The 56469-nt window shown below is 73.4% G+C and carries 47 protein-coding genes, 5 tRNA genes and 1 riboswitch (1 of these 53 only partly in view); of the genes, 21 read left to right on the top strand and 31 right to left on the bottom strand.

The features are described 5' to 3' along the window. The 3 genes in view from ACFVWU_RS00760 to ACFVWU_RS00750 are tightly spaced (at most 22 nt apart) and all read left to right on the top strand, a layout consistent with a single transcriptional unit that may run on beyond the window. On the top strand, window positions 1-337 hold the 3' end of the coding sequence (locus tag ACFVWU_RS00760; RefSeq protein WP_387613585.1) for an NAD-dependent epimerase/dehydratase family protein. Its footprint begins 581 nt before the window's first position; only the last 337 of its 918 coding nucleotides appear in the window; the start codon falls outside the window, past its left edge; it ends in the stop codon at window positions 335-337. Beyond that, complete coding sequence (locus ACFVWU_RS00755) at window positions 334-1026, top strand: spherulation-specific family 4 protein (protein ID WP_387613582.1); 693 nt, start codon at window positions 334-336, stop codon at window positions 1024-1026. The genes ACFVWU_RS00760 and ACFVWU_RS00755 overlap by 4 nt, the downstream gene beginning before the upstream one ends. 22 nt (window positions 1027-1048) lie before the next feature. Beyond that, entirely contained in the window at window positions 1049-2053 is a 1005-nt protein-coding gene (locus tag ACFVWU_RS00750) for an endo alpha-1,4 polygalactosaminidase (RefSeq protein ID WP_387613579.1), read from the top strand. A 54-nt stretch (window positions 2054-2107) separates the two neighbouring features. On the opposite strand, the gene ACFVWU_RS00745 is transcribed toward ACFVWU_RS00750, so the two are convergent. Then, entirely contained in the window at window positions 2108-2308 is a 201-nt protein-coding gene (locus ACFVWU_RS00745) for a hypothetical protein (RefSeq protein WP_380608747.1), read from the bottom strand. 143 nt (window positions 2309-2451) lie between these two features. On the opposite strand from ACFVWU_RS00745, the gene ACFVWU_RS00740 reads away from it, so the two are divergent. Further along, on the top strand, window positions 2452-3405 hold the full coding sequence (locus ACFVWU_RS00740; protein WP_387613577.1) for an aldo/keto reductase: 954 nt from the start codon (window positions 2452-2454) through the stop codon (window positions 3403-3405). A gap of 58 nt (window positions 3406-3463) precedes the next feature. On the opposite strand, the gene ACFVWU_RS00735 is transcribed toward ACFVWU_RS00740, so the two are convergent. From ACFVWU_RS00735 to ACFVWU_RS00725, 3 genes are all read right to left on the bottom strand, one after another. Beyond that, window positions 3464-4453 (bottom strand): C40 family peptidase, encoded by a 990-nt coding sequence (locus ACFVWU_RS00735; RefSeq protein ID WP_387613575.1) that lies wholly within the window; start codon window positions 4451-4453, stop codon window positions 3464-3466. After that, window positions 4450-5751: an SPFH domain-containing protein gene (locus ACFVWU_RS00730; RefSeq protein WP_387613572.1), complete on the bottom strand. Its 1302-nt coding sequence runs from the start codon at window positions 5749-5751 to the stop codon at window positions 4450-4452. Before ACFVWU_RS00730 ends, ACFVWU_RS00735 begins: the two co-directional genes overlap by 4 nt. A 247-nt stretch (window positions 5752-5998) precedes the next feature. Next, window positions 5999-8614 carry an Ig-like domain-containing protein gene (locus ACFVWU_RS00725; RefSeq protein WP_387613569.1) on the bottom strand — a complete coding sequence of 872 codons (2616 nt, stop codon included), beginning with the start codon at window positions 8612-8614 and terminating at the stop codon, window positions 5999-6001. Between the two features lie 336 nt (window positions 8615-8950). On the opposite strand from ACFVWU_RS00725, the gene ACFVWU_RS00720 reads away from it, so the two are divergent. Next, the gene (locus tag ACFVWU_RS00720; protein WP_387613692.1) at window positions 8951-9361 is read left to right on the top strand and encodes a globin domain-containing protein; all 411 of its coding nucleotides are present in this window, start codon (window positions 8951-8953) and stop codon (window positions 9359-9361) included. A gap of 14 nt (window positions 9362-9375) precedes the next feature. Further along, window positions 9376-10578 (top strand): globin domain-containing protein, encoded by a 1203-nt coding sequence (locus ACFVWU_RS00715; RefSeq protein ID WP_387613567.1) that lies wholly within the window; start codon window positions 9376-9378, stop codon window positions 10576-10578. Window positions 10579-10629: 51 nt separating this feature from the next. Here ACFVWU_RS00715 and ACFVWU_RS00710 read toward each other — a convergent pair. The 3 genes from ACFVWU_RS00710 to ACFVWU_RS00700 all read right to left on the bottom strand — a co-directional run bounded on the left by ACFVWU_RS00710 (window position 10630) and on the right by ACFVWU_RS00700 (window position 11066). Then, window positions 10630-10705: transfer RNA gene (locus ACFVWU_RS00710), tRNA-Arg, on the bottom strand. 31 nt (window positions 10706-10736) lie between these two features. After that, window positions 10737-10812: transfer RNA gene (locus ACFVWU_RS00705), tRNA-Arg, on the bottom strand. A 163-nt stretch (window positions 10813-10975) separates the two neighbouring features. Next, window positions 10976-11066 (bottom strand) — tRNA-Ser (locus ACFVWU_RS00700). A gap of 177 nt (window positions 11067-11243) precedes the next feature. Here ACFVWU_RS00700 and ACFVWU_RS00695 point away from each other — a divergent pair. Continuing rightward, window positions 11244-14708, top strand: a complete 3465-nt coding sequence (locus tag ACFVWU_RS00695; RefSeq protein WP_387613564.1) for a PAS domain-containing protein — start codon at window positions 11244-11246, stop codon at window positions 14706-14708. 57 nt (window positions 14709-14765) lie between these two features. Here ACFVWU_RS00695 and ACFVWU_RS00690 read toward each other — a convergent pair whose 3' ends face one another. Together ACFVWU_RS00690 and ACFVWU_RS00685 are read right to left on the bottom strand one after the other, a co-directional pair. Further along, the gene (locus tag ACFVWU_RS00690; protein WP_387613562.1) at window positions 14766-16427 is read right to left on the bottom strand and encodes a long-chain fatty acid--CoA ligase; all 1662 of its coding nucleotides are present in this window, start codon (window positions 16425-16427) and stop codon (window positions 14766-14768) included. Between the two features lie 206 nt (window positions 16428-16633). Further along, window positions 16634-17869, bottom strand: a complete 1236-nt coding sequence (locus tag ACFVWU_RS00685; protein ID WP_387613559.1) for a hypothetical protein — start codon at window positions 17867-17869, stop codon at window positions 16634-16636. Between the two features lie 215 nt (window positions 17870-18084). Between ACFVWU_RS00685 and ACFVWU_RS00680 the strand changes: the two genes are divergently transcribed. Continuing rightward, a complete protein-coding gene (locus ACFVWU_RS00680) occupies window positions 18085-19149 on the top strand; it encodes a DMT family transporter (RefSeq protein WP_387613557.1) in 1065 nt (354 codons plus the stop codon). A 15-nt stretch (window positions 19150-19164) separates the two neighbouring features. On the opposite strand, the gene ACFVWU_RS00675 is transcribed toward ACFVWU_RS00680, so the two are convergent. The 6 genes from ACFVWU_RS00675 to ACFVWU_RS00650 all read right to left on the bottom strand — a co-directional run bounded on the left by ACFVWU_RS00675 (window position 19165) and on the right by ACFVWU_RS00650 (window position 25879). Beyond that, entirely contained in the window at window positions 19165-19941 is a 777-nt protein-coding gene (locus ACFVWU_RS00675; RefSeq protein WP_387613554.1) for a pyridoxal 5'-phosphate synthase, read from the bottom strand. 459 nt (window positions 19942-20400) lie between these two features. Continuing rightward, complete coding sequence (locus tag ACFVWU_RS00670; RefSeq protein ID WP_387613552.1) at window positions 20401-20730, bottom strand: hypothetical protein; 330 nt, start codon at window positions 20728-20730, stop codon at window positions 20401-20403. A 455-nt stretch (window positions 20731-21185) separates the two neighbouring features. After that, window positions 21186-22550 carry an FAD-binding oxidoreductase gene (locus ACFVWU_RS00665; RefSeq protein WP_387613550.1) on the bottom strand — a complete coding sequence of 455 codons (1365 nt, stop codon included), beginning with the start codon at window positions 22548-22550 and terminating at the stop codon, window positions 21186-21188. After that, window positions 22547-23878 (bottom strand): MFS transporter, encoded by a 1332-nt coding sequence (locus ACFVWU_RS00660; RefSeq protein WP_387613547.1) that lies wholly within the window; start codon window positions 23876-23878, stop codon window positions 22547-22549. The genes ACFVWU_RS00665 and ACFVWU_RS00660 overlap by 4 nt, the downstream gene beginning before the upstream one ends. 170 nt (window positions 23879-24048) lie before the next feature. After that, window positions 24049-24136: transfer RNA gene (locus ACFVWU_RS00655), tRNA-Ser, on the bottom strand. Window positions 24137-24199: 63 nt separating this feature from the next. Beyond that, window positions 24200-25879, bottom strand: coding sequence for a S1C family serine protease (locus tag ACFVWU_RS00650; protein WP_387613690.1), 1680 nt, complete (start codon window positions 25877-25879; stop codon window positions 24200-24202). Between the two features lie 443 nt (window positions 25880-26322). Continuing rightward, window positions 26323-26471, top strand: a riboswitch (TPP riboswitch). Window positions 26472-26577: 106 nt separating this feature from the next. Between ACFVWU_RS00650 and ACFVWU_RS00645 the strand changes: the two genes are divergently transcribed. The 4 genes from ACFVWU_RS00645 to ACFVWU_RS00630 all read left to right on the top strand — a co-directional run bounded on the left by ACFVWU_RS00645 (window position 26578) and on the right by ACFVWU_RS00630 (window position 30721). Next, window positions 26578-27876 (top strand): purine-cytosine permease family protein, encoded by a 1299-nt coding sequence (locus ACFVWU_RS00645; protein WP_387613545.1) that lies wholly within the window; start codon window positions 26578-26580, stop codon window positions 27874-27876. 79 nt (window positions 27877-27955) lie between these two features. Further along, window positions 27956-28780, top strand: coding sequence for a glycerophosphodiester phosphodiesterase (locus tag ACFVWU_RS00640; protein WP_387613542.1), 825 nt, complete (start codon window positions 27956-27958; stop codon window positions 28778-28780). 388 nt (window positions 28781-29168) lie between these two features. Further along, on the top strand, window positions 29169-29606 hold the full coding sequence (locus ACFVWU_RS00635) for an ATP-binding protein (RefSeq protein ID WP_387613539.1): 438 nt from the start codon (window positions 29169-29171) through the stop codon (window positions 29604-29606). A gap of 131 nt (window positions 29607-29737) precedes the next feature. Continuing rightward, window positions 29738-30721, top strand: a complete 984-nt coding sequence (locus ACFVWU_RS00630; RefSeq protein WP_387613537.1) for a DUF5926 family protein — start codon at window positions 29738-29740, stop codon at window positions 30719-30721. A gap of 216 nt (window positions 30722-30937) precedes the next feature. Here the strand turns inward: ACFVWU_RS00630 and ACFVWU_RS00625 are convergent, their stop codons facing one another. Next, a complete protein-coding gene (locus ACFVWU_RS00625; protein WP_387613534.1) occupies window positions 30938-31600 on the bottom strand; it encodes a bifunctional DNA primase/polymerase in 663 nt (220 codons plus the stop codon). A gap of 621 nt (window positions 31601-32221) precedes the next feature. Between ACFVWU_RS00625 and ACFVWU_RS00620 the strand changes: the two genes are divergently transcribed. Then, window positions 32222-33670 carry a PP2C family protein-serine/threonine phosphatase gene (locus tag ACFVWU_RS00620; protein ID WP_387613531.1) on the top strand — a complete coding sequence of 483 codons (1449 nt, stop codon included), beginning with the start codon at window positions 32222-32224 and terminating at the stop codon, window positions 33668-33670. 125 nt (window positions 33671-33795) lie between these two features. Next, window positions 33796-35295, top strand: a complete 1500-nt coding sequence (locus tag ACFVWU_RS00615) for an aminopeptidase P family protein (protein ID WP_387613529.1) — start codon at window positions 33796-33798, stop codon at window positions 35293-35295. A gap of 96 nt (window positions 35296-35391) precedes the next feature. Here ACFVWU_RS00615 and ACFVWU_RS00610 read toward each other — a convergent pair whose 3' ends face one another. The 3 genes from ACFVWU_RS00610 to ACFVWU_RS00600 all read right to left on the bottom strand — a co-directional run bounded on the left by ACFVWU_RS00610 (window position 35392) and on the right by ACFVWU_RS00600 (window position 39019). Further along, complete coding sequence (locus ACFVWU_RS00610; RefSeq protein ID WP_387613527.1) at window positions 35392-36612, bottom strand: hypothetical protein; 1221 nt, start codon at window positions 36610-36612, stop codon at window positions 35392-35394. A gap of 257 nt (window positions 36613-36869) precedes the next feature. Further along, entirely contained in the window at window positions 36870-38336 is a 1467-nt protein-coding gene (locus ACFVWU_RS00605) for a hypothetical protein (protein WP_387613525.1), read from the bottom strand. Next, on the bottom strand, window positions 38333-39019 hold the full coding sequence (locus ACFVWU_RS00600) for an RNA polymerase sigma factor (protein WP_387613523.1): 687 nt from the start codon (window positions 39017-39019) through the stop codon (window positions 38333-38335). Before ACFVWU_RS00600 ends, ACFVWU_RS00605 begins: the two co-directional genes overlap by 4 nt. Here ACFVWU_RS00600 and ACFVWU_RS00595 point away from each other — a divergent pair. Continuing rightward, complete coding sequence (locus ACFVWU_RS00595) at window positions 39018-39155, top strand: hypothetical protein (protein WP_387613521.1); 138 nt, start codon at window positions 39018-39020, stop codon at window positions 39153-39155. The genes ACFVWU_RS00600 and ACFVWU_RS00595 overlap by 2 nt on opposite strands. Window positions 39156-39252: 97 nt before the next feature. Continuing rightward, the gene (locus ACFVWU_RS00590; RefSeq protein ID WP_387613519.1) at window positions 39253-40341 is read left to right on the top strand and encodes a helix-turn-helix domain-containing protein; all 1089 of its coding nucleotides are present in this window, start codon (window positions 39253-39255) and stop codon (window positions 40339-40341) included. A gap of 59 nt (window positions 40342-40400) precedes the next feature. On the opposite strand, the gene ACFVWU_RS00585 is transcribed toward ACFVWU_RS00590, so the two are convergent. The 7 genes from ACFVWU_RS00585 to ACFVWU_RS00555 form a co-directional block, all read right to left on the bottom strand. Beyond that, window positions 40401-41171 carry a MerR family transcriptional regulator gene (locus ACFVWU_RS00585; protein WP_387613516.1) on the bottom strand — a complete coding sequence of 257 codons (771 nt, stop codon included), beginning with the start codon at window positions 41169-41171 and terminating at the stop codon, window positions 40401-40403. Between the two features lie 91 nt (window positions 41172-41262). Continuing rightward, a complete protein-coding gene (locus tag ACFVWU_RS00580; protein WP_387613514.1) occupies window positions 41263-42492 on the bottom strand; it encodes a hypothetical protein in 1230 nt (409 codons plus the stop codon). A gap of 137 nt (window positions 42493-42629) precedes the next feature. Further along, window positions 42630-43805 (bottom strand): LPXTG cell wall anchor domain-containing protein, encoded by a 1176-nt coding sequence (locus tag ACFVWU_RS00575; RefSeq protein WP_387613511.1) that lies wholly within the window; start codon window positions 43803-43805, stop codon window positions 42630-42632. A gap of 307 nt (window positions 43806-44112) precedes the next feature. Further along, on the bottom strand, window positions 44113-44691 hold the full coding sequence (locus tag ACFVWU_RS00570) for a flavodoxin family protein (RefSeq protein ID WP_387613508.1): 579 nt from the start codon (window positions 44689-44691) through the stop codon (window positions 44113-44115). A gap of 119 nt (window positions 44692-44810) precedes the next feature. Then, window positions 44811-45698 (bottom strand): NAD(P)-dependent oxidoreductase, encoded by an 888-nt coding sequence (locus ACFVWU_RS00565; protein WP_387613505.1) that lies wholly within the window; start codon window positions 45696-45698, stop codon window positions 44811-44813. A 174-nt stretch (window positions 45699-45872) separates the two neighbouring features. Continuing rightward, complete coding sequence (locus tag ACFVWU_RS00560; RefSeq protein WP_387613502.1) at window positions 45873-46298, bottom strand: hypothetical protein; 426 nt, start codon at window positions 46296-46298, stop codon at window positions 45873-45875. Between the two features lie 169 nt (window positions 46299-46467). After that, window positions 46468-47028 (bottom strand): heme-binding protein, encoded by a 561-nt coding sequence (locus ACFVWU_RS00555; protein WP_387613499.1) that lies wholly within the window; start codon window positions 47026-47028, stop codon window positions 46468-46470. 341 nt (window positions 47029-47369) lie between these two features. On the opposite strand from ACFVWU_RS00555, the gene ACFVWU_RS00550 reads away from it, so the two are divergent. Both ACFVWU_RS00550 and ACFVWU_RS00545 read left to right on the top strand, forming a co-directional pair. Then, window positions 47370-48599 carry a sensor histidine kinase gene (locus ACFVWU_RS00550; protein WP_387613687.1) on the top strand — a complete coding sequence of 410 codons (1230 nt, stop codon included), beginning with the start codon at window positions 47370-47372 and terminating at the stop codon, window positions 48597-48599. Beyond that, entirely contained in the window at window positions 48596-49228 is a 633-nt protein-coding gene (locus ACFVWU_RS00545) for a response regulator (protein WP_387613496.1), read from the top strand. Before ACFVWU_RS00550 ends, ACFVWU_RS00545 begins: the two co-directional genes overlap by 4 nt. A 462-nt stretch (window positions 49229-49690) precedes the next feature. On the opposite strand, the gene ACFVWU_RS00540 is transcribed toward ACFVWU_RS00545, so the two are convergent. Next, window positions 49691-50251 (bottom strand): hypothetical protein, encoded by a 561-nt coding sequence (locus ACFVWU_RS00540; RefSeq protein ID WP_387613493.1) that lies wholly within the window; start codon window positions 50249-50251, stop codon window positions 49691-49693. Window positions 50252-50468: 217 nt separating this feature from the next. Here ACFVWU_RS00540 and ACFVWU_RS00535 point away from each other — a divergent pair, with 217 nt between their 5' ends. The 3 genes from ACFVWU_RS00535 to ACFVWU_RS00525 all read left to right on the top strand — a co-directional run bounded on the left by ACFVWU_RS00535 (window position 50469) and on the right by ACFVWU_RS00525 (window position 53507). Beyond that, a complete protein-coding gene (locus tag ACFVWU_RS00535; RefSeq protein ID WP_387613491.1) occupies window positions 50469-51251 on the top strand; it encodes an alpha/beta fold hydrolase in 783 nt (260 codons plus the stop codon). Window positions 51252-51463: 212 nt separating this feature from the next. Beyond that, on the top strand, window positions 51464-52582 hold the full coding sequence (locus tag ACFVWU_RS00530; protein WP_387613488.1) for a nucleotide disphospho-sugar-binding domain-containing protein: 1119 nt from the start codon (window positions 51464-51466) through the stop codon (window positions 52580-52582). A gap of 148 nt (window positions 52583-52730) precedes the next feature. Then, window positions 52731-53507: a tyrosine-type recombinase/integrase gene (locus ACFVWU_RS00525; RefSeq protein ID WP_387613485.1), complete on the top strand. Its 777-nt coding sequence runs from the start codon at window positions 52731-52733 to the stop codon at window positions 53505-53507. A 266-nt stretch (window positions 53508-53773) separates the two neighbouring features. On the opposite strand, the gene ACFVWU_RS00520 is transcribed toward ACFVWU_RS00525, so the two are convergent. The 4 genes from ACFVWU_RS00520 to ACFVWU_RS00505 form a co-directional block, all read right to left on the bottom strand. Further along, window positions 53774-54118: a DUF6086 family protein gene (locus tag ACFVWU_RS00520; RefSeq protein WP_387613482.1), complete on the bottom strand. Its 345-nt coding sequence runs from the start codon at window positions 54116-54118 to the stop codon at window positions 53774-53776. A gap of 14 nt (window positions 54119-54132) precedes the next feature. Beyond that, a complete protein-coding gene (locus tag ACFVWU_RS00515) occupies window positions 54133-55341 on the bottom strand; it encodes a WXG100 family type VII secretion target (RefSeq protein ID WP_387613480.1) in 1209 nt (402 codons plus the stop codon). Then, window positions 55341-55673, bottom strand: a complete 333-nt coding sequence (locus ACFVWU_RS00510; RefSeq protein WP_387613478.1) for a hypothetical protein — start codon at window positions 55671-55673, stop codon at window positions 55341-55343. The genes ACFVWU_RS00515 and ACFVWU_RS00510 overlap by 1 nt, the downstream gene beginning before the upstream one ends. A gap of 468 nt (window positions 55674-56141) precedes the next feature. Further along, window positions 56142-56215, bottom strand: a tRNA-Gly gene (locus tag ACFVWU_RS00505). Between the last annotated feature and the right edge of the window lie 254 nt (window positions 56216-56469).

Here is a 56469-nt window from a genome sequence, read left to right as displayed (position 1 = left end):
CTACCGCGACTTCGTCGACGCCCGGGACATCGCCGACGCGGTCGGTCTGGCGGTCACCGCCGACCGTCCGCTTCCCCGGGTGCTCAACCTCGCCTCCGGGCGGGCCCGTCAGGTCCGGGCGATCGCCGACGGACTGGTCGCGGCGGCCGGCTTCACCGGCCGGATCGACGAGAGCGGCACCGGTTCCGAGCGCTCGGCCGCGGTCTCCTGGCAGCAGGCCGACGTGTCGGCCGCCGCCCGGGAGCTCGGCTGGCGCCCGGCGACGGACCTCGCCGACACCCTGCGCGACCTGTGGCTCAGCACCGCCGAGCACCCCCCGACCCCGGTGGTCGCATGACCGGGACCACCCCCGACGGCCGCCTGCTGGTGCCGCTGTACGTCCACCCCGCGGTGGACCCGGCGGCCTGGCGGGCGGTCGCCGCCGCCGACCCCGCCCGGATCGCCGCCGTGGTGCTCAACCTCGCGGACGGTCCGGGCGAGGTGCCGGACAACGTCTTCGCCGAGGCCGCCGAGGAACTCCGCGCGGCCGGCCTGCCGTTGGTCGGCTACACCGACACCGACTACGGCCGCAGGTCGCACGCGGCCGTGGTCGCGGACATCCTGACGTACCGTCAGCGCCACGGCATCACCGGCGTGTACCTCGACCAGGTCGCCACCCACCCGGGCGCGTTGCCGCACTACCGGCGACTGGCGACAGCCGCCCGGGCGGCCGGCTGCGGCACCGTGGTGTTCGGCCATGGCGAGCACCCGGACCCCGGCTACGCCGAGGTCGGCCTGGCCGACCTGTTGGTCACCTTCGAGGGCGACTGGGACACCTACCGCACCATGACGCTGCCGCTGTGGACCGGCCGTCACGCGGCCTCGCGCTTCTGCCACCTGGTCTACGACGTCCCGGTCGACGCCGCCCTGGACGCCTCCGCACTGATCGCCGCCCGGCGCGCGGGCGTCGGCTGCGCCGTACCCGGCGCCGGCGAGAACCCGTGGCGCACCCTGCCGTACGGTCTGACTGCCGCTGAACTGACCTGACCCGATCCGGAGTTCGACTACCGTGAACCGCCGTACCCGGCTCCTGCCGGCCGCCCTGGCCCTCGCCACCGCCACCGCCCTGCTGGTCAGCTCGTGCAGCAGCTCCGGTTCGGAGGACGACCAGGACTCGGCCGACGGCAGCCCGAGCAACTCTCCCGCGGCCACCGCGCCGAGCACCCCCGGCACCCCGTCCGCCACGGACACCCCGGGCACCCCCGGCACCACCGGTGGGACCACGGCCCCGGGCACACCCGGCGCCACCACCGCTCCCGCCACCCCGCCGGGGAGCAGCACCCCGCCCGGCACCACCGCCCCGGCCCCGGCCGGCGCCCGCTGGCAGCCCACCCCGGGCCTGGCCTGGCAGTGGCAGCTGGGCGGCACCGTGGACCAGTCGGTGGACGTCCCGGTCTACGACATCGACGGCTTCGAGAACGACGCCTCGGTGGTGGCCGCGCTGCACGCCAAGGGCCGCAAGGTGATCTGCTACATCAACGCCGGGTCCTGGGAGGACTTCCGCCCCGACTCCAACGCCTTCGCCAAGGCCCTGCAGGGCTCGGACACCGGCTGGAAGGGCGAGAAGTGGTTCGACATCCGCAAGCTCGACCAGCTGAAGCCGCTGATGGCGGCCCGTTTCGACATGTGCAGGAGCAAGGGCTTCGACGCCATCGAGCCGGACACCATCGAGGCCTACAACCAGAACAGCGGCTTCCCGCTGACCCCCGACGACCAGCTCGCGTACAACCGCATGCTGGCCCAGCTCGCGCACGAGCGCGGCCTGGCCATCGGCCTGAAGAACGACCTGGACCAGATCCCCGCGCTGCTGCCGGACTTCGACTTCGCGGTCAACGAGCAGTGCTCGCAGTACGACGAGTGCGACCGCGTCTCACCCTTCATCAAGGCGGGCAAGGCGGTGTTCCACGTCGAGTACAAACTCGACACGGACCAGTTCTGCGCCAAGACCAAGGCGCTGGGCTTCAGTTCGATGCAGAAGAAGCTCGACCTCGACGCCTGGCGCAAGCCCTGCTAGGGCCTGTGCTTCCCGTCGCGCGGGTGACCCGGACCAGGGCCACCCGCGCGAGGGTCACTTGACCGCGAGCCAGACGACGGCGCCCAGGACGACCAGGGCGACGACGGCGACCAGCGCGATCACGCCGGTGCGACTCTTGTTGTTGGTGCTGCCGTAGGTGGAGACGGAGCCCGGTGCCTGGCGCGCCGGGCTCTCGTCGACGAACGCCCGGAACATCTGGGTGCTACCGGCGGGGTCGTAGTCGTTGTCAGCCATGGCACGGACTCTAACGAATCAGCCCACCTCAGGCACACCCCGGACCCCTCCTCCGGCGGCCGCACCACTCCCCCGTGCGACGGACGGGTGAACAGCGCGCGACTCCCGGAATTCGCTGCCGGGCAGTCGGGTTGACTGCGGACATGACCGGAAACCACAGCCGGGTCCGCCTCGGCAACTCCGACCTGTCCGTCTACCCGCTCGCCCTCGGCGGCAACGTCTTCGGCTGGACGGCCGACGAACAGCAGTCCTTCGCCGTACTGGACGCCTACGCGGCCGCCGGCGGCAACTTCCTCGACACCGCCGACGCCTACTCCGCCTGGGCCCCGGGCAACACCGGCGGCGAGTCCGAGACCGTCATCGGCGACTGGTTGCGCAGCCGCGGCAACCGCGACGACATCGTGATCGCCACCAAGGTCGGCTTGCACCCCGACGCGAAGGGGCTGGGCGCGGCCAACATCAAGGCCTCCGCCGAGGCCTCGCTGCGCCGCCTGGGCGTGGAGCGGATCGACCTGTACTACACCCACCGGGACGACGGGACCCCGGTCGAGGAGTTCGTCACCGCGCTGGACGGGCTGGTCCGCGAGGGCAAGGTCCGGGCGGTCGCCGCCTCCAACATCTCCGCCGAGCGGCTGGCCGAGTCGCTGGCCTTCGCCGAGCGCGAGGGCCTGGCCAAGTACGTCGCGGTCCAGCCGCACTACAACCTGGTTTCCCGTGGAACATTCGAGGGCCCGCTGGCCGACGTGGTCGCCGAGCACGGCCTCGCCACCGTCCCGTACTACGCGCTCGCCTCGGGCTTCCTGACCGGCAAGTACCGCCCCGGCGGCCCGAACGTGGACAGCGCCCGTGCCGAGGGCGCCGCCCGCTACCTGGCCGAGCCGCGCGGCCCCAAGGTGCTGGAGGCGCTGGACTCGGTCGCCGCCGAGCACGACGCGGCCCCCGCCTCCGTCGCCCTGGCCTGGCTCGCCGCCCGCCCGACGGTCGCCGCCCCGATCGCCAGCGCCCGCACCGTCGACCAGCTGCCCCCGCTGCTGGCCGCCACCGAGCTGAAGCTCACCCCGGAGCAGACCGCCCTGCTGGACGCCGCCTCCCGGTGAACACGACCGGGCCCCCGACAGCGGAGCGCCGTCGGGGGCCCGGGGCCGTGTCCCGGGGCTACGGCCGCCCGAAGTGGGTCGGGTAGTAGCCCGAGTCGAGCGTCGATATCCGGACGGTCTTGCCCGGCCGGGGCGCCTCCACGAACGTGCCGCCGCCCAGGTAGATCCCCACGTGGTGGATTCCCGAGGCCCGGCCGCTGTCCGACCAGAACACCAGGTCACCGCGGCGCAGCTGCCCCGCGCTGATCGGCGTGGTCGCCGCGTACTGGTCGTCGGCCACCCGCGGCAGGCTTATCCCGCTGCGCCGGTAGGCCTGTTGGACCAGCCCGGAGCAGTCGTAGCCGGACGGGCCGTTGCCGCCCCAGAGGTACGGCTTGCCCAGCTGGGCGAGCGCGTAGCCGATGGCCGCCTCCGTGCTCCCGGAGGACGCCGTGGCGTCCGAGGACGGCCGGCTGGGAGCCGGGGCCGAACCGTCGCCGGACTGCCCGGTGCGGCTGGCGTAGACGTCGTAGTGGCCGGTCCAACGCCACTCACCACTGCCGTTCTTGAACCAGTACTTCGAACCGTCCCAGCCCTGGCTCAGCCCCCAGGAGGAGGCCGAGCCGTTCGAGACGGCCTTGGCCGCGGAGCCGCCGGAACCGCTGGGACCGGCGGAACCTCCGCCGGACTGCCCGGTGCGGCTGGCGTAGACGTCGTAGTGGCCGGTCCAGCGCCACTCACCACTGCCGTTCTTGAACCAGTACTTCGAACCGTCCCAGCCCTGCTTGCCGGCCGCGGCGTGCGCGGACCCGGCACCGGCCGTCAGGCCGACCACGCCGGCGCCCGCCAGCACGGTGGTGGTCAGGCAGGTGCTTCGCACGGCGCGGTGTATTCGGCCGCCGCCGGGCGCCGCCGCGGCGCGGGCGGTGCGCGGCCGGCCCGCGCAGTTCGGGCAGCCGCAACCCGTCATCGCGGGGATGCTGCCGAGGCGCTCCTCGAAGCCGATCAGACCGGGATCCGCGTCGAGGTCGACGTCGGGATCGGCGTACGCGCCGGTGGCTATCCTCATGCGGGTCGTCCTTCCTTCCGCCCGGCCCGGGCGGCCGGGGGCGGTACCGAGGCGGCCACTCCGGCCGGGGCGACGAAGGCGACCAGCAACTGCTCCATCAACGCGCTGCGGGCGGCCTCGTCCAGTTCGTGCGCGGTCGCGCGCTCCAGCCGTCGGACGGCCAGTGCCGCCGCCTCGACCGCGTCGTCGACCATGACGGTCCGCAGGCCCGCGTCCAGGTCGGCCAGTCGGCGCCGGCGCATCGACTCGGAGACCTCGGGCGCGTAGTCCAGCGCCAGCGGCTGCACCGAGTAGACCTCCAGGCCGGCCGGGGCGGCCTCGGCGGCCAGCGCACGGGTCATCTCACCGGCGAACCACTGCCCGTCGCGCAGCGCGGGCCCGGGCGCCGCGTTGCTGTCGCACGGCAGGGTGGACGCGGTGCGGGTGAGCACCGCCTGGACCTGCTCGCGCAGGTAGCGCTCGTGGTCCTCGATCGCCATCAGCGCCCGCGCGGTGTCCTTGACCCGCCAGACGATCAGCAGTCGGACGACGATCGGGGTGCCGGTGCGGTCGACCACCTTGACCGGCTCGCTGCGCCAGTGCCGCAGCCGCACGTCCACCCGGCGGCGGCGCAGCAGCGGGTTGACCCACACCAGCCCGGTCCTGCGCACCGTGCCCCGGTAGCGGCCCCAGCGGGTCAGCACCCGGGTCTCGCCGCCCGCGTTCGCCAGCAGGCCGGCGAGCACGAACACCACCAGCAGGCCGACCGCGCTGACCACGGCGATCGCCTGGGCGTCCACCTCGGCCCGGCCGCTCTCCTCGGCGGCGGAGCCGCGCAGTTCGGGCAGCGCGTCCCAGTGCGGGATGACCCCGGTGCGCAGCAGCACGTACGCCACACCGGCCAGGCCCAGCAGGGCCACCAGCAGGGCGACCCAGCCGGGCAGGGTGGTGGCGTTGTGCTCGCGCAGCGTCTGGTCGGCCCGCGGGGGGCGCCGCGAGGTGGCGGCGGCGGGCGCGCCGGCGACGACCTCGGGGAGTTCGACGGTCTCCGGGACGGCCACCTTCAGCGGATCCCGCAGGTCGGCCGGGCTGGCGGGGGACAAACCGCTGGCAGGGGACGGCCCGGGGACGACGGCCAGCGCAGTGGTCGCCGGTCCGCCGTCGGCCGGGAGGAGGACCGGCTTGGCGGCCTTGGCCGCTTTGACGGTCGAGACCCTGTCCAGCGGGCCGGCGCCGGGAGTGGAACGTTCCGGCAAGGCCGGAGGCAGCGCCTCGGGCAGGCTGTCGGGTCGCTGCGAAGAATCGCGGGTGACGTCCATGCACGGATCCTCTGGGTCGGTGTGTCGCGCAACGGGCGGCCCGGATCTGACGGGCAGTGCCGGAATCAGGCTAAGTTCATACGTCATCAAATGCGACATTTAAGCGGAGGTGTGTCGACATTTCCTGACGAATCGTCCAAAGCCGACCTGACGCGCGGACACATGAGTGAGTGAAGCGTGGGGCACCCCGGCCGGAGGCCGGGGGAGAGCTGGGCGCACGAGTGGGGTCGGGACGGTCCGGCGCAGGTCAGCGCCGTCGGGCACCCGGCCCGCGGGCGAACACCCGACGGGTGATCAGCCCCAGTCCGGTGAGTGTCAGCAGCACCCCGGCGAGCGCGCCGTGCCGGCCGGCCTCCCGGGACTGACCGACGGGCCCCTGCGCGGCCTCGGTCGACGCGGCCTCGGTCGGCGCGGCCTCGGTCGACGCGGCCTCGGTCGGCGGCACGGGCAGCGGCCGGGCTCTGGACCCGCCCGCCTCGGGCTCGCCCTGGTCAGCGGCCGGCCGGGGCTCGGCGGCCGCGGTGGCCGCGGTGGCCGCCGGGGTCCCGACCACCGGCGGGACGGCCGGCGGCACGGTGACCGGCAGCAGCCCCAGCAAGACCGGCGCGAGCACCGGTGCCGCCGCACTGGGGCTCGGGCTCGGGCTCGGCACAACGGGCTTCGCCGAAGCTGGAGTTGCGGCGCCGGACACCGCCGGGACGGACGCGCTCGGACCGGCCGCCGCGGCGGCGACCCGCACCCGCACCTGGTCCGCCGACGTCCCGTTCCCCGCCAGGTCGGTCGCCGTGGCGGTCAGCCACTGCTCCCCGTCCGTCAGATCCCGGTTGGCGGTGCAGGTCCAACTCCCGTCCAGCGCCACCACCGCCCCGCACAGCACCGTGCGGTCGCCCGAACCCGCCGCCCCCGCCCGCGTCGTGACCAGCACGTTGGATCCCGGCTCGGCCCGCCCGCTGAGCTTCGGCCGGCCGGCCTTCAGCACCTCCCCCGCAGCCGGCGAGACGAGCACCGGCTTGGCCGGCGGCACGGTGTCGACGACCAGCGTGACCGTCTGCCCCACCGTCCGGTTCCCCGCCGCGTCGACGGCGGCCGGGGCGAGTTGGTGGCTCCCGTCCGCCAGGTTCTCGACCGGCAGGCAGGACCACGCGCCGTCCGACCGGACCGCGCTGCTGCACAGTTCGGTGGAGGTGGACCGGTCGGTGACCGAGACCGTGCTGCCGGCCTCGCCGGTGCCGGTGAGCTGGAGCCCCGGGTCGTTGGTGTAGGCGGGGAGGGTGAGCACCGGCGCGGCCGGTGGGGTGGTCTTCACGGTGACCTTGACGGCCTCGCCGCGCAGCACCACCCCTCCGCTGGTGGTCTCCACCGGGGTGAGGCTGTGCGGGCCGGCCGGGAGCGCGCCGCCCGGGCGGCAGGACCAGCTGCCGCCGCGCTCGACCCGGGCCTTGCAGAGCGGTCGGTCGCCGTCCCGGATCTCCACCGAGGCGCCGGCCACCGCACCCTCGCCGCGGATCTGCGGGCGGGCGTCGGCCAGCACGGCGCCGTCGACCGGCTCGGCGACCTCGGGCCGCGCGGCGCCGACGGTCAGCTTGATCCGCTGGTCGGAGACCTGCCCGGAGTCGGCGAACCCGCCGGAGGGGACGAGTTGGCTGGTGTCACGGCCGATCCGCAGCCGGGCCCAGGTCTCGCCAGGGGCGGCGCCGGGCGGCACGGTCCACTCCAGGGTCGCGGTGTCGGCGCCGGCCCGGACCTCGGTCTGCACCCGCTCGGTGGGGTCGAACCGGCCGCTGTGGTCGAAGTCGATCCAGCCGGCCAGGGTCGCGGGCTGGTCGCTCACCGCGACCGGGACGGTGACCCGGTAGTAGTGGCCGATCGCGGCCTCGGCGGGGAAGCCGATCGACGGGTCGGCGCCCCGGTACTCGCCGCGGCCGGGCTGCCGCTCGGGAGGCGGCGGGGCGGCGTACGGGCCGGCGAAGGGGTTGGCGCGCCGGGCGGTCCCGTGGTCGAGCCGGACCAGCGGCTCGTCGTCCGTGGCGGCGCTGCCGACCCGGCCGCGGCCGCGCCGGGACGGGGTGACGGCGTCGGCGCCCAGGAAGAGGTCGGAGACCACGTGCGAGGCGTTGCCGTAGGCCTGGGGCGCGGTGCCGAGGTCCTCGTCCACGGTGACGGTGTAGGCCTGGCGCAGGACGGGCGGGGCGGTGGTGCTCCCGGCCCGGGCGGTGGAGCGCTGCTCGACCCGGAACACCGCGGTGCGGAAGGTCCCGGCGAGCTCCAGGGTGCCCTCGGCGGCGGATCCGGCCGCGCCGTCGGTGGAGCCGTCGGCGCCGCGGGGGGCGAGGGAGTTGCCGTCGACCGTCCAACCGGGCCAGTCGGTGCGGTCGACCAGGGTGGGGGCGGCGGGCGAGCCGCCGGTGAGGGTCAGCCGGGCCGCGGTACTGGTGGTGCCGGATTTCCCGGTGGCGACCGCGGCCAGTCCGCTGAGGTGCAGCCGGGGATTGCGGACCGGTCGGGAGAAACCCAATCGGAGGGTTCCGACGGTGCGCCAGGAACCGTCCGTCTGCGGATGGTCCGGGACGGGGCCGAAGGTCTGTGCCGGATCCCCCGGACGCATTCCGTCCGTGTACAGCGTGGCGGAATGCCCCCCTCCGGAACGGTCCGCCAATTGACCCGACTCGGCGGTGACGACGGAACCGGGCGCGGGCGCGAAATCGAACTGGACGGAGAGCCCGGACGGCAGGACCGCCCGGCGCTCGCCCGACCAGGCGTCAGGAGACTGCTGGGCCACCGAGAACGGGGCGTTCAGACCGGGCAGCAGCCCGGCCGCGAGAACGGCCAGGGCGGCAGCTGTGCGGGGAAACCGTCGACTCATCCGGCTCTCCTTCACGGTCGGCTGCCGGGTAGCGGGCAGTCCGGGCACAAGATCCGACAAAAACGGAATCACGACCCCGGACCGGCCATACCGCGACACCTGTGCTTCCGGCCGTGTCCCACCCGTTTGGCAGCCCTCCGGGCGGCAGGACGGGATGCGGCCGAAAGGGCCGCATTTCATCCCTTGGGCGACTACGGGTCCCACCCGAACGGCCTGACCCGACCGGAATGGGAAATCCCGGCCGGCCCGGCGGACGCCGACGTCCGGTACCTGACCATTCGTCGAGGGGCTCTGTTCGAATTACCCGCCCGCTCAGTAGAGTCGGGCCCCGTGACTATGGACCCCGTACTCGTCAAGCGCAGTTTCGCGGTCGTGGAACCGCACGGCCCGGCCGTCGCCGAATACTTCTACCGGCATCTGTTCGAGCACGATCCCGGTGTCCGCGGCCTCTTCGCCGAGCACCTGGACGAACAGCGGGACCGGCTGTTCGCCGCGCTCGGCGCGCTCGTCACCCACCTGGAGGACACCGACACCGTGCTCGGGCTGCTCCGCGACCTCGGCGCGCGGCACGCCCGGTACGGCGCGCTGGTCGAGCACTTCCCGGCCGTCGGCGCGAGCCTGCTCGCCACCCTGGCGCACTACGCCGGGGACGCCTGGACCGAGGAGACCGAGGCCGCCTGGACCGCCGTCCACGCGGTGGTCAGCGACACCATGGGCGCGGCGCTCACCGAAGCCCGGCCGGCCTAGCCGGGAGCGGCCCGGTGCCCTACGACCCCGCGGTCATCCGCGCCAGCTTCGCCGTCGTCGAGCGCCGCGCCGACCACCTGACCACCTTCTTCTACACCCACCTGTTCAGCCACAACCCCGGGCTGCGCCCGCTCTTCCCCGACCGGCTGCACGAGCAGCGGGACCGGCTGTTCGCCGCGCTCACCCGGATCGTGCTGCGGCTGGACGAGCCCGGGCGGCTCACCGAGTACCTGCGGGCGCTCGGACGCGACCACCGCAAGTTCCAGGCCGCGCCCGAGCACTACCCGGCGGTCGGAGCCAGCCTGATCGCCGCGCTGCGACAGTGCTCCGGCCACTCCTGGACGCCGGAGACCGAGAAGGCCTGGACCGAGGCCTACACCGTGATCGCCCAGGTGATGACCGAGGCCGCCGCCGACCTCCCGGAGCACCACCCGGCCTGGTGGGAGGCCGAGGTCGCCTCCCGCCGCCGGGCCGCGGCCGACCTGGTCGTGCTCACCCTGGCCCCGATGCGTCCGTACCCCTTCACCGCCGGCCAGTACGTCACGCTCAGCAGCCCCCGGATGCCCCGGGTCTGGCGGCCGTACTCGCTGGCCAACGCGCCGCGCCCGGACGGCAGCCTGGAGCTGCACGTACGGCGGGTGCCCGGCGGGCAGCTGAGTCCCGTCCTGGTGGAGGACGTGATGCCCGGCGAGCTGCTGCGGCTCGGGCCGCCGCTCGGCGACGCGGTGCTCGCCCCGGCCTCGGACCGGCCGCTGCTGCTGGTGGCCGGGGGCAGCGGCTGGGGACAGACCAAGGCGCTGGTGGAGCAGCTCGCCGCCGAACAGCCGGAGCGCACGGCCACCGTCCTGCTGGCGGCCCGCTCGGCGGCCGGGCAGTACGACCTCGACACGGTACGGCGGCTGCTCGCCCGCAATCCGCGGCTACGGGTGCTGACCGCCGCCCCCGACCTCTGCGCCGGCCCGGAGGGTGCCACCGCGCTGCTGCGGGAGACGCTGCTCGGGCACGGCGACTTCACCGACTGGGAGGCCCACCTCAGCGGCCCGCCGGAGCTGGTCGCCGAGCTCACCGACCTGCTGCTCGCGCTGGGCGCCGACCCCCGGCTGGTCAAGCACGACCCGGCGCCGGTGACCTTCAACCGGAACCGTCCGCTGACCAGCTCGGACTGGTTCCTGGACCACCGGGACGTGCCGTGGATCAACCGGACCGAGCTGGAGTGACCGGCGCCGTGGAACGAAGAAGCCCCCGGCCGGTGGCCGGGGGCTTCTCGCTGGTGCGCTCAGCAGGATTCGAACCTGCAACCTCTTGATCCGTAGTCAAGTGCTCTATCCGTTGAGCTATGAGCGCAAGGAACGGGCGAACCCGATCTTGCGGAGTTTGGTGCGCTCAGCAGGATTCGAACCTGCAACCTCTTGATCCGTAGTCAAGTGCTCTATCCGTTGAGCTATGAGCGCTCGCCCTGGTGAACGTTGTCCCCGGGGCGTTGCGGGGACAACATTACATGACCTGCGACGTAGGACGAAATCGATTGATCCGGCCCCTCCGGGCCGGGCGACGAGCACGCCCCGGACATGCGAAGAGCCCCGCCGACAAGATCGTCGACGGGGCTCCCGGCTGCGGAGGCTGAGGGATTTGAACCCTCGATCAGGAATAACCCCGAAACCGCATTAGCAGTGCGGCGCCATAGACCGGACTAGGCGAAGCCTCCCCACGTGGACCGTGCCCGCGTGAGCGGACCCGTTCCGTGTGTCAGTGATGATGCCACAACCCTGGGGTTCGGCACCAACCACCGCCAACGTTACTAGGCGGGTCGTCCCCGCCGCAAAGAAGAATGAGATACTGCCGACTCCGGAGGAGCTGCCCTGAGCCGAGGAGACCTGTCGACGTGAGCAGCAGGCCGATCCGAGGCGCTGCTCGCCTCGCCGCCATACTCGACGCCCTGCCCGACGCGTTGTTGCTGGTGAACAGCAACGGCACCGTCGTGGACGCCAACAGCGCTGCCGTCCAGGCGCTGCAGGCGCCGGGCACCTCACTGGTCGGCATGGGCGTGCTGGGGCTGCTGCCCGAGTTCGACCCCAGCCGGATCCCCGGCTCGATGCGCCCGGCCACCCGCGACGGCGACGCCCTGGACCGTCCGGTCCGGATGACCGCCCACCGCACCGACGGCACCACCTTCCCCGTCGAGGTCTCCGGCAACGACTTCGCCGACGACGACGGCTACGCGCGTTCCCCGCTCGCGCCGTACGACCCGTACGGCGAGGGCTCGCGCCCGCCGTCCTCCTCCGATCTGCTCCTGCTGCTGGTCCGCGACCTCTCCGGCCGGCTCGGCGTCGAGGCCGAGCTGCGCCGCCAGCACAAGCAGACCGAGATGATCCTGCGGGCCGCCGCCGAGGGCGTGCTCGGCGTGGACCTCGAAGGCCGCTGCGTGCTGGTCAACCCGGCCGCCGCGCACATCCTGGAGTACCGGGCGAGCGAGCTGGGCGGGCGCGAGCTGCACCCGCTGATCCAGCACTCCCGGGCCGACGGCACCCCGCTGGCGCTGGAGGAGTCCGCTCTGCTGGACACCCTGACCTCCGGGCGCAAGCACCGGGTGCGCGGCACCGTGCTGTGGCGCAAGGACGGCCGTCCGGTCACCGTCGACCTCACCACCGCCCCGGTCCGGGACGGTGACCAGCTGGTCGGCGCGGTGATGACCTTCACCGACCGCAGCCGCGAGCTCGCCCTGATCGCCCGCAACGAGCATCTCACCGCCGTCCTGGAGAGCGAGCTCGGCGGCGCGCTGACCGCGCTGAACCAGCGGCTGGACGCGCTCGCCGCCGACCCGGCCGGGCAGCTCTGGCCGGAGGCCAACTGGACCCTGCGCCGGCTCGCCGACGAGTGCCGCCGCTTCGGCAAGCTGATCGACGGCGTGCTCGAACACCAGCGCTCCGAGGCCGGCGAGAGCGGCCCCGCGGAGAGCAAGGACGCCAAGGCCGACAAGGACTCGAAGGACGGCAAGAGCGGACGGAAGGCCGCGAAGCGGGTGCCGGTCGGCCTGGACGAGGTGGTCCGCCGGGCCGTCGAGGAGGCCGGCGGGCTGGTCGGCCCCGGCCGGGTGCGCTTCTCGGTGCACGCCGCCGCGGTCGAGGTGATCGCCGACGAGCGGCGGCTCGCCCAGGCGCTGGCGCACCTGGTCGCCGACGTCAGCGGCGTCGGCCTGTCGCTGGACGCCCCCACCTCCTCCTCCCCCGGCCTCTCCGTTCCCGGGCTGGGCGGCCCGACCTCGCCGGTCTCGGCCCCCGAACCGCCGACCGTGGTGCTGGCCGCCGCCCAGCGCGGGGAGGTCGCCCGGGTGGAGATCCGCGGCCCCGGCATCGGCGGCAGCCCCGTCCACCTGCCGATAGCCCGCGCGGTGGTCGAGCGCCACGGTGGCGTCCTCCAGCCGCACGAGCTGCCCGGGAAGGCCGGGACCACCTACGTCGTCGAGCTGCCGCTGGACCCGGCCGCCGCGAAGGCCGCCGCCGAGCGCGCCGCCGCCGAGGGCCGCTCGGACCGGCCCAAGGAGACCGACAGCGCCGTCCTGCCCGCACTGCCGGGCATCCCGCAGCTGCCCAGCAGCGACGAGGCGGCCGAGGCGGCCCCCACCGCCGCTCCCGCTCCCCGGCAGCCCGGCGACGAGGCCCCGGAGCCTGAGCAGGCGCCCGCCGAGGAGCCACCGGCCGAGCGACGCGGTCGCCGCGGCAGGCCCGCCCTCGAGGAGCAGGCCCCCGCTGCGCCGACCGACCCTGCGGCCACCACCGCCCCGGCCGTCCCGGCCGACCAGTGGCCGAACGCCCCCGCCCGGGTCGAGCGGGCCGTCCCCGAGCAGTGGAACGGCACCGGCAACGACCCCGCGTACGGTCGCCAGGGCCTGGCCGGCCCGAACGCGCGGCAGAGCGACCCGTGGGGCACGGACGACGGCCGCTCCGGCCCCGCCTACGCCGTGCCGGTCGAGGGCGGACGCCCGCAGCAGAGCCGACCCGGCGGCCGCGAGCCGCTCGCGCTCGGCCCCGCGCCCTCGGACGCCCCCGCGCAGTCGGCCACGGCCCCCGCCGAGGACGGCGGCGAGAACAAGCTCCGCCGGCGCCGCGCCCTGCCCTCCGCCGAGGACTCCTCGGGCGGCTTCGCGCTGCCCGGGATCACCGACGCCCCGGTGTACCCGGGCCTGGAGCACGCCCTGCCCGCCGGTCCCGCGCCCGCCCCGGCCGAGCCCGCCGCCGCGCCGACCGGCCGCCGCCGCCGGCTCTCCGTGCCGCCCGGTCCCGCGCCGGAGAACGCTGCTGACCAGGACTCCCAGAACGCCCAGGGCGCTCAGAACACCCAGGGCACCCAGGGCGCTCAGGGTCCCGGCACCGCGCTGGAGCCCGCCCGGCCCGCACTGCCCGCCGCCGAGGACCAGAGCGCCCCGCGCCCGGTCGGCAGCGGCCTGGCCGAGCTCGCCCCGCCGCGCCCGCTCGTCACCCCGCCGGTGCCCGCCGTCCCGCCGCAGCCGCCCGTACCGGCCGAGGCCCGGACCGCGCCGCGCCCGATGGCCGAGCTTCCGCCCGCCGACGGGGCGTCCTCGACCGAGCAGCCGCAGGCCACGGCCGGTGAGCTGGCCAACGCCCGCCGACTGCTGGTCTGGCCCGAGCCCGACCCGGCCACCAACCAGGCCCTCCAGGCCCGCGGCTACCAGCCGGTGATCGTCCGCTCCCGCGAGGAGGTGGACGCCCAGGTCGCCGGCTTCCCGGCGGCGCTCTTCGTCGACCCGCTGACCGGCCCGATCACCCGCACCGCACTGCAGTCGCTGCGCACCGCGGCGCTCAACAACCGGGTCCCGGTGCTGGTCACCGCCGGCCTCGGCCAGGCCACCCGGGACGCCGCGTACGGCGCCGACCCGGCCGTGCTGCTGCGCGCCCTCGCGCCGCGCGACGGCGAGCACCACGCCCCGCGCGTGCTGCTGGTCGAGGGCGACCCGGACATCGCCGCCGCCATGATCAGCAGCCTGGAGCGGCGCGGCATGCACGTCGAGCACGCGACGGACGAGAACGACGCGGTCGCCCGGGCCGCCAGCGTGCAGCCCAACCTGGTGGTGATGGACCTGTTCCAGATCCGCCGCCGGCGGGTCGGCCTGCTGGACTGGCTGCGCGCCAACGACCGACTGCACCGCACCCCGCTGGTGGTCTACACCTCGGTGGACCTCGACCCGCGCGAACTGCCCCGGCTGCGCACCGGCGAGACGGTGCTGTTCCTCGCCGAGCGCTCGACCAGCGAGGACGTCCAGTCCCGGATCGTCGACCTGCTCGGACGGATGGGCGCGATGGGCGAGGCGGGCGTCGCCGCCGCGGGCTGAGCACGGCGCGGGCCGGCCACCCCGATCGGGGTGGCCGGCCCTCGCCGTCGCGCCTCGCTACTCCTTGCCGAGCACCGTGACGTCCAGTTCGTCGGCCGCGTAGCCGGCCCGGATCACCTTCTTGTCGAACTTGCCGACCGAGGTCTTCGGCACCGACTCGACGATCGCCCAGCGCTCCGGCAGCTCCCAGGAGGCGACCCGCTCGGCCAGGAAGGCCCGGAGCTCCTTCGGTCCGACGGTCGCGCCGGGGCGCAGCACGACGGTGGCCAGCGGGCGCTCGCCCCACTTCTCGTCCGGGACGGCGACCACGGCGGCCTCGGCCACCTCGGGGTGGGCCATCAGCTGGTTCTCCAGGTGCACCGAGGAGATCCACTCACCACCGGACTTGATCACGTCCTTGGCCCGGTCGGTGAGGGTCAGGTAGCCGTCGGCGGTGATGGTGCCCACGTCGCCGGTGCGCAGCCAGCCGTCCTCGGAGAACTTGTCGTCCGGGCGGACCGGGTCCTGCCCGGCGCCGCCGTAGTACGCCCCGGCGATCCACGGGCCGCGCACCTCCAGCTCGCCCGCGGCGACGCCGTCGTGCGGCATCCGCTCACCGCCCGGGCCGATCAGCCGGGCCTCGACGGAGGCCGGGAAGATGCCCTGGGTGATCCGGTACGGCCACTCCTCCTCGGGAGTGAGGCCGCCCGGCGGCTGGGCGAAGGAGCCGAGCGGGGAGGTCTCGGTCATGCCCCAGGCGTGCAGCACCCGGATGCCGTGGCGCTCGTCGAAGGCCTTCATCAGCGAGGGCGGGCAGGCGCTGCCGCCGATGACGACCATCCGCAGGCTGGACGTGTCGTAGTCGCCCGCGTCCAGCTCGTCCAGCAGGCCGCTCCAGATGGTGGGGACGGCGGCGCTGACGGTGGGGCGGACGGCGGCGATCATCTCGGCCATCGGCTTGGGCTGGAGGAAACGATCCGGCATGAGCAGGTTGGCGCCGGACATGAAGGCGGCGTGCGGGATGCCCCAGGCGTTCACGTGGAACATCGGGACCACCGGCAGCGCGGTGTCGCGCGGGGTGAAGGCGAAGTTGTCGCCGGTGTTGACCTGCATGCAGTGCAGGTAGATCGAGCGGTGGCTGTAGAGCACGCCCTTCGGGTCCCCGGTGGTGCCCGAGGTGTAGCAGAGCACGGCGGCCTGGCGCTCGTCGATGTCCCGCTGCCACGGGTAGTCGACGGGCCGGTCGGCGATCAGCTCCTCGTAGTCGTGCACGCCGCCCGTGAAGCCGGCCAGCAGCGAGCGGTCGCCGGGGCCGGCCACCACGACGTGCTTGAGCGTGGGCGCGAGCTCCGGCAGCACGGCGGCGAGCAGCGGCAGCACGCTGCCGTTGACGATGATCACGCGGTCGGCGGCGTGGTTGACGATGAACGACAGCTGGTGGCCGGCCAGCCGCAGGTTGAGCGTGTGCAGCACCGCCCCCATCGCGGGGACGGCGAGGTACGCCTCCAGGTGCTCCGCGTTGTTCCACATCAGGGTCGCGACGCGGTCGTCCCCGGTCACCCCGAGCTCGTCCCGCAGCGCGTGCGCGAGCTGCGCGGCGCGGGCGCCCACCTCGGCGTAGTTGCGGACGACCGGACCGGTGCCGTCCCAGGTGGTGACGGTGGAGCGGGCGTGGATCGTGGACCCGTGCTCCAGGATCCGGGTGACGGTGAGCGGTACGTCCTGCATCGTGCTGAACACGGGTCCTCCTCGACCTGGCGGCACTGGCGGCGCCCACGGCACACCTACCGGTCGGTAATGCGCATGGACGTGCCCGATTGTGCCGCCCCGCCCGCCCGCTGTCAGCATCCCGACTCCGTTGCACGGATCACTGATTCGCCCCGGTTTCTCCCGACAACCGTCGCCGCGGCCCGGCGCGACCGGCCTCGGTGCCGGGCCCGGGTGGCTCAGCGGTGGTCGGGGCGGCAGAGGCGGAGGGAGTTGGCGGGGTCGGGGGTGTAGGCGGGGTCGAGGGTCCAGCCCTGTTCGGCGGCGATGCTCAGGGCCCGGTGGGCGCCGGCGCCGCGGTAGGTGGCGCGGTGGAGGTGGACACGGCGCAGGAAGGTGCCGTCGGGGGCGAGCAGGCGGCCGTAGCTGTCGGCGGTGCGGCCGAGTTCGCGGGTGGTGTCGCGCTTGAGGATGCGGCGGACGTGGCGGTCCCAGGCGGCGGGGCTGTGGGTGAACTCGGCGCGGAAGGCGCGCGGGCCGACCGTCCAGCGGGCGCCCCAGCGCTCCCAGTAGTCGGGCTCGGGGCGGTTCACCCAGAAGGTGAGCAGGCCGTACACCGGGACGTAGACGATCTGGAGCAGGAAGACCACGGGCAGCAGCGGCGCGAACCGGCCCGGCTGCGGGCCCCACGGGGTGCCGGGGGCGGCCGGCGGGTCCTGCGGGGAGGGGGCGATCAGGCCGGCCGGGGCGGGGAAGCGGCGGACCAGCCGGACGCGCTCGGCATCGGTGCCGGACGGCGCCCCCTGCCAGCCGAGCCGCTCGGCGACCCGGCTCACGCCGGCCGCGCCGAGGCCCCGGTAGAGGCGCACGGCGAGTCCGACCGACAGCTCGCGGCTGAGGTCGAGCTGCACGTCGCCGCCGCCGGCCGCGTGCGTCGCCTCGGCGGCGGCGATGCGGCGCTCGAGGAGCGGGGTGACGTAGCGCTCCCAGTCCTCGGGGCGGCCGGTGAGCTCGGCCCGGATGCGGCGCGGCGGGATGAAGCTGCGGTTGACCCGCAGCCAGCCGTCGGACTCGGGGCCGCCTCCGCTGTAGTCGGAGAGGATCACGACGACGAAGACGACCACCAGGCCGAGGATCCAGAGCGGGGCGTAGATCCACTGCAGGAGGAACTGGAGCAGTACGACGAGTCGGTTGCGGCGCGGCATCGGACCGGGGAGGCCGCCGGGTCGCGGCGGGGCGCTGAACCGGGCCGGCGCAGAGGGCTGTTGGGCGGCGGCGGGGTGCGGGGCGGCGGCGGGGTGCGGAGCGCCGTACGGCTGCTGCGGCGCGTACGGCTGCTGGGGCGTATACGGCTGCTGCGGCGTTGGGAGCGGCTGGGCGTACGGGTTCGGCGCGTACGCCCCCTGCCCGTACGGGTTCTGCTGCGGCGCGACGCCGTACCCGTACGCGCCTCCGTGTTCCTGGCCGTTCGGCATCCGCCGCCCCCTCGTGCTGGTCGAGGGGACACCCTACCGACGGGCGGTCAGACGCCTGGCCGGGCGGGTGATCGACGCCCGGGAGCTGCCGAGAGCCTGCGCGCCACGCCACGGGCCCCGCGCGAGTACACCCTTTCGGGCGTACCCGTCCGCATCCGTCACGATTCCTGTAACGAGCTTGCTGCTTGAGCACTCCTTACGGCAAACTCGTTAGCATGCCCACCTCCCATACCAGCGAAACCGCTGCCCCCACCTCGGCCGCCGCCGTCGCCGAGGCCCTTGCCATGCCGCCCGCCCCCAAGGGCGAGCCTGCCGGCGAGCGGGGCAGCTGGCGACGAGGTGGGGAGTCCGGCTCCGCGGCACCCCCCGGGGTGGACCCCGGCCGATCCACCGGCCGGTTCGGCAAGGTCCTGCGGCGCCCGGAGAGGATCCCGGCGCCGCTTCTCTGTCTGGCCGCGATGTTCCTGGTGCAGACCGGCATCGCGCTGTCCAAGCCGCTCTTCGGCCCGCTCGGGGTCAGCGGCACGACCTTCCTGCGGCTCGGCTTCGCCGCGGTCATCCTGCTCGCCGCCACCCGGCCGAAGCTGCGCGACAAGCGCCCGCGCGACCTCGCCGCGGCCGCGCTGCTCGGCATGGCCTCGGCCGGGATGACCTTCCTGTTCGCCGGGGCGGTCGACCGGCTGCCGATGGGCACCGCCGCGACCATCGAGTTCCTCGGCCCGCTCGCGGTCGCCCTGGTCTTCGCCCGGCGCGCCAGCCACCTGCTCTGGGCGCTGCTCGCCGCGGCCGGGGTGGCGCTGCTGACCCTGCTCGGCGAGGGCGACGGCGGCGGCTCGCTCGACCCGGTCGGCCTGCTGTACGCCTTCGGGGCGGCCGCCTGCTACTCGGCGTACATCCTGTTCACCGACAAGGTCGGCGCCGCCTTCCAGGGTTTCCAGGGCCTCGCGGTGTCGATGACGGTCGGCGCGCTGACCCTGGCGCCGTTCGGGCTCGGCGAGGCCTGGGACGGGCTGACCGCGCCCGGCGCCTCGCCGCTGGTGCTGCTGGCCGCGGTGGCCGGAGTGTCGCTGCTGCTGCCGGTGATCCCGTACGCGCTGGAGATGACGGCGCTGCGCCGGATGCCGCAGCGGGTGTTCAGCGTGCTGGTCAGCCTGGAGCCGGCGGTCAGCGCGCTGGTCGGGCTGGTGGTGCTCGGCCAACTGCTGGGCGCGGCGCAGCTGGCGGGGATCGGCTGCGTGGTGGCGGCCAGCGTGGGGGCCACGCTGACCGGACGGCGATAGGGCGCGTTCAGGGCGCTACGGCCAGAGCAGGGTGCGCGACCACTCCGGGCTGTGGACCGGGCCGGTGCGGGTGTAGCGCAGCCGGACGTGCCGGCGCTGGGCGTCGCCCTGCCAGAACTCCACCTCGTGCGCCCACAGGGTGTAGACCGCGTGCCCGGGCGCGACGGCGTCCGGGGTGGCCTCCAGCCGGCGACGGGCGACCGCCACCGCCTCGTCGTACTCGGTGAGCGCGCCCAGCGGCTCGCTCTGCCGCCCGACCAGCGCGCCGACCCGGGCGGCGGGCGAGCGGGTGGCGAACTCGGCGGCGGCGACCAGGTCGGCGGCCCGCTCCACGCTGCCGCGGACCCGCACCTGGCGGCCCAGCTGCGGCCAGTAGACGGACAGCGCGGCGGCAGGGTGGCCGGCGAGCTGACGGCCCTTCGGGCTGTCGGCGGCGGCGGAGAAGTTCCAGCCGGTGCCGGCCGCGTCGACGTCGCGCAGCACCAGCACCCGGGCGTCCGGCATGCCGTCCGCGTCGACCGTGGAGAGGGTGAAGGCCTGCGGGTCCAGCACCCCGGCGTCCAGGGCGGTGGCGAGCCAGTCCACGAACAGCGGGCCGGGCTCGGCGGGGGCGGCCTCGTGGTCGAACAAGGGCAGCGGGCGGGCCATCGGCGGGCGGCCGAGCAGCAGTTCGGGGACGGATCTCGGCTCGGGCCGGTGCTCGTCCAGCGGCGCCGGGCACACCTCCGGCTCCGGCTCCGGTGCTGGCCTGGCTCCGTCCGGGCCGGTCAGGCCCTCGTCCTCCGCCGCCATCGCGCGCCCTTCCTTCCGGTTGCCGCGGTCGTCGCGCCGGCCGGGCCGTCCGTTCCGGGCCCGGGCACGTGGTGCGCTGTCGGAGCGCAACCGTACCGCCGTGGACCGACGGCTCCGGGCGCGGGCCCTCGGTGAACGGATCCGGGCCGCTCGGACGGGCCGGGGCCTCGTACGGGCGGGCGACTCCGTACGAAGGGGGTTTCGTGCGGACCGGGGCTTCGCGCCGCCCGGAGGCTTCGGACCGGGCCCCGGACGCGCTCGTGGGCGGTGCCGATGGCGGCACCGCCCACGAGGCCGGTTTCGCGGCGACCCTTTCCGCTTGGCCGGTCAAAGCGCTCTGTCCGATCCGCACCCGGACGAAGGCCCGCCCGGGAACCGCTTCGAACCCCTTCGCGGATGCTCAGCTCACCCGCGGTCGTCCACCTCCGGCGCCCCCGCCGTCGGTGGTGCCCGGGGAGGTCAGCGGAAGATCGGAGCGAAGATGACGTTGATGTTCTTGTTGCCCTGGCCGGCCAGGATGTTGCCCGCGTTGTCCTTCGACGCGAGGGTGTTGTTCTGGTTCGAGGCACCGGAGCCGGTGGCCGTCTGCTGGGTGGAGACGTAGTTGCCGTCGACCCCGCCGAACACGTTCCCGGTCCCGTTGTTGGACACCACGCCGGCGTTGGAACCGCCCGCGGCACCCGCGCCGTTGTCGGCGGCCGCGGCACCGGCACCCGCCAGCAGCAGGCCGGCCGCCAGCGGGGCGGCGAGTAGGAACCCGGCCACCCGGCGGGTGTTGATGCGAGCCATGTGAGCCTCCAAGAAGCTGTTAATCGTGCAATGTCGAGCTCGGGATGCGGGAGTTCGCCGGCCAGACGAACACCTGCAGGCTGCGACGCCGGGAGACAGACTTCCGCAACAAATCGACAAAGCACCAGCCGACGGAGCAGTTTTCGCCCGTTAGCGTGATATCCACCCGAGCCGCGCATAACGGCGACGAATCCGGACAGCGCACCGGCACACCCTCGCCCACCTGGCATTTCGCCCGGACGGCGGCCGGACGACACCCCCCGGGAAACGGCGCTTCGATGCCGCGCGAACCACCGGGCTCACCACCCCGGCGCAGTCCGCCCGCGAACGCGCCCCCGAAAAGTTCGCCCACCCTTCCGTGTCGACTTTTCCGGCCATTCATAGACCATCTGAAAGTCGTACTGGAAATTCGAGCAGAAGGGGCTCGACCGGTGCGAACCGAAGAGTGCGGAAAATCAGACCATCTTGCCCGGGTTGAGGATCCCCAACGGGTCGAAGACGGCCTTCAGCTGCCGCTGCAGGTCCAGCGCGACCGGCCCCAGCTCGCGGGCCAGCCAGTCCCGCTTGAGCAGCCCCACCCCGTGCTCCCCGGTGATCGTGCCACCCAGCTCCAGTCCGAGCGCCATGATCTCGTCGAAGGAGCGCTGGGCCCGTACCGTCTGCTCCTCGTCCGAGCCGTCGAAGATCACGATCGGATGGGTGTTGCCGTCCCCGGCGTGACTGACCACCCCGATGGTCAGCGCGTGCCGCTCGGCGATCGCCGCGACCCCGTTCAGCATCTCGGCCAGCCGGGAACGCGGTACCGCCACGTCGTCGATCATCGTGGTGCCCAGCCGGTCCAACGCGGGCAGCGCCAGCCGCCGGGCCGCGAGCAGCAGGTCGGACTCCGCCTGGTCCTCGGCCGGCACCACCTCGGTCGCCCCGGCCTCCCGGCACAGTTCGGCGACCCGCGCCAACTCGGCCTCCCGGTCCGGCCCGTCGAAGGCCACCAGCAACAGCGCCTGGGTCGACTCCGGCAGCCCCATCCGCCCCAGCTCGTTGACGGCCCGCACCGAGACCGCGTCCATCAGCTCCATCAGTGACGGCGTCAGCCCGCGCGCCATCACCTCGCAGACCGCCGCACCGGCCGCGTCCGCGCTCGGGAACTCCGCCGCCAGCGCCAGCTGCGGGGCCGGCACGGGCCGCAGCGCCAGCACCGCCCGGACCACCACCCCGAGCGTCCCCTCCGAACCGACCAGCAGCCGGGTCAGGTCGTACCCGGCCACCCCCTTGGCCGTCCGGCGCCCGGTGGACAGCAGCCGCCCGTCCGCCAGCACCACGTCCAGCCCGAGCACGTACTCGCCGGTGATCCCGTACTTCACGCAGCAGAGCCCGCCCGCGCCGGTGCCGATGTTGCCGCCGATCGTGCAGGACTCCCAGCTGGACGGGTCCGGAGGGTAGGACAGCCCCAGCTCCTCGACCGCCCTGGACAGTTCGGCGTTCACCACACCGGGCTCCACGACCGCGATCCGGTTCACCGGGTCGATCTCCAGGATCCGGTTCAGCTTCACCAGGGACAGCACGATGCAGCCGTCCACCGCGTTCGCCGCCCCCGACAGCCCGGTCCGCGCCCCCTGCGGCACCACCGGCACCCGCAGCCCGGTGGCGGTGCGCAGCACGTGCTGCACCTGCTCCACCGTCTCCGGGAACACCACCACCGCGGGCGCACCGGCGGCGCAGAACCCGGCCATGTCATGGCTGTAGGCCGCGGTCACGTCCGGATCCACCACGACGGCCTCCGCCGGGAGGCCCTGCGCCAGTCGGTCCGTCAGATCACTCATCGCCGCCTCCACTCGCCGCCCGACCGCCCCCACCTCCGCACTCTGCCCGGCGGGGAGGGGGCGGGCAAGTGGGCCTCGAGGGGTGCCGGGCGCCTCCGGACGGGACCGGACACGTCCCCGGGGCACGCCCGGCGGAAGGTCCGGGTCACCAGAGCCACCAAGCCCGCCGCCCCCGAGGCGACGGCACACACGAGCATGGCCGGCGCCGCACCCCCACGGTCGGCGAGCAGGCCGAGCAGTCCGTTGGCCAGCACCAGCGCGACGCTCTGCACCAGCGTCAACAGCGCCTGCACCCGGGAGAGATGGGAGGCCGGAGCACCGCCCAGCACCAGCGGCCCGAGGTGGCAGGCGAACAGCCCGGAGCCGACCCCGGTCACCGCGCTGCCCGCCACCGCCACCGCCGGCACCGGGGACAGCGCCAGCAGCGCGATGCCGACCGAGGCCGTGCAGAGCCCGGCCGCCGCCCCGACCCCCGCCCGGGGCAGCGCACCGCGCCAGGCGACCAGGCTCGCCACCGCGAGCACCCCGGCCGCCTGTCCGCCGGCCACCAGTCCGGCCGTCCCCGACGTCCAGCCGTGCGCCCGGGCGAGCAGCGGCCCGAGCAGCGACACCACCGGCAGCAACCCCCCGGCCGCAGCCCCGGTGAGCAGCAGCGCGGCCCGCAGCAGCGGGTCGCGCAGGGCGAGCCGGACCCCGGACGCCGCCTCCCGCAGCAGCCCGCTCGGTGCGGCCGGACCGGCGGCGTCCTCCCGGGGCCGGACCCTCAGCAGGACCAGCAGGACGACCCCGAAGCTCACCGCGTCCGCGACCGCGGCGCCGGCGAACCCCCCGACGGCGACCAGCAGGCCGCCGAGCGGCGCCCCGAGCAGGGCGGCGCTCTGCCCGCCGGCCTGCCGCAGCGCGAGCGCCCGGGGCAGCCCGTCGACGGGCACCAGGCGGCGCGGCATCGATCCGCTCGCCGGCAGGTAGAACGCGTCGACCGTCCCGATCACGCCCGCCGCCGCGACCAGCAGCCAGAGCGGCGTACCCCGGCCGCCCACCGCGACCGCCAGCGCGGCTGTCGCGACCAGCATCACCGCGTCCCCGGCGAGCATCACCCGACGGGCGCCGAACCGGTCCGCGACCGCACCACCCAGCAGGACCAGCACGGTGCGCGGGACGGTGATCGCCGTCAGGACCAACCCGGCCGCCCCACCGCCGTGTGCGGAGGCGGCCCAGCCGAGAGCGAAGTACAGCGCGGCATCGCCCAGCAGCCCGGCCTGGGCGCCGGCCAGCCAGAGCAGGTACGGACCGGGCAGCGGCGCCCGCGCGGTGGTGGCGGTGGTCATGCCGGGGGACGCTAGGGCCCTCGACCTGGTCGAGGGCAAGCACGGCCCACCGGCGAAGCACCGGCCCACCGGCTTCAGGGACGACCCCGGCCGCCGCCGCTCCGGAAAGCACCGAGGGCGGGTGCCGAGTGGTCTCGGCACCCGCCCTGAGCAGGTGGTTCTCCTACCGGCGGAGAGCGTGGGATTCGAACCCACGGCATGGGGTCACCATGCGACAGTTTTCAAGACTGTTCCCTTAGGCCGCTCGGGCAGCTCTCCAGGCGGAGGTCAGCCTAACGGGTCCGGCGGGCTTCGGCGCACACGATTCCGCGCTCCCGAGGGTCACTGGTCGCCGTCGCGCTGACCGAGGGTGACCTTGGTGGTGTACGTCTGGCCGTTGCGGGTGTACTCGACGTCCACGGTCTCGCCCGGCTTGTGCGTCCAGATCCGGCTGACCAGGGCGGGGCCGTTCTCGATCGGCGCGCCGCCGAGCTTGGTGATCACGTCGCCCGGCTTGAGGCCGGCCTTGTCGGCCGCGCCGCCGGGGGTGACGGCCGGCTGGCCCTGGATGTCGCGGGTCTGGATCTGCGCGCCGTCGCCCTTGTAGTCGTCGTTGCGCAGCACGTCGAGCTTGGCGTAGACCGGCTTGCCGGTCTTGATCAGGGTGTCCGCGACCCACTTGGCCTGGTTGATCGGGATGGCGAAGCCCAGGCCGATGCTGCCGGCCCGGCCGTTGGCGGAGGCGTTGGACTGGATCGCCGAGTTGATGCCCATCACCGCGCCGCTGGAGTCGAGCAGCGGGCCGCCGGAGTTGCCGGGGTTGATCGAGGCGTCGGTCTGCAGGGCGTTCATGTACGAGGCCTGCGAGCCGGTCTCGTCGCCCGAGGCGACCGGGCGGTCCTTGGCGCTGACGATGCCGCTGGTGACGGTGGACTCCAGGCCGTACGGCGCACCGATCGCGATCGTGGTGTCGCCGACGTTGACCTTGTCGGAGTCGGCCAGCGCCAGGGGCGCCAGCTTGCCCTTCGGCGGGTTGTCGATCTTGACCACGGCGACGTCGTAGCCGTCGGCGTGGCCGAGCACCGAGGCGCTGTAGGACGTGCCGTCGGCGAACTTGACGGTCAGTTTGCCGCCGTTGAGGGCCGGCGCGACCACGTGGTTGTTGGTGAGGATGTGGCCCTCGGTGTCGAAGACGAAGCCGGTGCCGGTGCCCGACTCGGAGCTGTTCTGCGCCTTGATGGTGACGACGCTGGGCAGCGCCTTCTGCGCGATGGCGGCGATCGAGCCGGGGACGGGCTCGTTCTTCTGGGTGTTGCTGGCCTGGATGGTGGTGCTGCTGTGGTCGTCCGCCGAACTGCTGCTGCTGGTGTGGTTGGTGGCGACCACGCCGATCGCGCCGCCGGCCACACCGGCGACCAGCGCGACGGCCGCGAGCAGGGCCACCAGGCCGCCGCGCTTCTTGCGCGGGCCGCCGGGGCCGCCGGGGTGGTCGGCCGGGTAGCCGAGCGGGCCGCCGGGGTAGTCGGGGACTCCGGGGCCGCCGGGGTAGCCCGCACCGCCGGAGGTGGCGTCATGGGCGGCGCCCCAGCCGCCGACCGGCTGGCCGGCGCCGAACGGGTGGTGGCCGTACGGCTCCTGCGCACCGGCGGGCGCCGCGCCGTACGGCTCCTGCGCACCGGCGGCGGGCACGCCGTGGGACGGGGTCGCGTACGGGTTGGCGGCCGGCGGCAGGGCCGGGGCCACCGGGGCCGGGGCCGGAGCAGCGGAGGCTGCGGGCGCGGGCGCGACGGGCGGCGCGGGCGGCAGGACCGGCGGCGGGGCGTCGATGTAGCCGGTGACCGGGTCGACGGCGTGCTCCTCGGCGGCGGGCGCCGCCGGGGCCTCCGGCGCGGGGACCTTGGTGAAGGCCACGGTGGGCTTGTGACCACCCTCGGCCGGGGCGGCCGCAGCCGGGGCGGCCTCGACCGGCTCGGGCCCGGCCTCCGGCGCGGTCTCCGGCTCCGGGACGCGGCTGAACGCCATCGTCGGCTTGTGCCCGCCGTCGCCCGCGGCGGCGGCCGACACCGCGTCAGCGGCTTCCGGCGCGGCCTCGGGCTCGGGGACCCGGCTGAACGCCATCGTCGGCTTGTGGCCGCCCTGAGCGGTGCCGTCGGAAACGGACCCAGCCGCCTCCTCGGGGCCCGCGGGCTGCTCCCCCTGCGGCCCGGTGGGCCCAACCTCGCGCTCGGTGCTCACGGACGACCTCCATAGCTGACAGAACCAAGGACCATAGTTTTTCGCACCGTCGATTCGATTGCCGTAAGGACCCCTCTGAAGAACTCATAAGAATCCTTAGCCGACACCGACGACGGCGATGACGGCGACGGTCGGGGAGCCCCCCTCCCTCCGCCCGGGCGTTCCGCGATGCGGACCGCACACCCCGTGGCCTTTGGCGTTCGTACCCGTGCCGGTTAGCCTGTCGCTCCAAACTGACACGCGGGAGCTTGGACCGACCAGGCTGAGAGTGCGCATGTCGACCGTACGCCAAGCGGGACACCGGCGAACCGTCGAGGGGGCGCTGACCGCCGGAACCTGTCCGGGTAATGCCGGCGTAGGGAGTATCGGCCATGCCGCCTGCTTCGCCATCCTCTTCTTCGAACGCGCCCACGTCCAAGGATTTCCTTGATCGTCCCGCGGGCGCGACCGCCCCCGGCACCGACGGGCGCGTCGAGGCGCCGCTGGTGCTGGACACCGAGCCGCCGCGCACCCTGCGCTTCCGGGACCACTTCGCGCTCTGGATGAACCTGGGCGTCAGCCTGATCGGCTTCTCCACCGCCGCCAGCGTGCTCGGCGAGAAGGGCAGCGAGCTGTCGCTGGCCGCCGCGGTGACCGCGATCGTGGCCGGTACGGCGGTCGGCACCGCGATGCTCGGCGTGGCCGCGCTGATCGGCGCCCGGACCGGCGCCCCAGCGATGGCCAACCTGCGCGGGCTGTTCGGCACCCGGCTGTCCTACCTGCCGACCGTGCTGAACATCGTCCAGTGCATCGGCTGGGGCGTGTTCGAGCTGCTGACCATCTCGGCGGGCGCCCAGACCGTCGCCCACACCACCGGCTACCGCTGGCTGTTCGTGCTGGCCGCGGGCGCGCTGACCACCGCGCTGACGATCTGGCCGCTGGGCGCGATCGCGGTGCTGCGCCGTTTCGTGGCCGGGGCGGTCGCGGTCGCGCTGGTGTACTTCACCGTCCAGTTGGGCCGTCAGGGCGTGCCGGACCCGGGCGCGGGCAACTGGCACGGCTTCCTGGGCGCCACCGACGCGATGATCGCGGTGTCGATCTCCTTCGTCCCGATGGCCGCCGACTACACCCGGCACTCGCGCACCGCGGGCTCGTCCTTCTGGGGCAGCTTCTCCGGCTACACCGTCGCCCAGGTCTGGTGCTACGTACTCGGCCTGATGGCGCTGCTGCAGTCCGACGGCGACCCGAGCCGGATCTTCGACTCCTTCCTCGGCGTCTGGGCCGGCTGGCTGTTCCTGCTGGTGCTGGTGCTGCGCGAGACCGACCAGTCCTTCGCCAACGTGTACTCGACCGCGATGTCGCTGCAGAACCTGCTGCCGCGGGTGGACCGCCGGGTGCTGAGCGGCGGGATCGGCGTGCTGACCACCGTGCTGGCACTGCGGATCGACAGGTTCACCGACACCTACAGCAACTTCCTCGGGCTGATCGGCTCGGTCTTCGTACCGCTGCTCGCGGTGCTGGCGGTGGACTACTTCCTCGGGGCCGGCCGGCACGGCTGGGACCTCTCCGAGAAGGCGCCGTCCCGCTGGCTGATGCTGCTGCCGTGGGTGCTGGGCTTCGCGGTCTACCAGTTCATCGCGCCGACCGCGGTGGCCGGCTGGTGGACGGACTTCTGGACCTCGGCCCAGCGGGCCCTGCACTTCACCCCGCAGGAGTGGACCTCCGCCTCGCTGTTCGCCTTCCTGGTACCGGCCCTGGTCACCTGGGCGCTCACCCCGCTGACCCGGCGCGCCGCCGGCGCCTGAGGCACCGGGGGCGAAACCGGCCCCGCAGGTTGGGACCGTCTTCGCCCCCGCGTCACCTCCGCCGCCTATCGTTGGGCCCGTGACCAGCCCAGACCTGTCCTCGGCGGCGGCGCGCACCGCGCCCTCCGTCCAGGTGATCGCCCATCGCGGTTCCTCGCACGCCCTGCCCGAGCACACCTTCGCGGCCTACCGGCGCGCGCTCGACGAGGGCGCGGACGCCGTCGAGTGCGACGTCCGGGTGACGGCCGACGGCGAGCTGGTCTGCGTGCACGACCGCCGGATCGGCCGGGTCTCGAACGGCCAGGGCACCGTCTCCGCGATGACCCTCGCCGAGCTGGAGGCGTACGACTTTGGCGCCTGGAAGACCGGCCGCCCCAGCACCGACCCGGAGCTGCGCGGCGTGCTGCGGCTGGAGCGCCTGCTGGAGCTGGTGGTGGACTGCGGCCGCCCGGTGGACCTGGCGATCGAGACCAAGCACCCGGTGCGCTTCCGCGGCCGCGTCGAGGCCGAGCTGCTGCGGATGCTGGAGCGGTTCAAGATCGGCGCGACCCGGGAGGGCGACCGCCCGTCCGCCCGGATCATGAGCTTCTCCTCGATCGCGCTGAACCGGGTGGCCGCCGCCGCACCGGAGTACCAGCGGGTCTTCCTGATCGAACGGATGCTGCCGCTGCTCGGCCAGCTGCGCCCGGGCAAGCCGCTGCCGGGCGGGGCGCGGATCGCCGGCCCGGGCATCGAGCTGATCAAGGCCAAGCCGCAGCTGGTGCCGCAGCTGCGCGAGCTGGGGCACCAGGTGCACGTGTGGACGGTGGACGAGCCGGCCGACGTCGAGCTCTGCCTGGAGCTCGGGGTGTCCGCGATCATCACCAACCGGCCCGCGGAGGTGCTGGCCCAGCTCGGGCGGTGACCGGTCGGCAGGCCGAAGGCCGTACCGCCTCAGCCTGATCACTCCGGTCGGCAGTCAAACCTTCCGCACACGGTATTGCCGGAATTCTTTCGTTCGGGCGACGGAGGGTGAGCACGGAATGACCTCTCGTCGACCCTGAGTCGCGTTGCTCGAAATGGACTCGCGGGATCCTCCGGCGGTCGTTTCCGACGCATTACCAAGGGGCATCCATCCCTCGGCATACGCTGAAGGAGGTCCGGGGGTGGCGTTGATGGTGGCGCGCGAAGTGCCGACTTCATCGACCATGGCAGTGCCGCACGGCCCAGCGAGTGTCGGGGTCGTACGGCGCCGACTGCGTCGAGATCTGGGTGACCGGCAGATACCGGAACCGGTCATTGATGATGCCGTATTGATCCTTTCCGAACTGTTGAGCAACGCCTGTCGATACGCCCGTCCGCTCGGCCCGCTGCCGGCCCTCGGCCGCGGGGCCCGGGCCGAGGTGGTGGACCAACTGCTGGTCGGCGTCCCCTCCGGGACGCACCCCGCAGCGGGAGGCCGGGAGCACGACGACGGTACGGGCGAGCCCGGCGGCGGCGTGCTGGTCCGCTGGCAGATGCACGCCGACGGCGTGCTCACCCTGGAGGTCACCGACGGCGGCGCGACCACCCGGCCGCTGCCCGCCAGTCCTTCGCTGACCTCGCGGGGCGGTCGCGGCCTGAGCATCGTCGACCAGCTGGCCAGCGACTGGGGCGTGCGCGACGCGCCCGGCGAGGTGACGGTCTGGGCGGCGCTGCCCGCGCGGGCCCGGCACGCCCGGCGCACCGGCGGCGACGCGCGCAGCGCGTAGCCGCACGTCCGCGGGCACACGTCCGCGGGCACACGCCCGTACGACGCCCGCCCCGGCGCGTTCCCGCGCGCCGGGGGAACGTCAGTAGGCTTCCCGGAGCAAAGGACCACCGTTCCCGGGAGAGCCGCACCATGGGCAAGAAGGCCGCCAAGAAGGCGCCGCAGCGCCAGTCCACCACCGCCGTCACGGGCGAGATCCCCGTGGTCGGGGCCCGCGAGGACTGCCCCTGCGGCTCGGGCCGCCGGTACAAGGCCTGCCACGGCCGGGAGGCCTCGCACGCGGTGCAGGAGCTGGTGCACCGCCCGTTCGAGGGCCTGGCGGGCGAGGCCGACTGGGTGGCGCTGCGCGAGCTGGTGCCGGCCGCGACGGTACCGCTGACGCTGGCCGCCGGGGTCGCCGGGACCGCCGCCGGTGATGTCCCGTCGGTGACCCTGGCCACCGTGCTGCCGCTGGCCTGGCCGGCGCTGCGCCGCCAGGACGGCTCGATCCTGCTCGGCCTGCAGACCCAGTCCTCCTCCGGCGACCTCAGCCGCGACCTCGCGGACGCCCTGGAACTGGCCCTGGCCACCGAGCCGGGCACCCCGGTGCCGGCCCGCCGGACCGTCCCGGGCGGGCGCCGCCTGCAGGACCTGCTGGACACCACCGCCGCGTTCACGCCCACCGTGCACACCGGCTTCGAGTTCTGGCTGGAGGACGCCGAGTCCGCCACCGGCGAGGTCGCCGCCTCCCTGGAGCGCGCCAACGCCTCGGCCATCCCGACCGAGAAGCTGGCCGGCCTCGACGCCGCCTACTGGTGCGGCACCCCGGACAAGAACCACCTGCGCTGGGTGATGACCGTGCCCGAGGAGAAGCTGCTGGACGCGCTGGCCCGGCTGAACGCCGCCGGCGAGGCCTCGCTCGGCCCGGACACCCGCCTGGTCGGCTCCTTCCGCGCGCACGGCCTGACCGTCCCGGTGTGGGACCTCCCGCTCGCCATGACCGCCGCCGACTGCGAGAAGCCGGCCGCCGAGTTCGCCGAGCGGCTCGCCGCCGTCCTCGCCGACGAGACCCCGCTGACCGCCGACGAGCGGCGCGCCCGCGCGAACCTGGTGAACCGTCAGGTCACCTTGAACTAAAGCGCGCAGGATCAGGGTGATACGCGTCACATTGTCGCGGTGAAGCCGCAATTTCCGGGCCTGGAGGGCGTCTTGGAAATTGGCGCGGGCGCAGATCCTTGTTACTGTCTAAAGAGTCCGGCCGCTGGTGCATCCCCCGTCGCCAGCGGCCGGATCTTTTGTTTTTCCGGAGCGGCCCGCCGAAGCGGGCCCCGGAACCCCTCCGACGGCGCCCCGTCAGTGCGCCGAGCGGCCACTGTCCAGCCGGACCGTCGCGTCCACCAACTCACCCAGCAGCGGCCCGACCTGCGGCAGCCAGACCCCACCGTCCGCCGACGGCCGCGGCGCCAGCACCCAGCGCACCCTCCCCCAGCCTCCGGCCGGGGGGACCCCCATGGCGGCCCCACCGGGCGGCAGCGGCAGGAAGCCGCCCGGCCCGTGGTAGCGCAACGAGCCCGGCACCCAAGGGAGTTGGGAGAGCATCTCGCCGAGCGCGTCGAGCGAGTACGGGGCCACCAGGAGCGCGTAGCGGCCCGGCATCGCCAGCACCGGGCCGAGCGGCAGCCGCAGCGCGCCCAGGTGGACCAGGGCCCGTGCCCCGGCCGCCGCGGGCAGCGAGACCGCCGAGACGGCGGAGCCGGTGGCGGCCAGCACCGGCGCGTCCGGGCTCTGCCGCTCCCACCACCAGCGCACCATCCGGGCGTCCGTGGTGGCGGCCAGCAGCGAGGGGTCGTGCGGATGCGCGCCGGGCACCGGGCAGTCCGGGTCGCCGCAGGAACAGCGCCCGCCGCACAGGACGGTTCCCGGCACCACGGGCCAGCGGTGTTCGACGGCGGCCGTCAGGGCCGCGTCCAGCCGGGCGGACGACTCCTGCGACCGGCTCTTCGGGTTCTCACGCATGGCGCTCGTTCCTTTCCCTGACCGCTCGGTTCGCTCCGCCCCACGGCATCCGGCGGGACTCGCCACGCGGGCCCGCGACGGCACGGCCCCGGGCGGCGCGAAGCGGGGGGCGGGCGGCATGGCGGACGGCGCGGCTACGACGTGGAGCACGGTGTGGAGCACGACATGAGAAGGGCCGCGCACTGGAACAGCCCTTGGAACGAGAATCCCGTATGCGACCGGATGGACGCCGCCCGGGCGCGCTTGGTTCCACCGTACGAGTGAGAGACTTCCGGACAGCCCGCCGCACGGGCGGCACGGACATACGATCCGGACGGCCGCCCGGTCCGTCCTCTCGGTTCTGCCCGCTCCCGGCCCGCTCCATGCCTCCGGACCCGACCGGCGCGCACACCGACCACGCACGCCCTCCGACCGGAGTGATGACGACGTGGAACCGGCCACCGCGTCGTCCTGGATCTGGACATGCCCCGAATGGCCTGTGTAGAAGTGGTGGCATTGCTGTCGATCAATGACGAGTAGTAGCGAATCGAGGCGAAACACGCCCTTTGGCCGTGCTCGCTCCACATCGGGCCGTATCTGGGGGTTTCGCATGGCACGTAGCACCGCGTCAGGAGTGGCGGCATGACCGAGTCCCACGCGTCGACGTCCCACCCGTCGCCGACGACTGCCGAGCTGGGCGAACCCGGTTGCGCGGGCGGGCTCACCGTCCTCGACCCGCCCGGCCTGCTCGCCCCCGCCGACGCGCCGGAGGGCGCCGCGGACGACCTCACGGCACCGTCCGCCACCGTGCAGGACCGTTTGGCCGGACGCCTGTCCGACATCACCAGCCTGCACGAGCACACCGAACGGCTCGCCCGCGCCCGCGGCCTCGCCGCCACCCTGGACGCCGTCCTCGCCTCCGGCGCCGCGCTGCTCGGCGCCGGCCGCGGCGTCCTGGTCACCCTGATGCCCGACGGCGGCCCCGGCCAGCCGGTCGGCCTCGGCCTCGACCGGGCCAGTCTCGGCGCCCTGGAGACCGTCCCGACCGAGCAGAGCCTGCTCGCCCGGCTGCTGCGCGAACAGGACCGACCCGAACAGCTGCACTCCGCCGACCTCGCCGAGGACCCGGCCATCGGCGCCCGGCTGCGCGAACTCGCCGTCCACCTCGGCCTCGGCGGCGCCTTCGGCCTGCCGCTCGCCACCGCCGAGGACGGCCCGCTCGCAGCCGCCGTCTGGTTCTACGACCGGCCCGCCGAGCCCGCCGACCGCCGGCGCGAACTCGCCCTCCGCTACTGCGAGATCGCCGCCCCGCTGCTCGCCAAGCAGCTGGAGGCCGAACGCACCCGCCGCACCACCGAAGCGCTGCGCCGCGGCCTGCTGCCGGACCACCTCCCCCGGCCGGACGGGCTGCGGCTGGCCGCCCGGCTCCTCCCGGCCGGCCTGGACCACTCCTGCGGCAGCGACTGGTACGACGCCATCCCGCTGCCGGACGGCACCGTCGGCCTCACCGTCGGCTCGGTCTCCGGCGACGGCCCCGGCGCGGGCCCCGGCTCCGCCCCCGGCGCGGCCGCCGCGATGGGCCGGGTCCGGGCCGCGCTGCGGGCGTACGCGGTGCTGGAGGGCGAGGACCCGGTCTCCGTCCTCGGCGACCTGGAGCTGCTGCTCAAGACCACCGAGCCGGGCCGCACCGCCACCGCCGTCTACGCCTGGGTCGAGCCCGAGGAGCGCCGGATCACCCTCGCCGGCGCCGGGCACTGCCCGCCGATCCTGGTCGGCCGGCACGGCGCCGAGTTCGTCGAGACCTCGCTCTCCGCACCGCTCGGCATGCTGACCTGCTGGGAGGCACCCGGGGTGGAGTTCACCGCCGAGCGCGGCGACACCCTGCTGCTCTACACCGAGGGCCTGGCCCGCCGCTGCGGCCCGACCCTGCACGCCGGGCAGGCCAACCTGCGCCGGGCCGCCGCCGGCGCCCCGCGCGACGTGCGGATCGACCCGGACCGGCTCTGCGCCCACCTGCTGGCCGTCTGCCCCGGCCCGGACGCCGCCCCGGCCACCGACGACCTGATGATGCTGGCGGCGCGCTTCGAGTAGGCATACGAACCCCGAATCGGTGAGCGGCCGGGCGTCCGTACCATGGACGCACGGCCGCCCGCGCGTGTCGCGATCCGACACCTCCCCCGACGGGCGGCGGTACCACCCCCAAGGAGGCGTTGCACGTGACCGAGGACCGGACCCCCGCGGTGGCCGAGAACCCCGAGGCCGATGGCGGCGAGGAGCCGCGGCAGTTCAGTGGCCGCAAGAACGGCCTCTACGGCGAGATCTCGGACGAGCTGTCCGCCTCGATGAAGTCCGGCTGGGCGGACACCGAGCTGCACGGCCTCGCCCCGATCGCCCAGGCCCCGTACGCGGCCGAGCGCCGCGCCAAGCTCTCCGCCGCCTACCCGGGCCAGCGCCTGGTCGTCCCCGCCGGCAACCTGCGGGTGCGCGCCAACGACACCGACTACAGCTTCCGCGCCGCCAGCGAGTACGTGCACCTCACCGGTGACCAGACCGAGGACGCGGTGCTGGTCGCCGAGCCGACCGGCGAGGCCGGCCACGAGTTCACCCTCTACCTGCTGCCCCGCTCGAACCGCGAGAACGGCGAGTTCTGGCTGGACGGCTACGGCGAGCTGTGGGTCGGCCGCCGACACAGCCTGACCGAGCAGGAGCAGCTGCTCGGCCTGCCCGCGCGCGACGTCCGCAAGGCCGCCGAAGAGCTGGCCGAGCGGGCCGGGGACGCCGCCGTGCCGACCCGCATCGTCCGCGGCTACGACGCCGGCCTGGAGGCCGCGCTGGCCGAGGTGCTGGACGCCGACAAGGACGCCGAGTTCAAGGAGTTCCTCAGCGGCCTGCGGCTGGTCAAGGACGAGTGGGAGATCGGCGAGCTGCGCGCCGCCTGCGACGCCACCGTCAACGGCTTCACCGACGTGGTCCGCGAGCTCGGTCAGGCCGTCGCCACCTCGGAGCGCTGGATCGAGGGCACCTTCTGGCGCCGTGCCCGGGTCGAGGGCAACGACGTCGGCTACGGCACCATCGCCGCGGCCGGCCCGCACGCCACCACCCTGCACTGGGTCCGCAACGACGGCGACGTGCGCCCCGGCGAGCTCCTGCTGCTGGACGCGGGTGTGGAGACCCACACCCTCTACACCGCCGACGTCACCCGCAGCCTGCCGATCAACGGCCGCTTCACCGAGCTGCAGCGCAAGATCTACGACGCGGTGTACGACGCCCAGGAGGCCGGCATTGCCGCGGTCAAGCCGGGCGCCCGCTTCCGCGACTTCCACGAGGCCTCGCAGCGCGTCCTCGCCGAACGCCTGCTCGCCTGGGGCCTGCTGGACGCCTCGGCGTACGACGTCGAGAAGGTCCTGGAGCTCGGCCTGCAGCGCCGCTGGACCCTGCACGGCACCGGCCACATGCTCGGCCTGGACGTCCACGACTGCGCCCACTCGCGCCGCGAGGAGCACGTCGACGCCCTGCTGGTGCCCGGCATGGTGCTCACCGTCGAGCCCGGCCTGTACTTCCAGCAGGACGACCTGACCGTGCCGGAGGAGTACCGCGGCATCGGCGTCCGGATCGAGGACGACATCCTGGTCACCGCCGAGGGCAACGAGAACCTCTCGGCGGGGCTGCCGCGCCGCTCCGAGGACGTCGAGGCGTGGATGGCCTCGCTCGCCTGACCCACCGCACGACGGACCCGATGAAGGGGCCGGCCTCCCGAGCAGTGGGAGGCCGGCCCCTTCGGCTTCGGCGGAGGTCGTCCGCCAGGTGCGGGCTCAGCCCTTGCTGTACGGCTGGACCAGGGAGTCCGCGCTGTGGTGGCCGCCCGCGACCCCGCCGACCTCGATGGCCACCGGCCCGGCGAACCGCGCCACCGCGACCCGGAAGGTGTACGGGACCGAGCTGCCCGGGAGGAGGTCCGCCAGCTCGGTCGGCTCCACCCCGAGCCGACCGTTGCAGTCCTGGACCGTCTTGAAGGTCTTCCACTCGTTGCCGACCTTCGCCTGCACCACCACGTCCGACGCGGACAGCTGCTGGCTGTTCCGGGCGGACAGGAACACCGACGGGTGCAGCCGGGTGACCCCGTCCGGCGAGGAGAGCGTGTAGGAGAACTCGGTCGGGGCCCCGCCGAAGACCAGCAGGCTCGGGTCGGAGACCGAGTTCACCACCGGGCGGTGGTCGTCGACGACCTTCGTGGTCACCACGTTCTTCTCCATGTCCTTGAACGACGTGGCGTGCGGGGCCGGGGCGTCCGCCTCGACGGCCAGGCTGCCCGGACGGTTGCTCACGTCCAGCCGCATCCGGTACTCGACCGTCCGGCTCTCGCCGGCGGCCAGGGTGAAGGCCGCGTCGTTGCCGGTGGAGGCGTAGTCCATGCCGCCGCCCTGGCTCAGCGACGGCAGGGCCTTCCAGCCGGAGGCGTCCTTGCGCTCCAGCGTGCCCTCCGCCATCGCGAGAACCATCGAGCACGGTGCGCCCTCGTACTGCTGGGTCGCCACCACCGGCGCCACCTGACGGCTGCCCGTGGAGTCGTTGTTCTTCCAGGTCACCGAGAAGGAGACCTTGTCACCCACCTGGATCCGCTGGCCCTCGCCCAGGCCGTCGAAGGTGATCCCGATTCCACCGGACGACGCGGGCTCGGTGGCCGTGGCGGTGGGCTTGGCGGTGGGCTTGGCGCTGGGCTTCGCGGTGGCGGTGGGCTTGGCGGTCGGGGTGGCCGTCGGGGTGGCCGCGCCCCGGTGGTCCGCGGCGGGGGTCGACGCCCCGGCGGCGGGGGTCCCGCTGGTCGGCGCGGGCGCGGAGGGGGTGGCGGAGGGGGTGGTCGACGGGGTGCCGGCGGGGGTCGACGGTGCGGTGACCGCAGGAGCGGCGGAACGCGTGGCGCTCGGGGCGGCCTGGACACCGTTCTCCGGGGAGTCGCAGGCGGAGACACCGATGGCGGCGACGACAGCGAGAGGGACAATCTTCGCAATACGGGCGATAACGGACGCGCTCATGTGACAGTCCCCCCAGAGGACACGGTGATGGTGGTGATCGGATGAACGGGCGCCTTGCCTTCGCGCCCCGAGGAGCCGGCCCGAGCTCCGGCCCCGCCGGCTCGCTCTCCCCGCCTCTCACCCTGATAGACGTCCATCCCGGCAGGGGGTTGCAGGTGGGTTCGGAAATTTCTTCGCGGCCTCGCCCCGGAACGCCGAAAGGCGCCGCGACCAGGGAAAATCCTGGTCGCGGCGCCTCAAGAACAGCCGCGGGAGGGCTACTTCACGACCTTCACCACCTGGCTCACCTCTCCCAGGACGGTCAGCGGCGCCAGCGTCCCCGGCGGGTACGGCAGCGTCGCCTGGGCGACCAGCGGCATCTCCCCGGGCCCGTCCGCCGGGTCCAGGGACATCCGGTACGTCACCTTCCGACTCTCGCCCGGCGCCAGCGAGAACCAGGCCGCCTTGTCCACCATCGCGTAGTCCATGCCGCCCCCGACCGAGAGCGGAATCTGGACCCAGGAGCCTGCGTCCTGGCGCTCCAGCTTGCCCGCGTTGATCGGGAGGGCCTCGCCTGGGCTCCCCGGGTAATCCTTGGTGTACACCAGCGGCTGGACCTGCGCGTAGGCCTTCTGGCCGGTGTTCCGGTACGTCACCGTGAACGTCACCGGAGTGCCGCTCGTGGACACCTGCTGCCCGGCGCCGAGACCGCTGGCGTCGATCGCGACGGCGATGTCCTTGCTGGTCGCCGCGGTCGGGGTGGACGTCGGGCTCGGCGCCTTGTGGCCGCTCACGTCCAGGCTGTTGACGATCGTCGTCAGGCCCGCCTGGTAGTCCTCCTTGAGCCCGTTCGCCACGACGAAGACCTGGTCCGAACTCATGCCCCACAGCTGGGCCGTGAAGGTGTCACCGGCATTGCAGCCGACGTTCCACTGCGTCTTGTCGATCGTCTTCCCCGCCACGGTGGGCTTGGTCCGCACCGGCGCGCCGACCGAGGAGTAACCGTTGGTGGGGAAGTAGGGCCGGCCCCAGATGGGGCAGTTCGGCTGGTGGCCCCAGCCGCTGGCGGAGGCCAGGTCGGCCGTCGTGGGCCAGGCGCCGCCTTCGAGTTCGTCCGGGCTGTTGTAGGCCACGACCAGGACGCCGTACGGCTCGCACTGCGCCTGCTTCCAGTTCTGCTGCGGGTCCGTGGGGGCGCCCGGGCTCAGGACGCAGACCCGGTCGGCCGAGACCGGCACGGCCTTCCAGCCGGCCGGGACCTTGAACTTGACGCCCCGAAGGGTGTACGAGCTCGCCGGGCTGGTCGCCGTGGGACTGGAGGACGGGGTGGCGTCCGCGAGCGGGACGTCCGTCTCCGCGTCACCGGTCGGGGTGCCGGTGTCGGTGGGGGTGGGGGCGGCCGTCGGGCTCGGGGTGTCCGTCGGGGTCGGGGTGGCCGTCGGGCTCGGGGAGGTGGTGATGCTGGCGGCCGGGGGCGGGGGGACGTCCTGCTTGGCGACCGGGTCGCCGTGGATGGCGAGCACGCCGATGGCCAGGGACGCGGCCAGGGCGAGGATCGGCGCGGTGGTCAGGTACACCGGGCGCAGCCTGCGGATCCGGCCCTTCGGGGGTGCGGCCGGGCGCAGGTCGTGGGCGTTGACCATGGAGGCCCGGGCGTTCATCGCCTCGCGGAGCAGCCGTTCCATCGGGGTCTCGGCCGGCCCGTCGCCGTCACCGCCGCCCGAGCGGGGGAACTTGTCGGTCATCGAACCTTCTCCAGGTGCTTTTCCAAGGCGTCCAGGGCCCGGCTGGCGGTGGACTTCACGGCGCCCCGGGAGAGTCCCAGGGTCTCGGCTATCTGCGCCTCCGACATGTCGGACCAGTAGCGCAGCACCAGCACCTCACGCTGGCGGGGGGTCAACTCCTGCAGGGCGACGAGGACTCGCCGGTGCTCGTCGTTGAGCACCGCGTGGTCCTCGGCGGAGGGCGCGTCGGCCTCGTGCGGGGGCACGTACTCCCGGGCGGTCTTGCGGCGGCGCAGCATCGAGCGGGCGCCGTTGACCACCGCGGTCCGCAGGTATCCGAGGGCGTTGTCGAGGTCGTCCAGGTTCTCGCCATGGCGCTGGTAGAGCTGGGTGAAAGCTTCCTGCACGACGTCCTCGGCCAGGTCCTGATGGTCCACCAGGAGCACGGCCATCCGCACCAGGCCCAGCCGGTGGGCGTGGTACAGGTCGGTCAGGGTGGGCCGCTCCTCCGCGGGCTTGCGCCCGCCGCGCAGCAGCCGGAAGCCGGAGCGGCGCTGTGCCGCCTGCTGGTCGGAGCTGAGGTCGGCGGTCGGCGCGCCGGCCTCCTGGGCCTCCTGCGCGCCGAACAGCGCGGCGACCACGCCGCGGACGGAGAAGCCGCGCCGCCCCGCCGGCACGGCGATCGGCCCGATGGCCATGGACATGTACGGTCTGCTTTCCCCCGGGACGGTGACGGCGTTCGCCGGACCGTCAGGTCACCTGATCAAGATCGTGATCGGGGAGATCCTCGCAGCCGCCCTCGGCCCGGTTCTCTCCGCCCCCGTAGCAATGGACGTGTGACGGGCGTGGAGGTTGCAGGGGGATTCGCGAAAAGTTCCGAGGTGGCCACGACGGCTACACTCACCGGGATTCCGCCACCCGTGAGCAGGGGGTTCGCATGGCCGAGCAGCACGCCGGGCAGCACGTCGAGAGCACGGCCGGCGCGGACGCCGGCGCGGACGTCCGACCGCGCCCGGTGGCCGTCGTCATCGGCCGTCGCCCGGAGCCCGTGCACGATGTCGCGGTGTACGCCTTCGAGGGCATGGCGCCGTTCGAACTCGGCGTGGTGGTCGAGGTGTTCGGGCTGGCGCGGCCGGAGCTGAGCGGCCTGCTGGCCGCGCCCTGGTACGGGCTGAAGGTGTGCGCCGACCGGCCCGGGACGGAGTTGGACGCGGTGGGCGGCTTCGCGCTGACCGCCAAGTACGGGCTGGACGACCTGGCGGCCGCCGACACCGTGGTGGTCCCGGGGGTGCGCAACGCCTTCAGCGGCGAAGTGTCCCCCGAACTGGTCGAGGCGCTGCGGACGGCGCACGAGCGCGGCGCCCGGATCGTGTCGATCTGCTCGGGCGCCTTCGCGCTGGCCGCCGCCGGGCTGCTGGACGGCCGGGAGGCCACCACCCACTGGCGGTACGCCGAACTGCTCCAGCAGCGCTACCCGAAGGTGCTGGTCAACCCGGACGTGCTGTACGTGGACAACGGTGACGTGCTCACCAGCGCGGGCAGCGCGGCGGGGATCGACCTGTGCCTGCACCTGGTCCGGCGGGACCACGGCGCCAAGGTGGCCAACACCGTGGCCCGTCGCTTCGTGGTGGCGCCGCACCGGGACGGCGGGCAGGCGCAGTTCATCGAGGCCGCCGTCCGGCCGGTCGAGGAGGAGGACGACGGGATCGCCCGCAGCATGCAGTGGGCGCTGGACCACCTGGCCGACCAGCTGACCGTCTCGGTGCTGGCCCGGGCGGCCCGGATGTCGGACCGCTCGTACCTGCGGCACTTCACCGCGCGCAACGGCACCAGCCCGATGCGCTGGGTCGTCACCCAGCGCATCGCGGCCAGTCTGTCGTTGCTGGAGTCCCCGGACGGGACGGTGGAGGAGATCGCCGCGGCGGTCGGCTTCGAGAGTGCGGCGACCTTCCGCCACCACTTCGGCCGGGTGATGCGCACCTCACCGACCGCCTACCGGCGCTCCTTCGGGCGCGGGGTGGCGTAGCCGCCGCTTCCCCCGTACCGGCGGCTCCCCCGTGGCCGCCGCTCCCCCCGTGGCGGCGGCTACGCCTTCTCGCTCCGGTCCGCGTTGGCGAGGATGGCGTCGTGCAGCCACTGCGCCAGGCCGGGGGCGAGGTCCTCGTAGGTGGTGGTCCAGCGCGGGTCCGAGACGTACAGGCACGCCAGACCGCGGTGGATGGTGAACGTGCAGTCGTAGAAGTTCCGGCAGATGTGCTGCCGGTGGGCCTCGGCGAGGTCCATGGCCGCGGTGCCGTCGGCGGGCTCGCCGGCGGTGACCGCCTCCACCAGGCGGTTGTTGAGCTCGGTCATCTCGTTCTGGATGCGCTGCCAGTCGGCCTTGGTGTAGCCGCCGGTGCGGCGCTGGGACTCGGCCCAGGCCTCGGTGTCGCCCCAGCGCTGCTCGGCCTCCTGCTCCCACTCCTCGCGGTAGCCCTCACCGAAGATCTCGAACTTCTCCTCCGGGGTCAGCTGAATGCCCATCCTGCGTGCCTCCATGGCGTGTTCGACGGCGGTGGCGAGTTCCTGGAGGTGCCTGATCCGGTCGGTGAGCAGTCGGTGCTGCCGCCGGAGGTGTTCGCTCGGGCTGACCGAGTCGTCGTCCAGGATCGCCGCGATCTCCTCCAGGGGGAATCCGAGCTCGCGGTAGAACAGGATCTGCTGCAGCCGGTCGAGGTCGGCGTCCACGTACCGGCGGTAGCCGGTCCGGGTGCGGCCCGCGGGGGACAGCAGTCCGATCTCGTCGTAGTGGTGCAGGGCGCGGACGGTGACCTTGGCGATCTTCGCCACGGCGCCGACCGAGTAGTCCTCGTTCATCCGGGTTCCCTCCCTGGTGCTGACCACAACCCTCCGCTCTCACGTCGCGTGAGGGTCAAGCCACAGGGTCGAACCGTCGGCGCGGAGGGTCTCAGGTGCCCGCGCCGACCAGCACCCGCTCGCGCCGCCGGGCGGTGCGGCGGCGTCCGTCGCCGCCCTGGGCCGGGGGGCGGGGTCGCCGGGTCCGTTGGGTGGGCCAGAACAGCACGTACCCGGCGGAGACCACCACGAAGGCGAGCCGGACGAAGCCGCGGGCCGAGTCGGACGGGAGGAACAGCGTGCCGCCGTACAGCGCGGCCAGCGCGATCCAGCTCCACCACGGGACCAGCCGCTTCTGTCCGACCGCGTCCCAGAGCAGGGTGCCGAGCAGGATCGAGGCCGTGTAGTACGTGTAGACGCTCGGGTCGAGCAGGATCCGGGCGTCCGCGCCCAGCAGCACCACGGCCGGCCAGCGGCCGCGCCAGACGGCGACGCAGCCGAGGCCGATGCCGAGCGCGAACTGGGTCGGACGGTCCCACCAGGGGGTGGAGGGGTCGGTGACCCCGAACCAGCGCAGCGCGGAGGCGGGCTGGTTCGGGATGGTGAACTTGGCGGCCGCCAGGGTGTCCAGGTTGCCCAGGTAGAACGGCAGCCAGGCGACCGCCACCAGGACGCAGAACCAGATCACGGTGCGCAGCCAGGCGGGCCGGGGCAGGGCCAGGATCAGCGGGGCGAAGGCGATCGCCCAGGGCTTGGAGTCCACCGCCAGGGCCAGGAAGATCGCGACCTGGGTGGGCTTGCCGCGGGCCAGGGCGTGCGCGGCGAGGGTGGTGAAGAACAGCGCGAGGACGTCGTCCAGGTGCGCGAAGCGGACCGAGACCTCGACCCACATCGGGATGAACGCCAGTCCGGCGATCAGCAGGCGCTGCTGGAGCCGGCGGTGGTTGGTGCCGGTGCCCAGGTAGTACAGGGCGGCGGTGCGGCCGATCAGGACCAGCATCACCAGGCCGAGCCCGGCGCTCACCGCCTCCGCGACCAGCTGGCCGACGTGCGGTGAGAACGGGGCGGTGAGCCGGGCGGCGGCCAGGCTGACCGGGCCGATCTGCAGCTCGGGGTGGTGGGCGTAGAGCGCGAGGCCGCCGTCGGCCTGGTGGCTGAAGAGCAGCTGCTCGCCCTGGCGCAGGTAGTGCCAGGAGAACCCGCCGCTGGGCTCGACCAGGAAGAACCAGAGGATCGTCCAGGCGGTCAGCAGGACGTGGTGCCTGCGGAGCGGAAGTCCTGCGATCCGCCCGGTCGCGGCTTCGTAGTCGGTGGTGGTCTGTGCCGTACGTACTACCCGCACCTGTCCCTCTCCCCGCCGTTCCGCCCCCCTCCGGCCGGACATCCTATGTGACGGAGAAGTACCGCCCGTGCCGCCCGGGTGTCCGTACGAACGGACGGCCGGGCGGCACGGCGGCACTCACGGAGCTCCCCCTGGGGTCAGCTCTGCTGGCCCGACTTGCGACGACGCAGCACCACGAGGGTGCCGACACCGGCGACCAGGACGGCGCCGCCGGTGGCCGCGATCGCGGTGGTGTGATCACCGCCACCAGTGGTGGCGAGGGACTTGTCCGCGGTGGCGGCAGCGGTCTTGGCCTTGGTGACACCGCTCGGGGTGATCTTCGGCGGGGTGACGGTCGGGTTCTGCACCGGGAAGTCGATCGGCTGCGGGGCGTCGGTGGTGCTGTCGCCGGACGGCACCGGGGCGCCGGTCGCACCGGAGTCGGACGGCGAGGCGGACGGCGAACCGGTGCCGGTGGCCGGGGCGGTCGGCGCCGTGGTCGGCGTCGTCGGCTCGGCGGTGGGCTTCGTCGGCTCGGTGGTGGGGGTCGAGGTGGCCGTCGCGGTGGCGGTGGCCGGGGCGGTCGGCGACGCGCTGGAGGTCGGCGTGTGGCTGGCCGTGGGCGAGCTGCTCGCGGTCGGGCTCGGCTTGCCGGTCTTGGTCGGGGTGGGGGTCGGGGTGGGCTTGCCGCCGCCGGCCTTGATGGTGAAGCCGGCGCCCTTGATCCCGTCACAGCTGAAGCCGCCGTGGTCGTTCTCGTCGTTGACGTCGGCGGAGTAGACCACCGGCACGACACCGGCCTTGCCCAGCGGGGTGTCCTTGGTGAAGGAGGCGCGGACCTTGATGTCGACGCTCTTGCCCTGGGCGAGGTAGAGCAGGGCGCCGTCGGCGGCGTCACCGTCGGCGGTGACATCGCCGAGGAACATCAGCACGGCGCTGTCGTCGCCGTCGCCGCCACCGGGGGCGATGACGGCGGTCTTCCAGGTGCCGCCGCCGGGCAGCGAGGCCGGCAGCTGGTACTCGAGCTTGAGGTCCTTCGCCTTGAGCGTGCCCGCCTTGTTCTTGAACTTCAGCAGCGGGAAGGCGACGAAGTCGGTCTTCGTCGAGTTGTCGATCCGGTAGGTGAACTCGCGGGCGTCACCACCGGCGATGAAGGTGCCGGGAACGCCGTGCACCGAGAGGTCGAGGGCCTGGTGGCTCGCCTTCTCGGCCGGGGCGGCGGCGGACGGCGTGCCGGTGACACCGACGGCCATGGCGCCCTGGGCGCCGGCCAGCACGAGCGAGGAGGCGAGCGCGGCGGCGCCGGCAAGGGCAAGACTGCGACGTATGGACAAGGAGACCTCACGGAAGTGTCCGGGCGAGGCCCGGGCGCGAGGGGGCGGCCGCAGACGCCGCGAAACCCCCCGCGAAGCTGAAAGTCCGACGGAGAGTACCGAACGATCCAGCCACTCCGGAAGGCAGGTGCCGTGCTGTGGTCCGCGCCCGACCCCGGGGCGCCCGAATCGTCCAACTCCGTCCGTCTGTACGGCTTTTATGCCTCGCCAAGAGATGACCGCGGAGTGACGGGTACACGTCCGGACGACGGTACCGCACGGGCCCGGATGGCGTGAATGCGTCACTCCGCGGGGAGGCCGGGGAATCTCAGTCCGCGAAGAAGGACTTGGCCGCGATCAGCGCCCGCTCGTCGCGCAGGACGTCCCCCGGGCGGGTGCCGTTGCCGAGCAGCGCGCCGCCCCAGCGCATCCCCATGTACTCGGCGGTCAGCCGGAGCGTGCCGATGAGCGGCTCGGCCTTGTCGTCCCCGGTGGCGAGGGCGGTGACGCCCCAGACGGTGCCGCCGCGGAGCGCGGAGCGGAAGTCCAGGCCGGGCACCCGGAACCAGGCCGACCAGTAGTCGAGGTAGAGCTTGGCGGTGGTCGGCAGCGAGTACCAGTACAGCGGCGCGACGAAGACCAGGTCGGTGGCTTCGAGGGTGGCCTCCAGCAGGGTCCGCTCGTGCCCGACCGGCTCGGGGTAGCGGCCGTCACCGGTGTGCCGCAGGTCCTGGAAGGGCGGCAGCGGGTGGTCGGCGAGCCGCAGCCAGCGCTGCTCCGCGCCGGCCGGCAGACTCGACTCGGCGGCCAGCCGGGCGAGTCGCTCGGAGTTGCCGCCGACGCGCGCGCTCGCGTCGAGGAACAGGAAACGGCGTGGCGCCTGGGCGCCGGGCGGCTGGTCGGACATCGGACACTCCCCCGGTCGGGTGCTGCGGACGGAGGTGCGAGCACCCGTCGCGCGCCGGTTATTCCGCGCCCGCGCCCCGGAGAACCGCAGGTGGGCCAGTCCGTCAGCCCGCCGGCCCGTCAGCCCGTCAGCCCGGCCCGGCGACGGGCGACCTCGGCGACGGCGGCCCAGTCCTTGTCCCCGTCGCCGTGGGCCAGCGCGTCCAGGAAGGCGTCCCGCAGGATGCCGCCGAACGGCAGCGGGACGTTGCGCTCGGCCCCGGCCGCGAGGGCGAGGCCGACGTCCTTGAGCCCGAGCGGCAGCCGGAACCCGGCCGGCTCGTAGCGGCGTTCCGCGACCATCGAGCCGTAGCCGGAGTAGACCGGCCCCGGGAAGAGCGTGCCGGTGAGCATCTCCACCAGGTCGGTGGGTCGCACTCCGTGGGCCTCGGCCAGGCTGCACGCCTCGGCCATCGACTCGATCGCGCAGGCCAGCAGGAAGTTGGTGCTGATCTTGGCGGTGTTGGCCTGCCGGGGGCTGTCGCCGAACCGCCAGGTCCGCTCGCCCATCGCGGCGAACAGCGGCTCGGCCCGCTCCAGCAGCTCCGGCGCGCCCGCGGCCAGGATGTTGAGCCGGCCCGCCGCCGCGACCGGGGGCCGGCCGAGGACTGGCGCGGCGACGTAGCCGATGCCGTGCTCGGCGTGCAGCGCCTCGGCGCGCTCGGCGAGCGCCAGCGAGACGGTGGCCATGTTGACGTGCAGGGTCGCGCCCGCGCCCGCCAGCAGCCCGGGGTCGAGCAGCAGCCGCTCGAACGCCTCGTCGTTGGCCAGCATGGAGACCACCGTGTCGGCGGCGAAGACCTCGGCGACCGTGCCGGCCGCCTCCGCGCCCTGGGCCACCAGGGCGGCCACCGGCTCGGGCGAACGGTTCCAGACCCGTACGGCGTGGCCGGCCCGCAGCAGGCTGCCGGCCATGCCCTGCCCCATCGCGCCCAGCCCCACGAAACCGACCGTCGTCGTCCCGGTCATCCGCGCACTCCCGTCGCCGTAGCCGTAGCCGTCCGTTCGTGGCCGACTGTACGTCAGGGCGGACCGGCGCCGGGTGGCTCGGCTCCGGAGTCGTCGCGCGCCGGGGTGGTTGGGTTCCGGAGTCGTCGGGCGCCGGGGTGCTCGGACGGCCGGAGCGGTCAGGCGCCGGGGTGGTCAGGCGCAGACGCGCGCACGCCGGTGGCTGCGGTTCGCGGCGGCCCCGCGCTCCAGTTCGGCCACCACCCGGTGGCGCAGCAACTCGTACTGGGCCTGGAGCCGGCCGGGGCGGGCCGGACGGGCGACCGGGCGGCCGGGGCCGACCAGTTCGTCCGGCCCGAACTGCTCGCGGGTGAGGTCGATCTCGAAGCCGGTGGCGAAGCGGTTCCACCAGTGGAGGTCCGTCCGGACCCCGTCGACGCGCACCTCGCCCATCATCAGCTCGCCGCCGAGCAGGTCGTTCACCACCAGCGACGTCACCCCGCACTGGCCGCGGGCGGGATTGTCGGGACGCCAGTGGGCCAGGTCCTCGGGCGCACAGGTGTCGACACCCCAGGAGGAGCGGATCGCACGTTCGATGTCGTTGAGGGTCCACGCCGTCATACCGGGAAGCCTGCCACGCGGCACTGACAACGACACCGGCTTTTCAAAGGGTCATCGCCTGTTCTGCGACGACCCTCCCGGTGTTCACCCGAACGAGGACGCCGCGGCGCTCAGCCCGGAACACGCGTCCAGCCGGTCGGCCACGGGGTGGGCCGACCGGCCGGGTGCGTCACTTCGCCAGGGCGGCGACGCCTGCCTGCGCGAACTGCTCGTCCAGGTCGCCGCTGGGCGCGCCCGCGACACCGATGCCGGCGACCGGAGCGCCCTTGGCCTGCACCGGCGCACCACCGGCCAGGAACAGCGTGCCCGGGATGTCCTTCAGGTTGGGGGCCTGGGCGAGGCGCTTGGCCAGCTCCGAGGTCGGGGCGTTCCAGGAGACCGCCGTGAAGGCCTTGCGCTCGGCCGACTCCGGGGCCTGCGGGCCGGCGCCGTCGCCCTTGAGCAGGACCCGGGTGACGCCGTCGCGGTCGACCACGGCGACCGAGACGTGCTGGCCGGCCTTGGTGGCCGCGTCCAGGGCGGCCTGGGCGGCGCGGGTGGCGGCGTCGATGGTCAGGCCGGTGCTCTGGGCCAGGTCCTTGTTCTGGGTGTCGACCTTGACGGCGGACGGCGCGGCCGGGGTCTCGGTGGTCTCGGCGCTGGCCGAGACGGCGCCCACACCGGCGGCGGCGAGCGCGGCGACGGCGACGGTGCCGGTCAGCACCCGGGTGCGCACGGAGGTCTTCTTCATGGTCCAGCTCCTCAACGGATCTGCGGGGTCTGCGGGGTCTGCGGCCCGCACGGCGGATCGGGCCGCGGCGGATTCGGGGCCGGGCGACGGGGGGACCGCCCGGCTCGGCTTCGATCCTCCGGCCGGATCCGGGCGCGCGGCATCGACGTTCCGGCGCGACCGTCCGGGCATGATGGGGGACGGCGCCGTCAACCGATCGGCTGATGCGGGGCCGGGCCGGACGGGTCACCATCGAGGGATCGGCGCAGGTCAGTGCGCTGAGCGCTGGTACCGCGCGCCGTGCACCGCGCACCGTGCACCGCGTACCGCGTACCGCGTACCGCCAGGAGCCGCCCGTGCAGCTGCCCCGCCCGTCCACCGGTCGGTCCGTCCGCCGGTCCGTCGGCGGCCGCGACGCCGGGGACCCGGACGCGGGCCGGCTGGCGCTGCTGCTGGACTCCGCGTTCCTGCTGCTGCTCGCCGCCTCGCTCAGCCGCTACCTCACCCACCACGCCGGGAGCCCCTGGATCCCCTGGGTGATCGGGCTGAGCGCCACCCTCGCCGTCGCCCGGCCAGCCGCCTCCTGGTTGGACCACCGCCGCCCGCCCGCGCCCGGCCCTCCACGCCGGTGGCCGTTGGCCCTGGTGGTCGCGCTCTGGGTGGTGTTGGTGCTGCTCGCCCCGAGCTTCGCCTGGTGCGCCGTCCCGCTGATCTACACCGCGCTGCGAGCGCTGCCCGCGAAGGCGGCGATCCCGCTGGTGGCGGCGCTGACGCTACTGGTGGTGATCGCCGAGATCCGGCTGCCCGGCGGGGCGGACGCCACCCTCGTCCTGCTGCCGCCCGCGGTGGCCGCGCTGGCCACCGGGGTCTTCCTGTTCATGGCCCGGCAGGCCGCCCGGCAGCGGGCGCTGATCGCCGACCTGGTCCGCACCCGGCGCGAACTCGCCGCCACCGAACGGCGGGAGGGCACCCTCGCCGAGCGCGAGCGGCTGGCGATGGAGATCCACGACACCCTGGCACAGGGCCTGTCCAGCCAGCGGATGCTGCTGCAGGCCGCCGAGCGCACCTGGGACACCGATCCGGCGACCGCCCGTACCCACGTCCGGACCGCCGCCGAGGTGGCCTCCCGGAACCTGGCCGAGGCCCGCCGCTTCGTCCACGACCTCGCCCCGGCCGAGCTGGCCGACGGCGGCACCCTGGACCGGGCGCTGCGGGCGCTGGCCGAGCGGGAGTCCGCCGAGAGCAGGCTACCGGTCCGCTTCCACCTGGACGGCACGCCCGCACCGCTGCCCGCCGCCGCGCAGTCCGCGCTGCTGCGGATCGCCCAGGGCGCGCTGGCCAACGTCCGCGAGCACGCCGCGGCCTCGGCGGCGGCGATCACCCTGTCCTTCCTGGGCGACCAGGCGGTGCTGGACATCGCCGACGACGGACGGGGCTTCGACCCGGACGCGGCCGGTTCCGGCGGCGGGCGCGGGTACGGCCTGCCGGCCATGCGGGCCCGGCTGCGGCAGCTGGGTGGCAGGCTGACCGTGGAGAGCACCCCCGGCGAGGGCACCGTCGTCTCCGCCGTGATCCCCCTGGAGCAGCGATGAACACGACCCCTGTCCGGCTGCTGGTCTGCGACGACCACGCGGTGGTGCGGGCCGGCCTGCTGGCGCTGCTCGCCAGCGCGGGCGACATCGAGGTGGTCGGCGAGGCGAGCACCGGGGAGGAGGCGGTCGCGCTGGCCGCCAAGCTGGCGCCGCGGGTCGTGCTGATGGACCTCCAGCTCGGCGACGGCATCGACGGCGTGGAGGCCACCCGGCGGATCACCGCCGCCCCGGGCGGGCCGCACGTCCTGGTGCTCACCACCTACGACACCGACGCCGACATCACCCGGGCGATCGCCGCGGGCGCCACCGGCTACCTGCTGAAGGCCGAACGCCCGGAGGAGCTGTTCGCCGCCGTCCACGCGGCCGCCCAGGGCCGGACGGTGCTCTCGCCACCGGTCGCCTCCCGGGTGATGGCGCAGATGCGGGCGCCCGCGCCGCAGCTCACCGAGCGCGAGCAGGACATCCTGGAACAGCTGGCGCAGGGCCTGGGCAACCGGGAGATCGCGCGGGCGCTGTTCATCAGCGAGGCGACGGTGAAGACCCATCTGGGCCGGATCTACGACAAGTTGGGCGTGGACACCCGGGCCGGAGCGGTGGCGGTGGCCAAGGAGCGCCGGCTGCTGCGCTGAGCCGGCCGCACGGCCAGGAGGGTCGGCTGCTGCGCTGGGCACTCGCGCGGTGTCACTGTGTGCTGCCATGATGCTCGGAATGTCGGATTCCAGGCGCCGCACTCCACACGCCGAGCCGGTCCCGGGCGCGCGCCCGGCTGCCGTACGTCGCCCTGACCGGCGCACAACTGCCTGGTGGGACGCCTGTTGGAGCAACCAGAACCCGTCCTCACGATTGTGGATTTTTCGTGGATCTCACTATTGACAAACCAACCACGCGGTTTGTTAGCGTGATACCACGACGTCCCCGGAGGTGGGGGCTCGCCGGGGCCTGTGCGGACCGCTCTCGCCGGAGGGTGTTGCCAGGGGGGACGGCGGGATTGCCGGGGTGTCGGGGGGAGCGGCAGCGCCGAAGCCGCGCGACGAGGCGGCGTGGAGCGGGTCCGGGGGGACTCGCTCCACGCCTCCCCCGTGAGCCCCGCATCACATCAGCGCGCTCCAGTACGGGCAGTGCACGTCCGGCAGTGGCGCGGACCCGCCGACCCCCGGCCACTCCGGGCAGGCCACTCCGGGCGAGCTCGCGGTCAACGCGATCTCACCGAACTCACCGATGCTCAGCGCCAGTTGATAGCCGTCGCGGGTGACGGCGGCCACCCCCGCCCGGTCCCGCCCGGCGTTCAGCGAGGTGATCGCCCACCCCCGCCGCCGCCAGTGCCGCTCCACCACCCCCGCCAACTCCGCCTGGCGACACGGCGATACGACGGTGCGCAGGTACCGGCCCCGGGTGACGTACCAGCGCGCCTCCGACTCCCGGCCCGGCAGCGGCAGTCGCGCGCCCGCCCGAGGTGCCGCCGCGCACCAGGCCGGCGCCGGCCGGACGGCGTCCACGGTTTCCCGAAGCAGCGCCTCGCAGCGTTCCGCCGCGTCGAGTTGATCAGCCGTCACCTCCGGGGCCAGCACCGGCCACCAGGCGGGCGCGGACGGGGAGCCGTCGCGACAACCGTCCGGGCATCCGACGTTCAGTTCGGCGCCACCTGACTGCACTGGGCCCTCCGTACTCCTCCCGGCGTTCAACCCGGGCAGGCATTCCGTCACCCCTTGGACGGTGGCCGGGCACGGACAGTTCCGCTCCGCACCGTTCCTCCACCTCGAATTGCACTACACGGTGCAGTTGAATCACTGATCTGCACCGTGTAGTTTACTTCTCATCGCAGCCCGACCGGCTGGCCCGAACCGGATCAGACCAGGAGGAACCCCCGCCATGCCCACCATCACCGTCGGCACCGCCCGCATCCCCTACCGCGTCGTCGGCGACGGCCCCGACACCCTCGTCCTGGTCCACGGCACCGGCCCCGGCTCCGGCATGTGGGACGCCATGCTGGACTCCTTCACCGACCGCTACACCGTGCTGCTGCCGGACCTCTCCGGCAGCGAGGCCGCCGAGGACGACGGCGGCCCGCTCACCCTGGAGACCCTCGCCGAGCAGGTCAACGCCGTCATCGCCGACGCCGGCCGCGGCCCCGTCGACCTCCTCGGCTTCTCACTCGGCGCCGTCGTCGCCACCGCGGCCGCCGCGCTACGCCCCGACCAGGTCCGCCGCCTGATCGCCACCGCCGGCTGGGTCGGCGCCGACCAGGACGAGTACCTGCGACTCTCCATGGCCACCTGGCTCTCCCTCGCCGACCACCCCGAGGCCTTCGGGCGCTACGCCACCCTCACCGCCTTCAGCCGCGACTTCCTCAACCGCATCGGCCGCCAGGCCGTCGAGGCCAACACCGCCTACATGCGGCCGACCCCCGGCACCCTCCGGCACATCGCCCTGGACCTCACCCTGGACCTCACCCCGCTGCTCCCCCGTGTCCAGGCCCCCACCCTGGTGATCGGCTGCACCCAGGACGCCACCGTCCCGGTCGAGAACACCCGCCGCCTCCACGCCGCCCTCCCCACCAGCAGCTACGCCGAGTTCGACACCGGCCACATCGTCCTCGCCGAACAGCCCGCCGCCTTCACCAATACCGTCCGCGACTTCCTCGCCGCCGGATGACCGACGGGCTGCGGGCAACGGGCGGCAGGCTACGGGCGGCGGGCTGTTCGACGACGGGCGGCGGAAGCGGGAGTTGGAGCACACCGCCGCCCAGGCAACAAGCCCCTGCTCAAAACGGCCGATAACCGCGCATGGTGATCCGAATCAAATTGACTGAACGTCAGCTTTTGGGATGAAACTGCCTTGTTAGCTTCACTGGCAAGGAGTAGACCATGCGCATACTCTTCACCGGCCCCGCCTCGGCCGGCCACCTGTTCCCGATGGTGCCCACCGCGCAGGCGCTGCGCGCCGTCGGGCACGAGGTCCTGTTCGCCTGCGGGCAGCCGCTCGACCAGCTCCGCAGCGCGGGCTTCCCGGTCGTCGAGATCGGCGACGGCCGGCACCTGCGGGAGATGTTCGAGGAGCGGCTCGACGGCAAGGTCGAGTACGTCAACCGGGACAAGTCGCAGGAAGAGATCTTCGACCTGGCGGCCGCGATCTTCGCGCACGCCTCCCGCCCCGCGGTCGACCAGCTGCTGGAGATCACCAGCGACTGGGGCGCCGACCTGCTCGTCCACGACTCCTTCCACGCCGCTCCCCCGCTGGTGGCGGCCCTGCTCAAGATCCCGTCGGTGGTCCACAACTTCGGGGTCAGCACCGGCCTCCCCATGGTCGACCTGCTCGCCTCCCGCGTCACCGACCTCTACGAGCGGCACGGTCTGACCGGGCCGGCCACTGCCACCGCGCTCAACGTCGGCCCGCTCGGCGGCGACCCGGACGGCCTGCGGATGCGCTACATCCCCTACAACGGCGGCGGCATGGTCCCGACCGAGTTCCTCCGCCCCGCCGACCGCCCGCGGGTCGTCGTCACTCTGGGCACCGTCCTCGCCGAGCTCGACGGCGTCCGGGCCGTCGTCCGCATGGTCGAGGCCGCGGCCGAGGTCGACGCGGACTTCCTGCTCGCCGTCGGCGACGCCGACCTCGCCCCGCTCGGCACCCTGCCCGCCAACGTCCGCGGACTGCCCTGGGTCCCGCTCAACGAACTGCTCAGCCGCGCCGACGCGCTGATCCACCACGGCGGCTCGGGCACCATGCTGACCGCCCTTCAAGCCGGCCTGCCCCAGCTGCTCCTCCCCCAGGGCGCCGACCACTACAACAACACCGAGGCCCTCACCGCCACCGGCGCCGCCCTGAGCTCCGCCTCCGACGCCGTCGACACCCCCCTCCTCAACCGCCTCCTCACCGACCCCGCCCTCCGCACCGCCGCCCGCCGCCTCCAGGCCGACAACGCCGCCCTCCCCACCCCCGCCGCCCTCGTCCCCACCCTCGAATCCCTCACCACCGCCCACTGACCCCCACCGGGCCACCGTCGGTAACCGCCCGTATGCGGGCAAGGGAAACGCCGCAGGTCAATGACCTGCGGCTTTTCCGTATGGAGCGGGCGACGAGAATCGAACTCGCGCTCTAAGCTTGGGAATCTTTGGGCCTCCGGGCCGCAAAGTGGCCCTGACCTGTGCCGATACCAGTGCAACCAGCCTTTCGGACACCCAGCGCAGACCGCTGCTGTCCACCGACCCCTGTCGCATCAAGGGCGGCGGCAAGGAGAAGGCCGCCGAGCGCCCCCACGCGACCATCGAGCAGGTCCTCCAGCTCGCCGAGCTGATGGGCCCGCGCTGGCAGCTGATGGTCTTCGTCGCCGCCTTCATGGCCCTGCGCCCGGAGGAACAGGCCGAACTCCGGCGCCGCGACGTCGACCTGGACAAGGGGATCGTGTGGATCCGCCGCGCCGCCCCCGAACTCTGCACCGGCGAACGCGCCGTGGGCGACCCCAAGTCCGACGCCGGCAAGCGCGCGCTCCGCATCCCGACCGAACTCCTCCCTGAGTTCGAGCGGCACCTGCGCTGGTACGCGCAGGACGGCGAGGACGGCCTGTTGTTCGTCGGCGAGCGCGGTGCCCCGTTCCGCCGCTCGACCTTCGGCCGCAAGTGGCGCAAGGCCCGCGCGAAGCTCGGCATGGACGGCTTCCGCTTCTACGACCTGCGCCACACCGGCAACGTCCTCGCCGCCAACACCGGCGCCAGCCTCCGGGACCTCATGGCCTTCATGGGCCACAACTCCCCTCGCGCAGCGCTGATCTACCAGCACTCCACCGAGGAGCAGCAGACCAAGATCTCCAACGGCATCAGCGCCGCCGTCGTCGACATCCGCAGCGCCCGGCGCAAGCGAACGACGGGCGATCGCGAGGCCCACGAGACGCTCTGGGAGGAAGCGGAGTAACAACATGAGTACCCGGGCCAACGACCCAGCTGGCGGTTGTTGCCCGTGAGGCGTGGCCCGCCCAAACCATCCGTTGGCTCAGCCGACCCGCGCCAACTAACAGACCTGCGCAGCGCTGTGTGCTGCGGCGCCCGGTACGACCGTTCCTGGCACCGCAGCACACTCCTCCGCGTTCCCGGTACCGACCCATCCGGTGGAAATGGCCGACGAGTGCCAGCGGCAGAGAGAGATAGCCGAGGGCGCTCCCGCGACCAGTCCGGTCCCGTTCAGCGCGGCATCGACCTCGCGTGCTCCTGGCGCAACTGGGCCCAGGCCGCGACCTGGTCCGGCTCACCGGACGGAAGCTGCCCGCCACCCCGCTCGACCAGAACCGACGCCGTAGCGATGAACCCCACCGTGAGCGATCGGAGGATTGGGTGGGTCGCCTCCTGGTACCGCCGCACGAGTTCGGCGATAAAGGCCTCCAGAACCGGGATATCGAGTTCGCACTCGTCCTCGATGATCTCACCGATTCCCGAATGCAGCCCGAAAGCAGATGCCACCGCCGCCGCCTCTCCGGTGAACAGCCTGGCCACCGTGTTCGACGGATCCCACACGATCTCGTCCCCCACCTGGAAAGTACAACTCACTGCGCCCACCTAACTGATACATCCACGCCCGGATTGGCGGCTTTCCAATCCTCGACAGCTTGTTCAACCGCAGCCCTGAACTGGGGTGTTGCTCCCGGCTCCGTGAAGTCCATGCCAAGTGGGGCATTCTCGTAACCCTCAAGATAGGGACGAGCGCGGACATAGGAGTCGAGCTTCTTGACGACATTCTTCTGCACCCACTTCTGGGGGTCCATCCGCGGGTCCTGGCCAGTGGCTGTCTTCTCCTCCCAGAGGGTTCCGTTCTCCACCCGATCGATATCGGTGATCGTATCCGAAAGATCAGAGGGATTGTCGACAACGTAGTTGGTGTCACCCTCCTGAGGAGGCCGGACGCGATTCGAGACGGGCTCGCCGCCGGTGTCTCCCCCACCACCGCCACCACCTCCGTCGGAGTTCATGTTGACCCGATCCGGACCAGCCGCGTCATGCATGATCGTGTTCAGACCAACGCCGGCCATCCCGAGACCGCCGGTGATGGCCACGGCTGAGATGACGTTGACCGGCACACCCAGCACCGCCCCGATACCCGTGACGTCGAGAGCGAAGCCGCCGATCTCGCCGCCCGCGCCGAGCACCGCCAGGCCGAGCCCTCCTGCCAGCTGGAGCACAGCACCCGGGTCATGCACCATGGCGTTGCCCACCGACGCGAGGTCGCCAAGAACCACCTCTCCGGCCTTCTCGACGAAATGCCCGGCATCGGAGAAGAACCCACCGATGTCGTCGCCCAGACGGGACCAGAAACCCGGCTTGGGCGGCGCCAGGTCACGGGCCTTCCCAACTTTGGAAGCTGCACTATCACCAGCAGATGACAGCTGTTCTCTGGCACCGCGCAGCGTTTCACCCGCGGCTGCCTTATCGCCGGAGTTCCACTGGCTGACCGCTGTGGCCGCCTGGGCCTGTGCCCACACCAGAGTCGAGACATAGCTCTTGAGCGCGTCTGCGGCATCGTGAAATGCGTCGCCAGCTTGGAGCCACTTTCCCGGCTGCCCATGGAATGCGTGGCGGAATGCGTCTCCGGCGTCTCCACGCCAGCCGTCAACCGTGTCGATCCGTTGGAGTCCGGCTCCTGCCTGATGCAGGTGGTCTCCGTAGGAACGCAGTTCGGCCTCGGTCGCGTAGATCGCCGCCGGACTTCCGGGGACCAACGACTTCGGATCGCTCGTGGTGCCGAGTTCGGCCGCCATCAGCGCACTCCGGGATCGGTCCCGGGAGCGGTCACCATGTTGCCGCTCTGCACGACATGCTGGTGTGCGTCCTGCTCAGCCTTGGTGTACGCATTCACACTGAGCGTCAGCCGACTTCTGATCTCCTTGCCGTCCTTGGCAAGGTTGTCCACACCACGATTCCATCGACTCAGGAAATCGGACAGCGTGCTCGCCAGGTGGCCATGACCGATCGCCGACGAGTCATGGGGTATGTCGGCAACCTTCCGCCGGCTCACCTGCTCGAGAGTGCCATTCACGCCTGCGGCCGCGTCCCGTAACGCACCCAGATCTACCGAGTAACCATCTTGCACCGCATCCCCCTTGCACTCTGCCGGCATCACATCCCGCCCCGGCCGCTGTGGAACCCACCGCGCCGACCTATCCCATCCTGCGATGGGACGAACAAATCTTCTATCGATCAACTACCAAATAAAGGTCAAGAGTTGTGAATCAGCGCACCGATCAGGACAGCGGCGGGAGGCGGCAAGCCGCGCCCCTGCCTTCCACGGCACACAGGCCCGACGGCTCGGCTCGCCACGGTGACAAGTCGCTTCTCCCCGAGCAGAAGATCGCCGCCAGCAGGGGCTCAGCTCACTGCTGCTGCCGCCTCCATCGCTCCGAAAGCCGCCCTGCGGCTCGGCCTTCCAGGCGCGCGGCGATCGGAAGACGCGTGACTTCAAAGATCGCCCAGCCGCGTTCTGGCACGGATCTGGCACGGTGGGGGTGGATTGGTCTAGACAATGCGAAAGCCCCAGGTCGTTGACCTGGGGCTTTGCCGCTGGAGCGGGCGACGAGAATCGAACTCGCGCTCTAAGCTTGGGAAGCTCATGTTCTACCATTAAACTACGCCCGCCTGATGAGCCGTCAGAGACCGCTCGATCCAGTGTCACTGTACCCCATCCGTGACTGTGGTTGCACAGCCGGTCCGAGGCCGTGGCGGAGCGGGGTGGGGGTGGGCGGGGGGCGTACTGTTTGGGCCGCGTGCGAATGCTCCGGTGGGCGTGGGGTCGGGGCGGCGAGCCATGGTGTGGAATGTCCGGAACATCCCCTAATGTGACGCTGTCTCGGGGCCTGGCCGGCCGCCGGGGCGCGATGAGTACGGGTGAG

Source organism: Kitasatospora sp. NPDC058190 (genome assembly GCF_042883685.1).
Lineage (GTDB): Bacteria > Actinomycetota > Actinomycetes > Streptomycetales > Streptomycetaceae > Kitasatospora.
Note: the sequence above shows the minus strand (reverse complement) of the source record. Positions and strands in the feature narration are given on the sequence as shown.

What these genes read in the sequence shown, in the direction of transcription:
- ACFVWU_RS00755 (WP_387613582.1), top strand. Translation starts at nt 334, where the DNA reads ATGACCGGGACCACCCCCGACGGCCGCCTGCTGGTGCCGCTGTACGTC.
- ACFVWU_RS00745 (WP_380608747.1), bottom strand. Translation starts at nt 2,308, where the DNA reads ATGGCTGACAACGACTACGACCCCGCCGGTAGCACCCAGATGTTCCGG.
- ACFVWU_RS00740 (WP_387613577.1), top strand. Translation starts at nt 2,452, where the DNA reads ATGACCGGAAACCACAGCCGGGTCCGCCTCGGCAACTCCGACCTGTCC.
- ACFVWU_RS00735 (WP_387613575.1), bottom strand. Translation starts at nt 4,453, where the DNA reads ATGAGGATAGCCACCGGCGCGTACGCCGATCCCGACGTCGACCTCGAC.
- ACFVWU_RS00730 (WP_387613572.1), bottom strand. Translation starts at nt 5,751, where the DNA reads ATGGACGTCACCCGCGATTCTTCGCAGCGACCCGACAGCCTGCCCGAG.
- ACFVWU_RS00725 (WP_387613569.1), bottom strand. Translation starts at nt 8,614, where the DNA reads ATGAGTCGACGGTTTCCCCGCACAGCTGCCGCCCTGGCCGTTCTCGCG.
- ACFVWU_RS00720 (WP_387613692.1), top strand. Translation starts at nt 8,951, where the DNA reads ATGGACCCCGTACTCGTCAAGCGCAGTTTCGCGGTCGTGGAACCGCAC.
- ACFVWU_RS00685 (WP_387613559.1), bottom strand. Translation starts at nt 17,869, where the DNA reads ATGCCGAACGGCCAGGAACACGGAGGCGCGTACGGGTACGGCGTCGCG.
- ACFVWU_RS00680 (WP_387613557.1), top strand. Translation starts at nt 18,085, where the DNA reads ATGCCCACCTCCCATACCAGCGAAACCGCTGCCCCCACCTCGGCCGCC.
- ACFVWU_RS00675 (WP_387613554.1), bottom strand. Translation starts at nt 19,941, where the DNA reads ATGGCGGCGGAGGACGAGGGCCTGACCGGCCCGGACGGAGCCAGGCCA.
- ACFVWU_RS00670 (WP_387613552.1), bottom strand. Translation starts at nt 20,730, where the DNA reads ATGGCTCGCATCAACACCCGCCGGGTGGCCGGGTTCCTACTCGCCGCC.
- ACFVWU_RS00665 (WP_387613550.1), bottom strand. Translation starts at nt 22,550, where the DNA reads ATGAGTGATCTGACGGACCGACTGGCGCAGGGCCTCCCGGCGGAGGCC.
- ACFVWU_RS00660 (WP_387613547.1), bottom strand. Translation starts at nt 23,878, where the DNA reads ATGACCACCGCCACCACCGCGCGGGCGCCGCTGCCCGGTCCGTACCTG.
- ACFVWU_RS00650 (WP_387613690.1), bottom strand. Translation starts at nt 25,879, where the DNA reads ATGGCGTTCAGCCGCGTCCCGGAGCCGGAGACCGCGCCGGAGGCCGGG.
- ACFVWU_RS00630 (WP_387613537.1), top strand. Translation starts at nt 29,738, where the DNA reads ATGGGCAAGAAGGCCGCCAAGAAGGCGCCGCAGCGCCAGTCCACCACC.
- ACFVWU_RS00625 (WP_387613534.1), bottom strand. Translation starts at nt 31,600, where the DNA reads ATGCGTGAGAACCCGAAGAGCCGGTCGCAGGAGTCGTCCGCCCGGCTG.
- ACFVWU_RS00620 (WP_387613531.1), top strand. Translation starts at nt 32,222, where the DNA reads ATGACCGAGTCCCACGCGTCGACGTCCCACCCGTCGCCGACGACTGCC.
- ACFVWU_RS00610 (WP_387613527.1), bottom strand. Translation starts at nt 36,612, where the DNA reads ATGAGCGCGTCCGTTATCGCCCGTATTGCGAAGATTGTCCCTCTCGCT.
- ACFVWU_RS00605 (WP_387613525.1), bottom strand. Translation starts at nt 38,336, where the DNA reads ATGACCGACAAGTTCCCCCGCTCGGGCGGCGGTGACGGCGACGGGCCG.
- ACFVWU_RS00595 (WP_387613521.1), top strand. Translation starts at nt 39,018, where the DNA reads ATGTACGGTCTGCTTTCCCCCGGGACGGTGACGGCGTTCGCCGGACCG.
- ACFVWU_RS00600 (WP_387613523.1), bottom strand. Translation starts at nt 39,019, where the DNA reads ATGTCCATGGCCATCGGGCCGATCGCCGTGCCGGCGGGGCGGCGCGGC.
- ACFVWU_RS00590 (WP_387613519.1), top strand. Translation starts at nt 39,253, where the DNA reads ATGGCCGAGCAGCACGCCGGGCAGCACGTCGAGAGCACGGCCGGCGCG.
- ACFVWU_RS00585 (WP_387613516.1), bottom strand. Translation starts at nt 41,171, where the DNA reads ATGAACGAGGACTACTCGGTCGGCGCCGTGGCGAAGATCGCCAAGGTC.
- ACFVWU_RS00570 (WP_387613508.1), bottom strand. Translation starts at nt 44,691, where the DNA reads ATGTCCGACCAGCCGCCCGGCGCCCAGGCGCCACGCCGTTTCCTGTTC.
- ACFVWU_RS00565 (WP_387613505.1), bottom strand. Translation starts at nt 45,698, where the DNA reads ATGACCGGGACGACGACGGTCGGTTTCGTGGGGCTGGGCGCGATGGGG.
- ACFVWU_RS00560 (WP_387613502.1), bottom strand. Translation starts at nt 46,298, where the DNA reads ATGACGGCGTGGACCCTCAACGACATCGAACGTGCGATCCGCTCCTCC.
- ACFVWU_RS00555 (WP_387613499.1), bottom strand. Translation starts at nt 47,028, where the DNA reads ATGAAGAAGACCTCCGTGCGCACCCGGGTGCTGACCGGCACCGTCGCC.
- ACFVWU_RS00545 (WP_387613496.1), top strand. Translation starts at nt 48,596, where the DNA reads ATGAACACGACCCCTGTCCGGCTGCTGGTCTGCGACGACCACGCGGTG.
- ACFVWU_RS00535 (WP_387613491.1), top strand. Translation starts at nt 50,469, where the DNA reads ATGCCCACCATCACCGTCGGCACCGCCCGCATCCCCTACCGCGTCGTC.
- ACFVWU_RS00530 (WP_387613488.1), top strand. Translation starts at nt 51,464, where the DNA reads ATGCGCATACTCTTCACCGGCCCCGCCTCGGCCGGCCACCTGTTCCCG.
- ACFVWU_RS00515 (WP_387613480.1), bottom strand. Translation starts at nt 55,341, where the DNA reads ATGGCGGCCGAACTCGGCACCACGAGCGATCCGAAGTCGTTGGTCCCC.